This is a genomic window from Paraburkholderia sp. BL17N1 (assembly GCF_003634175.1).
Classification (GTDB): domain Bacteria; phylum Pseudomonadota; class Gammaproteobacteria; order Burkholderiales; family Burkholderiaceae; genus Paraburkholderia.
Genome location: NZ_RBIW01000001.1, coordinates 515,905 through 573,575, shown reverse-complemented (window position 1 = coordinate 573,575; position 57,671 = coordinate 515,905). Strand labels below are relative to the sequence as shown.

Here is a 57,671-nt window from a genome sequence, read left to right as displayed (position 1 = left end):
TTTCGGGGATCACGTTTTCGCCGCGCTTGCGTTGCGCGGCAATTCTGCTGGCTTCGGCTCGGATTGTTTCATCCACCTCGGCGAAAACATCACGATAGTTCGGAAGTCGTGCGCGAAGCTCCTGCTTGGCCTGCCGGATGGCTGCCGGCAGATCGTCGATGATGAGTGCCATGTCGTCTCCTTGTCGGTTCTGCTATGTCCGCAGGATAGGCCGACCGCATCCACAAAAGTGATACCATTCAGACAATTTCTTTGCGCTTTCTGCCATGAAACCAGCGTACGAACATGTCGAATTTGGCGACGACTGCTCGGTCCGGGTTTACCATCGGCGTCTGCCGCGCATTCCGTTCGAATGGCACCATCATCCCGAGTACGAACTGACCTTGACGTTGAACAGTCAGGGCAAGCGTTATATCGGGGATTCGATTGCAGACTATGTAGAGGAAGACCTGGTTCTCGTGCCGCCGAATCTTCCTCATACGTGGGCGTCGAACCGCTCGATTGACGCAGCGTCTCCTCAGGTTGCGATCGTGATCTGGTTCGGCGGCGACTGGGCGCGGCGGCTGGCGGATGTCTGCCCGGAATATGCGCCTTTGCGCAACCTGCTACGGCGGGCGGCGTGCGGGCTGGCATTCGGTCCCGAGGTCGGCGTCGCCATGCACGGTCAGCTCGACAATCTGCTGTCCAGCGCGCCGCGACAACGCCTTGCGATCGTGCTGGACGTTTTGTGCGCGCTAGCGGAAGCACCCGCTGAACCGCTCGCTTCGCCTGCCGCATTCAGCGACCGGAAAGAGGGTCCTTCGGGCCACGAACCGGAGCGTATCAATCGCGTGCTTTCGATGATCGATTCGCGCTTCGCCGAGCCGCTGCGTTTATCCGAACTTTGCGAGGCTGCGAACGTGTCGGAGCGTTCGCTGGCGCGCTACTTCGAGCAGCACATTGGAGAGAGCGTCGGCCGATATATAGCGCGGGTCAGGATTGGACATGCGTGCCGGATGCTCGCGCATACCTCCACGCCTGTTTCCGTCGTTGCAGCCCGGTCTGGATTTCCGAACGTCGCCAACTTCAACCGACAGTTCAAGGCATTGAAAGAACTCACGCCCGCTGCTTACCGCAAACAGTTCGCGGCCGGCGATATCGCCGAAACAGACACCGGTCCGCGCATCAACGAACGCTCGCCTTCGTTGCAACGGAACCCGCGACTGGCGAAATCCATTGCGTAACGCCGGCGAGCGGCCGGGCGCCGAAATATTCGCTAGAGAACGACGCTGCGGTATTCCATTGGGTCGCGACGGTAGGCTCGAAGACGGTAGGAGATAGTGATGCGCGCGCCGTGCAGTCCTCGACAGGCCGCCTATCTCGACGAGCTGCCATTTTGCAAACCGACGGCGTCCTACAAGGCAGCCGAGCGCAACGATGGGTGCCCGTCTGGGCCGTAAAAGCGTAATAGGTTTACCGTTGCTGCGTGGCCGACTGGTTCGCAGCCTGGCGTTGCGACGCCATCCGGTCGGCTTGCAATCGAGCTTCAGCGTTGTTCAGCCTGATCGGGTAATCCACGTCGTCAGGGATAGGGTTGTACCCAGCGCGTTCGAGGTCAGCAAGTTCCGCGCGTACTTGTGCTCGGGTTGCCGGAGCGTCGGTTTGGGCAAACGAAGCTATTGGAGAAGAGGCGAGCAACGCGAACGCGGTCGCAAGGACAATCTTTTTCATCGCACACCTACGAGGGCAGTGTTCGGCCGTTACGGCAAGCACCCGAAGGAGTATAGCTGCCGAAATATAGTTAGTTACCCTTGAAAAAACAAAAGTGAATTGCGAAACGCGATTTCTGCGCGCCGGATTTCAGCCCTTTAAATGGAGCGCAAAAACGCTGCGGACACGCCCCGCTGGAGGTCGGATGAAAGGTTCCGCGAACGCGCTATTTCCTTGGTGAGTTGCATGACCGTGCGGCAAGCGAGTGTCAGTTCGCCGTGGGGCGACATGGCAAGCGCAATGAAGCGAGGCACTGTAGGTTCGACCACCATCGACGCCTGCAGCCGGCACTCCTTTTCAAGGTTGGCAATCGCGTAAGGTCCGAGCAACGCATAGACGCCGCCATCGGCAACGATATGCGCCTGCAGACTCAAAGAGTCCGCTTCCGCCGCAAAGTTCAGGGAGATCCGGTGTTCACCGGCAATTTGCTCGAGTCGGTCGCGCCAGCTGTTGGGGCGGCAGAAAGAGACCAGCGGAATCCCATCGAGTTTTGAAAAAGCAATCGTAGGTTGCTTTAACAAAGGATCGCCCTCTGCGCCGACCAGGTAAGTCGCGGCCTCAACCAGATACTCGTCACCGTTTTTCGGCGTTGGACTGTTTCGAAAAAGTATTGCGATGTCGACGCTGCCGTTTTCCAACCACGTTTCCAGCAACGCACCTTGACCTTCGCGAACCTGTAGTTGCACCAGCGGATAAAGTTCTCGAAGGCGATGGTAAAGGGTGCTGACAAGCGGATGCGCGGTTGAGGGCAGGATCCCAATCCTGACCACGCCGATTGGCTCTCCCGCCGTACTGCGGATGTCGTTTGACAACTGCTCTGTACTGGCCAGCCATACCCTCACGCGCGGGGCGATACGCGCTCCCAACTCGGTCAATACCACGCCTCTTCCGGTTCGCTGAAACAAACGGCCACCGCAGTACTGCTCAAGCTCAACAATCTGGCGGCTGATGTGCGGCTGACTTGTCCCATAGGCAACCGCGGCCTTGCTCAGGCTTCCGAGTTCCGCAGCGTCGATAAACAGCTTCCAGGCAGCGTAGTCCACCGCTAGGCCTCTCGATGAGATATGTCAAATCAGTATAGCTGAAATGCAAAGTTAAACAGTTCTCGCATGAGTCGTCCATCCCTACACTGCAACGCATGCACCGTTGTTCCGGCTTGAAGCGAAACGAGCAGCGGGCTCTCCTCTGCGGAAAGAGGAGCCGAAAAGCTCAATTTGGATGGAGACGTCATGAAAGCGATCGATCTGCGCGGTTTGGTCCCGGCACCCGTTACACCCTTCACCCGCGACGGAGCGGTGGACCACGCAGCAATTCAACGGCTGGGTTCCTGGCTCGGCGGCATCGAGGGGGTTAAAGGTCTGACGGTTCTTGGCCACGCTGGTGAAGGTACGTTCCTCACACAGAAAGAACAGGCCGAAGTTATCCAAAGCTTCGTGAAGTCCGTTGACGGCAAGATCCCGGTCATCGCCGGTATCACGCTGGAAGGCACCGAAGTGGCTGTCGAAGAAGCGAAGCGTGCCGTGGAAGCCGGTGCGTCGGCCGGTCTGGTGTACCCGTCGCACGGCTGGCTGCGCTTCGGTTATCAGAAGGGCGCACCGCAAGACCGATATCGCGCCATCTACGAAGGCAGCGGCCTGCCGCTCATCCTGTTCCAGTATCCGGATGCCACCAAGGCAACCTACAACCTCGAAACACAACTGGAAATCGCCGCGCAGCCTGGCGTATTCGCGATGAAGAACGGCGTGCGCAACATGCGCCGCTGGGACGTGGAGATTCCCATCATTCGCCGCGAGCGTCCCGAACTGCAAATCCTCACCTGCCACGACGAATATCTGCTGCACACGATGTTTGATGTCGATGGCGCGCTCGTCGGCTATGGCGGCCTGGCCCCCGAGCCGCTCATCGAACTGATCAAGGCGGGCAAGGCGAAAGACTACAAGGCAGCTCGCGCGATCCATGATCGCCTGCTGCCCGTGACGCGCAATGTGTACCACCGCGGCTCGCACATGGAAGGCACCGTTGCACTCAAGCACGGCCTCGTGGCCCGCGGCATTCTCGAGCACGCGACGGTGCGCTCGCCGTTGCTGCCGCTCGCGGAAGGCGCGGACGTCGAGATCGCTGACGCGCTTCGTTCAGCCGGCCTCGTCGACTGACGGGGGAGCGGCACACCTTAGCCGCATGACGATAGCGAAGCGATGCTTCGCTTCGCTATAAGCGTTGAGCAGTAACGGCGACTCGCGAAACCTCGTTCCGCGAGTCGTCCATAACAGGATCGGGAAACGACCAAAAAAGCTCCCACGTCGCGACACAATAAGAGACAAAAGCGATCGGTGCTTCAAAAACAAGAACAAGACCGAGGGTCCATAAAATGCAGCTTTACAGGAGACAGCATGAACACCCCTTCGACCGCCTACGGCGTGGGCATTGGTCAACCACAGAGCGAAACACGCGCGGTCAGCGAGCAACTGCGTGCGGCGAACCTGCTGTTCCGCATCGAGAACGTACCGTTCTGCAGGTGGCACACCAAGGCACGCATCGTCATGGGCAGCGCGACCCTCTTTGACGCGTTTGACGCCCTCTCGCTTGCTTTCGTGCTTCCGGTGCTCGTCGGCCTCTGGCATCTTTCCCCCGGCCAGATTGGCGCGCTCATTGCCGCCGGCTATCTTGGCCAGGTCGTAGGAGCGTTGGTGTTCGGTTGGCTTGCCGAGCGCATTGGCCGGGTGCCGAGCGCCACGATAACGGTCGGTGCCATGTCCGCAATGAGCATCGTATGCGCCTTCACCGGCAACTTGCCTATGCTCTTCTTGATGCGCTTCCTGCAAGGTATTGGAGTAGGCGGAGAAGTGCCCGTGGCGGCCACTTACATTAACGAACTTTCTCAAGCCCATGGCCGAGGACGTTTCTTCATCCTGTACGAACTCATTTTTCCGCTGGGTCTTCTTGCGGCCGCGCAACTCGGTGCCTTCATCGTCCCACGCTTCGGCTGGGAGTACATGTTCCTTATCGGCGGGATTCCGGGCATCGCCGTAGCGATCCTGATCGCACGCCTTCCGGAATCGCCGCGTTGGCTCATTGCAAGGGGGCGTTTCGATAAGGCGGAACGAATCATCGAGCGTCTGGAGGCAAGCACGGCGAAGCGCAGCCTCGACACACAAACGCAGCGGGCCGAAGTCGACGAGCGTGTTGTGAGCCTTCTGAACGGACTCCAGTCGAAGAAGAAAGGAACCTGGAAAGAGCTCTTCTCCCCGTTCTACAGAGGACGCACCGTTGTCGTGTGGTTGCTCTGGGCGAGCTCCTATTTTGTGGCCAATGGGTGTTGATTTGCACTGAATCCTGACCCACGATTTGCATTGAATTCTGACCCACCCGTTGGAGCAGCTTGCGGGTTATTCGGTGGGTATCTGGGTCTTCTTTCTCTCCTTCTTTGGTTGCGTCGTGCTGTTTCTGAAACGATAGCTATCGTTGCCTGTTTCTACAATGTGGCAGTGGTGCGTGAGCCGGTCGAGCAGCGCCGTCGTCATCTTTGCGTCGCCAAACACACTGGCCCATTCGGCGAAGCTCAGATTGGTGGTGATGATGATGCTGGTTCGTTCGTAGAGCTTGCTGAGCAGGTGGAACAGCAGCGCACCGCCGGTCTGGCTGAATGGCAGATAGCCGAGTTCATCCAGCACCACGAGGTCGGCATACACAAGTCGTGTTGCGAGCTGTCCGGGCTTGCCCACGAGCTTCTCCTGCTCAAGGGCATTGACCAGTTCGATGGTGGAGAAGAAGCGCACGCGGCGGCGATGATGCTCAAGCGCCTGCACTCCGATCGCGGTTGCCAGATGGGTCTTTCCAGTGCCCGGCCCACCCACCAGAACGATGTTGTGCGCCGAGTCGATGAACTCACACTCGTACAACTGACGCACCAGCGCTTCGTTGGCGTCGCTGCAGCTGAAATCGAAGCCGCCGATGTCGCGATACGCCGGGAAGCGTGCCGCCTTCATCTGGTACGCGAGCGAGCGCACTTCGCGCTCTGCGATTTCCGCCTTGAGCAACCCGGCAAGCACCAGCGAAGCTGACTTGTAGGCCGGCGAGTCCTGCGCGGCGAGCTCGCCTAACGCCTGTGCCATACCGTGCAGCTTGAGGGACTTGAGCATCTGCATCATGACGTCAGGCTGCATGATCGTCCTCCCGATTCCTCAGGCGGTCGTAGCGGCCCACGTTGGCCTGTGGCTCAACCTTCAGTGCGAAGGCCTGTGGCGTCTGCAGCGGCGGCACAGGCGGGCTGTCGAGCAGCCGGCTCAGGATGTTCAGCACCGTCTGCTTGTTCGGTGCGCCGGCCTCAAAGGCCAGCTCGACTGCAGTGAGCACCATCTGTTCATCGTGCAGCAGGACCAGCGCCAGAATCTCGACCATCTCCCGGTCGCCGCCGGGGCGCTTCATCAGCACGCCCTGCAGCTTGCGGAAGCCAGCTGGAAACTCGGCGAAGGGTGCACCGTTGCGAAGCGCTCCCGGTTTGCGCTGCAGGACTGCCAGGTAGTGACGCCAGTCGTAAATGGTTTCGCCGTGGTCATGGCTGCGGTTGATACAGCGCTCGTGCTCGGCAATCACCTGGCCTTCGGCGACGAACACGAGTCTGGCTGCGTAGACGCGCAGACTGATGGGCCGGTTGGCGAACGACGCCGGCACGCTGTAGCGGTTGCGCTCGAAGTTCACAAGGCAGGTCGGCGAGACGCGTTTGGTGTGTTCAACGAAACCATCGAACGGCTGGCCCACCGGCATCAGATGGGGACGCTCGGCGGACCACGCATCCCAGATCGTCGTGTCCTGCTCGGGGTGCCGCGTCTGCTGCCAGAGCAGCACGCACTGATCGGCCAGCCAGTCGTTCAACGCCGCCAGCGAGCCAAACGTCGGCACCTTCTGCCAGAGCCGGTGGCGACTGTCCTGGACGTTCTTCTCGATCTGCCCCTTCTCCCAGCCGGAGGCGACGTTGCAGAACTCGGCGTCAAACAGGTAGTGGCTTACCATCGCGCTGAACCGCGCGTTGACCTCGCGGACCTTGCCGGGGCGCACCCTGTCGACGGCGGTCTTCATGTTGTCGTAGATGCCGCGGCGCGGAATGCCGCCCCACGCTACGAACGCATGATGGTGCGCGTCGAACAGCATCTCGTGGGTCTGTAGTAGATAAGCCCTCAGGAAGAAGGCACGGCTGTGGCTGAGCTTGAGTTGCGCGACCTGCAGCTTGGTACGCTCGCCGTTGATGACGGCCCAGTCCTCGCTCCAGTCGAACTGGAACGCTTCGCCAGCGGCAAACCGGAGGGGAACGAACGTCCCGCGCCCGGTCGTATTTGCCTGCTCGTGCTGCTCCTGTCGCCAGCGCCGGGCAAACGCCGCAACACGGTCATAGGAGCCAGTAAAGCCCAGCACGCAGAGGTCCGCGTGAATCTGCTTGAGGGTTCTACGCTGTTTGCGGGGCCGCGTCGCCTCGGTCTTCAACCACCCAGCAAGCTTCGCAGCAAACCCGTCGAGCTTGCTGGGGCTGTGGCGTTCGGGATAGGCGGGCAGTACGGTGCCGGCCCGTATGTAACGCCTGACCGTGTTTCTGGACACGCCCAGCCGTTTGGCAATCTCGCGCAACGAGACATGATCGCGAAAGTGCCAGCGTCGGATGATGCTCAATATAGCCACGTCGATCACTCCGTTTCCCCTGCCCGTTGCCGAGCAGGTCAGTGTTCTACGTGGGTCAATATTCGATGCAAATTACTGCGCAGGCTGGGTCAGGATTCGGTGCAAATCAACAGCCAATGGCATTAACAACTGGCTGCCCAGCCTCTACAGGACCGTCTACCATCTGCCGCTGCAAGAGTCGCTTCACATGGCGTCAATCTCGAATGTTCTCAGCACGTGCGGGGTGCTTGCCTGCGCGTTACTGATAGACCGTGTAGGGCGCCGCCGCTGGGCAATGGCTTGTTTCATCATCAGCGCCATACTGCTCGCCGCTCTGGGCATTCATGGAGCCGGCAGCGCATGGTCAGTGATGCTCCTGGGATCGTCGGCCTACGCCGTGATAGCAACCACGACTGTACTTCTGTACCTTTACACCCCTGAAATCTATCCGACCCGGATGCGCGCCATCGGTACTGGTCTCGCGACTTCCTGGTTGCGAGCAGCCTCTGCTGCAGCGCCAGCGATCGTCGGTGTCGTATTGACAGGGAAGGGCATCGCTGCGGTATTCGTCATGTTTGCCGTGGTCAGCGCAGTGGGTTTTTTCGTCGCCGCGCGAATGGTGGAGACGACCAATCGCGCTCTCGAAGAGATCTCCCCGTAGCTTCTTGAGTCGCTGTGACTCCTTCTCCGGATATGACTCCAGGGAAGGAGCCACCTGGTGCGTAATACCGTTAGCTTTGCCGACATGATTGTGACACGCGCTAGCACTACAGGCCGGCCCATAAGCAGTACTTAGTGCTGACGCACGAAAAAGATCATTCAAAAGAATATGAATGGAGACAACCGAAATGAAAAAGGCGCAACGGGCAATGGCCAGTTCTCCCATGCGGAGAATTGTTGGTACGCTTGGACTTACAGCGATGATCTGCTCAGTTTTAGCATTGACTTCTGTCGGCGCCCGCGCAGATAGCGGCTCGCAGGTCCAGCTTTATGGCCTCATCGGCACCTATGTCGGGAGTGTCAAACGCAGCGACACGCCGCAATCTGCGGTACTGATGGGGAGCGGTGGACTCACCACTTCCTTCTGGGGAATCCGCGGCAACGAAGACCTAGGCGGCGGCGTCAGTGCCATCTTCGCCCTCGAGAGCTTTTTCCAGCCCCAAAACGGCGCGCAGGGTCGCAATGCGACGGACCCATTCTGGTCACGCAATGCGTACGTGGGATTTAAAGGCGACTTCGGCCAATTAACCTTGGGACGACACAGAAACCCGACCTATACGGCAGAGTCCCTTGTCAATCCATTCGGATCATCTGTCGTCTTTTCGCCGCTCGTTGTCCAGACATTCGTGGCCAATTATGGCGGCACAATCATCGGAGATACAGCGTGGAATAACACTGCCAAGTACACGACCCCAGACTTAAAAGGTTTCGGCGCAACGGTAATCTACGGCCTGGGTGGCGTTGCGGGTTCGCCTGGCATTGGTAACCTCGGCGTTCACTTGAATTATCAAGGTCACGGCCTCACGGCAGTGCTGTCCGGCCAGCGAGTGCGGTACACCGCAGCAGGGCCGGTGGGAGCGCAGTATGCCTATCTCGCGGGCGCAGCGTACGATTTCAAAGTCGCGACGCTGTACGGGGCGTGGGCGATGACGAGTGACGTGAGTACGCCTACAGGCAGCCACACTTACGAGGCCGGTTTGTCGATCCCGTTCTCGCCCGCTGACTTCCTGCTTGCGGAGTGGGCACGCACACAACGGTCAGGGCCTACGCATACGACCAACACCCTTCGAAACACTGCCGCTCTCGGTTACGATCATCTGTTGTCCAAGCGGACGGACATTTACGCGATTTACTCCATTGACAAGCTGAGCGACCATCCCATCGGCAACACATTTGCCGTCGGCATTCGACACACGTTCTAGAAAGCGTTTCGCTTCTTTGTAGTCGCTTCCTGTCGCCGAAAAAGCTCGGCGGTGAAGAGGGGTTACGCGCTTCATACGAGCGGATATCCTGGACCTGCAGAATGTCTACGCTGTACTCTTCCGCACCAGGCGGAAATTCAGGAATACTCCGGCCAGGTGCGATGCAGCCTCCGTCTGATCGGGATTCGCCGCGGCCGCATGCGCGACGGCGAATCTCGCGGGGATAGCGGCGTGAGCCCTTTCCATCGTTTCCATGGCGGGCTCCGTTGATTGTGTCGTTCAAGCAACTCAGAACGAGTCCCAGCCTTCGCTGTTGACAGCCGTTGCGCTGGCACCTGCCAGACGAGGCACCGCGACCGGCCGGACGGGCGTTGCAGCCTTCCTCATCGCCGGCCGCGCTGCGCGGGTTGCCGGGCCGGTTGACGGCTTGGCGGATCCGCCCGTTGCATGCGCGGCGGCCTGGGAATCCAGGCGGAAGAACGAAATCGCCTGGTTCAACTGCCGCCCCTGATCCTCGAGTGATTTCGATGCTGCTGCCGCTTCCTCCACCAGCGCGGCGTTCTGCTGCGTGACCTCGTCCATCTGCGTGATCGCCTGGTTGACCTGCTCAATGCCTCGGCTCTGTTCGGTCGACGCAGCAGCGATTTCACCCATGATGTCGGTCACCCGCGCCACGGCCTGCGTGACCTCGGACATCGTCTTGCCCGCCTCATTCGCAAGCGACGAGCCATTCTGGATCTTCTGCACAGAGGCGTTGATCAGATCCTTGATTTCCTTTGCCGCGCTGGACGAGCGCTGGGCGAGGCTGCGCACTTCGCTTGCGACCACCGCGAACCCACGTCCCTGCTCACCCGCACGGGCTGCTTCCACCGCCGCATTCAGCGCGAGGATGTTGGTCTGGAAAGCAATCCCTTCAATGATTCCCGTGATATCCGCGATCTTGGTGGAACTCGTGCTGATCTCGCCCATCGTATCGACCACCTGACTGACAACCTCATTCCCCCGTCCCGCTACTTCGGACGCATTGGCCGAGAGAGAACTCGCCTGCTGCGCGTTTTCGGCATTCTGCTTCACTGTTGATGTCAGCTCTTCCATACTCGCAGCGGTTTCCTGCAGTGAAGCCGCCTGCTGTTCCGTGCGGGAAGAAAGATCGACGTTGCCAGATGCGATCTGGCTCGAACCGGTGGCAATGCTGTCCGCGGAGGCGCGAACCTGGCCGATCAGACGCACGAGGCTTGCCTGCATCTCGCCCATCGAGGCCAGCACGCTCCCGGCAGGCGCATTGTTCGCCCCCAGCACGGGGCTCAGATCCCCACCAGCCACGCGCTGGGTGACTTCGCCCAGTGCGGCCGGCTCCGCGCCGAGAGCACGCGTCAAACTGCGGGTAATCAGCACACCAGCCAGCGCCGCGGCCAAGGCCGCCGCCAGGCAAATGGCGATCAACACATTCCTTTGGCTGGCGTAGTGCTCGGCCGCTTCCTGCACCAACTGCGACTCAACGCTATTGGCGTAGTCCGCGTAAGCCTGCGTCGCCTTGACCAATGCAGCGAGCAGTGGCCGGCATTCGTCATTCATCTTCGTGATGGCTGCGTCATGCTTGCCGTTCAAAGCAAGGTCGACGATAGCCGACGCAACCGGTCCGTAAAGCGATTCGACACGATTGATCTCGGCCACGAGCTCGCGCGCCTTAGCGGTCACGTCGCTGGCATTGGCGACCATCTCGTTAAGCTTTCGAAGGCGGTTGGCGACGGTTTCGTGGGCCTGCGTCACCGCAGCTTTTTCAATCGCCAGATCCTCCGGCTTCGTCACCAGCACCAGATTGCGAGCGGCGATAGCCCGTTGGTCAACGGCGGTCCGAACGCCCACGACCATGTCTCCGCCGGCGTTGACGCCCGAGATGTAACCTGAGAACTGGTCATTGGAATCGCTCAATGCCTTTAACGAAATGCCTGAGACCACAAGAACCAGCGCGGCTAGTACGCCGAACGCCCACGTGAGTCTGGCTTTCACTGACAGCTGATTAAAGTTCATGTTTCGATTCCACTGAAAGCGTAGTAAATAAGGACGATGGCGGATCGCTGCCGCGCTAACGCCCTCGAAGATGCTGGAGTGCGGGATGTTCTTGTTCAACGGATAAATCAGTCACCCGCATCAGGTACTACGGCTATAAGGCAAAGATCCTGAAGGGCGAGGTTCCCCAGGTAGCGACTCGCAAACGTTCTCGCGCTATTGTTTTTTTTAATGAAGGAAGCATCTTGTTAGGCTCGCAGACGACAGCAAGCGGGTAGATTTTTGTCTGATGATTAATCTGAGTGACTGCAGGCCGCCATTCGTTCATAAGCTGTACCAACGAAATGAGCTATCGATTGCTTTGAATGGACGCGATCGCGGAAATGGGAAGCGTCGGGCCTCTCTTTCGAACCTGCTAACTGCCGGTCCTGTCGTGACTCGACTGACCGGATTGGATTGGTTGCGGTCCGCTCGCGATGTGTGATTTGAAATTTCTCGCGCGCGTCGGTATCTGTGCGGATGCCGCCACAGAATTCGCCCGCGACAAGCCGCACTGGCTCTCCAGCCTGCAAGGAGAAGATCGAGCAGCGTTCCTTGCTGAGCTTGGCAGCAAAGCCGTCGGCTTCATTACGATTCAGGTGGTGAAGCCGATAAGCCCGTTATTGCAGCCGATCGTCGCTGGTCGCATCGGCTCCGTCGCGGTCTCAGAACAAATCAGAGGACGCGGGGTCGGCAGCTCTCTTATCAAACTCGCAGAAGAGTGGGCGCGGAACCAAGGTGCCACGGATATCAGACTAGCCGTTTGGGAATTTAACGAACAGGCAGTCAATCTGTACCAGGAACTTGGCTACGAGATTCGCGCGTTCGAGATGGGAAAGCGGATTCGGACCTTGGTGGATGTTCCGAACGCGTGAGCCGGCGACCGGCGACCCCTGATGGCACCGGGTGCTTTAAGCCCACGGAAATCGAAAGGTCGGAGCGAAGGCTGCAAGACTGGTTTAACGTTCTGGAATTTGGTTGATTAGCGATGTGAGCACGTGGTCGGCCCATACTCCATTGATCCTTAGATAGGACCGAGCCAAGCCTTCACGCTCGAACCCTAGCCGTTTTAATAGTTGTTCGCTACGAAAATTTTCGGGCCTAAAATTCGCCATTATTCTGTGCAACCCAATTTCGTCAAAGATATAAGTAATGGCAGACGTCAATGCTTCGTACATCAGACCTTGTCCTTCAAACCGCTTTGCAAGCGAAAATCCAAGATGACATGCCTGAAAGGGCCCGCGCACGATGTTCGTGAAGTTGCAATCACCGACTATTTCGCCGGTTCCCGACGAAATGAGAAGGAGATGCACCGCGACTCCCGAACTGTTGTTATGCGCCATTGTCGACAGCCGGTGACAAATGGATTCAGTGTCGAAGAAGCTTTCGTCTCGAAGCGGTTCCCAAGGCTGTAGGTGAGCGCGATTTTCAATGGAGTATTCCCGCAACTCATGCGTGAACTGCTCACATGCCGGCACAAGTTTCAGGCGTGCCGTTGAAATTTCCCGCGGTAGTACGTCGATGTGAACACTCGTCACTGGGGCTCTCCGTTGAAAACGCGGGAGAGTATGTTTAGTCAGAAATTCTTCGTCAACAATTCGACTGGCGACAAGTGACTCAATGTCCGCTCTGGGAAAAGCCAAGAGCGTTGTCTGTCAACGGCCGCGATGTATGAAGCCGACTCACGGATTGACTCCTCAAGGGATCAATCATTGACGGTCTCCGGAACGGCCACGCGTTTTACTACTCGACCGACCTCTCAATATCCGGCCTCGAAATTCTGCCATCGAGCGATGACGAACTGGTGACGCACATGAATGAAAGGCGCGGCCACAATCTATCCCAGCTGTCTGAACTTGTGGCGATAGTGAGTTTGCCCAGCTCAACGGGGAAGCGTGATGCTGGTGAATCGTTTGAAGCCGCTATGGAAGAGGTAGTGAAGCGGGCTTGTCCAGCGACTCCTTTACGCCGTCGTTTCGCATGGCCAGGTGATGAATTGATCGAACATCTGAATCCAGAGCGGCTGCACGACGAGAGCGATAGGGTCGCGGGCTGCACGGTGTTTTTCGAATTCCCAGACCATTGCGGAAGGGGGCGATCCTTTCTTGGGGGTTTACCCTTGAACGAATGTTGACCACTTGGTTTTGCGAGGCGGCTTCGCCAGAAACGGCTAGGTTTCGTAGCAGCGTTCACAACCCGTGTATCACGGCGGCCCCAGTTCTAACTCGTTGTTTCTTATGGAAAGTGTGCGCCGTTGCGGTGTCCGGGCGCACAGTCGTCGGTTCAAACTTAAGCGAACAAAGTTCAAAGTTAAGCGAATCTCGACACGAATCTTGATAACCGCACCATCCCTTCTTGAATTTGTCACCACCCGTCCATATAATTAGCACTCGCTGCACGAGAGTGCTAACAACATCGCCGGTTGGCTCCGCCAGCCGGGTTTTCTCAGCGTTCTTCAGTCTCAATCAAGAGAGGAGTATGTATGAACCTTCGTCCTTTGCATGATCGCGTGATCGTCAAACGTCTGGATCAAGAAACCAAGACCGCGTCGGGCATCGTGATCCCCGAAGCCGCAGCAGAAAAGCCGGATCAAGGCGAAATTCTGGCAGTCGGTCCGGGCAAGCGTGACGACAAGGGCGCGGCAATCGCGCTCGACGTGAAGGTGGGTGACCGCGTTCTGTTCGGTAAATACGCAGGCCAGACCGTTAAGGTCGACGGCAACGAACTGCTCGTGATGCGCGAAGAAGACATCATGGCCGTGGTGCAGAAGTAAGCGGCAAGTCGCTGCTTTTCCCGGTCGTATCTTAAAGAATTCAAGGAGTTAGAAGATGGCAGCTAAAGACGTCGTATTCGGTGATTCCGCCCGTGCCAAGATGGTTGAAGGCGTGAATATCCTCGCGAACGCTGTGAAGGTCACGCTGGGCCCGAAGGGTCGCAACGTTGTCCTGGAACGCAGCTTCGGCGGCCCGACGGTCACGAAGGACGGTGTGTCGGTCGCGAAAGAGATCGAACTGAAAGACAAGCTCCAGAACATGGGCGCGCAAATGGTCAAGGAAGTGGCTTCCAAGACCAGCGACAACGCAGGTGACGGCACCACGACCGCAACGGTCCTGGCTCAGTCGATCGTCCGCGAAGGCATGAAGTACGTTGCATCGGGCATGAACCCGATGGACCTGAAGCGCGGTATCGACAAGGCTGTGACGGCCGCAATCGAAGAACTGCGCAAGATCAGCAAGCCGTGCACGACCAACAAGGAAATCGCACAAGTCGGCGCGATTTCGGCGAACAGCGACTCGTCGATCGGCGATCGTATCGCTGAAGCGATGGACAAGGTCGGCAAGGAAGGCGTCATCACGGTTGAAGACGGCAAGTCGCTGCAAGACGAGCTGGACGTGGTCGAAGGTATGCAATTCGACCGCGGCTACCTGTCGCCGTACTTCATCAACAACCCGGACAAGCAAGTCGCCGTGCTCGAAAACCCGTTCGTGCTGCTGCACGACAAGAAGGTGTCGAACATCCGTGATCTGCTGCCGGTACTGGAACAGGTCGCCAAGGCTGGCCGTCCGCTGCTGATCATCGCGGAAGACGTCGAAGGCGAAGCGCTGGCTACGCTGGTGGTGAACAACATCCGCGGCATCCTGAAGACTGTTGCTGTCAAGGCTCCGGGCTTCGGCGATCGTCGTAAGGCCATGCTGGAAGACATCGCGATCCTGACCGGCGGTCAAGTCATCGCTGAAGAAACCGGCCTGACGCTCGAAAAGGCAACGCTGGCTGAACTGGGTCAAGCGAAGCGTATCGAAGTGGGCAAGGAAAACACCACGATCATCGACGGCGCTGGCGAAGCAGCCACCATCGAAGCGCGTGTGAAGCAGGTTCGCACGCAAATCGAAGAAGCAACGTCGGACTACGACCGTGAAAAGCTGCAAGAGCGCGTTGCCAAGCTGGCAGGCGGTGTTGCGGTGATCAAGGTCGGCGCTGCGACCGAAGTCGAAATGAAGGAAAAGAAGGCACGTGTCGAAGACGCACTGCACGCAACGCGCGCAGCTGTGGAAGAAGGCATCGTGGCTGGCGGCGGCGTCGCGCTGATCCGTGCACGTACGGCAATCGCCGGCCTGAAGGGCGCTAACGCCGATCAGGACGCAGGTATCAAGATCGTGCTGCGCGCGATGGAAGAGCCGCTGCGCCAGATCGTCACGAACGGTGGCGAAGAAGCCAGCGTCGTCGTGGCAGCTGTTGCTGCTGGCCAAGGCAACTACGGCTACAACGCAGCAACCGGCGAGTATGTCGACCTGGTCGACGCTGGTGTTGTCGACCCGACGAAGGTGACGCGCACGGCGCTGCAAAACGCAGCTTCGGTCGCTGGCCTGCTGTTGACGACCGACGCAGCTGTTTGCGAACTGCCGAAGGAAGACGCTCCGATGGCCGGCGGTATGCCCGGCGGCATGGGCGGCATGGGCATGGACATGTAATTTCGATTGGGCCTCCTCGTCTGGAGGCTCAGTTGGAAGCACATGGGGAAGCGCGCCGCAAGGCGTGCTTCCCAAACGAAAAAACCCGCAGAAATGCGGGTTTTTTTATGGGCGCTCGCTGCAGGCAGAAGCGCCCGGATCAGAGGGCAGCCGACGCTCCGCGCCGGCTATCAGTGCCGCGCTTCGCCCGGCGCTGCGTCCTTGCCGGCTGCCGGCGGCGTTTCGTCGTCGGCACTGCGCGCCCAGAAGAACCGGTCCGGCATATACGCGCCCATGCCCGGCCGGAACGCATTGCGCACGGCCTGGTACAAATACTCCTGCGCCTCGCGCACCGCCTCGGCGGGATCCTGGCCGTTGGCGAGCAATGCGGCGATCGCCGCGCCCAACGTATCCGTCAAGCCCATGATCCGATGGCTGCCACGGTCCCACATGTCCTGACGCAACTGGCCGTCTTCGCTGAAGAGCGTATTGACGTGCCGGTGCGTGCCGGTTTCCGTCGACAGAATGTATTCGCAGCCTTGCGACAGCAGATGCGAGATGGCGGCGTCGAGACTGGGCGCTTCGGCGTCGCCGTCCGGTTGGGCGAGCGCGAGCAGTGTTGCCGAATCGGCGACCAGCAACGTGGTTTGCGGCGCGAGCAGGTCGGCGATCGCTTCGCGCAGTTCGTCGGCGGACAGCACGTGCTCGTCGTCGAGCGTGAAATCGGGGGCGAGAATCAGTGGAATGTCGTCGTAATCGGCGACGACTTCGGCAATCGCGCTCACCACTTCCGCGCGGGTGCAGGCGCCGACCTTGAACGCGGCGATCGGCATGTCTTCGAGCAGCATCCGCGCCTGGGTCGCGACTACTTCGGGGTCGAGCCCGGTGACTTCGTCGCAGCTCGCCGAGTCGCGCACGGTGTAGCCCGTGAGCACAGAGACGCCATGGCAACCCATGCTGGCAAGAGTCATCAGGTCGGCTTGCAGGCCGGAGCCGCCGGTGGGATCGGAAAGGCCGAAGGTGAGGACGATCGGAGGCGTGTCGCTGGGCATGAAGATTTGCGGAAAGGAGCTAAATTTAGGCGCAGAGAGTGCGCAATCGACTCAATTATGCGGCCTAAACCGTCCCGAGGGCGTTTTTTCGCATCTCGCGATGCGCCGCAGCCGGCAAGCGTGGGCCGGCGCGCGGCACGACGTCGCAACCGCTGTGCGGGGCGCCCCAACTGCATAACCAAAGGCCGTAGCACCCTACGATTGCGCGTGTCTGATTGCTAGGCATTGGGGCGGCAACACGGTACCATCATGGCTCCCGTTTCTCCGGACTCTACGACGCGACACAAGAATGGAATATCAAAGCTGGATGTGCCTGATTTGCGGCTGGATTTACGACGAAGAAGCCGGTTTGCCGGACGAAGGCATTGCGCCGGGCACGCGCTGGGAAGACGTCCCCATTAACTGGACCTGCCCGGAGTGCGGCGCGCGTAAGGAAGACTTCGAGATGGTCCAGATCTGAAGTCCGGGAGCAGCCGGCAGACCGGCTACGGGCCGTGCCGCATGCCCGCGGCGCGGCGCTGGCGTGATGTTTCCCGGTCGGCGTGCCGCGCAGGATCGAACGCACACGGTACGTTCTGAAGTTTGCCCCAACGCGTCGACGCGGAACGTCCTCGGCCGCGCCGTGTCGCAACGTTAGTCTGTCATTGTCCTGTCGCCGGTTCGCGCGTTCGCCGATCAGTCTGCGTGCGGCGAGGCGACGGCCCGTCAGCTTCGTGTCGCCTGCCCATGACTCCTCAATCCGCTGCACCCGTTTCCTTCGATGCCTTGCCGAATCCGCGCGGCGGCGCCGTGCGCCCCGCCGAGCTTGCGCTGGCCGAGGCGCTGCTGGCGTTCGAACAGCACAGCGAGAGCACGTCGGCGCTGCTGCGTGCGTCGCATGCATTGCGCGGGGCCGGCTGGCTGAGCGCTCAGCGTTTCGCTGACGCATTAGTGCGGGTTTCGCCGCTGGTCGAAGGCGACCCGGTCGACGCGCTGAGCGCGCGCCCCGTGTTCGGCGCGGCGTTGCGCGACTTCCGCGCCGCGCTCGAGCGTCACAACTTGCGCGAGCTGTCCTGCTCGCCGGTCCTGTTCGATCATTACCGGGCGCTCGGCACGCATCTGTCGGAGCACACACCGGGTTCCACCATCGCCTTCGAAGATCTCGCGTTGACCGCGCGGCCGGTGCCGCCCGTCTCGCTGCACACGCAGCCCGCCGATCAACTGGCGCATCTGCGCGCGCGTTACGAACGCGCGCTGCTGCCGGTGCTGCGCTCGCAGGCCAACACCGGCAGTGCGGCGGCGCTGGCCGTCACCAACGCGGCGCTCGACGAACTGGACGCTGTCTTCGGCGAACTCGCCGGCCCGGACCCCTACGATTTCTGGCGACTCGCCAAGGCTTGCGCCAAGGCGTTGCGGGTCAGCGGCCGCGCCACGGGCGAAACCGACGCGCGGCGTTTTTACGCGCGTTGCAACCTCGCGCTCGCCGATCACGCGCGCGGCATCGAGCTTGCGCCGCGCTCACTCGTGCGCGCAACGCTTGCGCTGCTGTGGCGCGACTATGCGTTGTTCGGCGCCGCCGCGGAAGACGCCGACCAGGTGGAAGTGCTGCACGACTACGGCTTGACGGTGGACTGGCACGTCGCGGGCACCCAGGCGTCCGAAATGCTTTGGGAAGCGGGCGCCGTGCAGGCCCAGGCGATCAGCGCCAGCCGTAGCGCCTTGACGCGCGAATTGGGCGTGTTGGCCGTGAATGTGAACGCCTACGAAGATTTTCTGCAAACGGCGGACGCATCGATCTCCGCGTTGACCGAGCATGCCCGTGCAGCCGACCAGCCGGAGAAAGCCGATCCGAGCGAAGCGCTGCAGGCGGGCGACGCCGCCTACCGGCTCGGCTCCGCCGCGTGCGCGCTGGGCCTCGGCCACGTGGCGCTGCTAGCCGATGCGCTGGGGCTCGCGTGGCGCCGTCGCGCGCATGCCGGCGTATCGACACCCGCGGTGCGCGCGCATGTGATCGTCGGCGCACCGGCGGCGAGCACGCTCGAGCAGGCCGCCGAAGCCTTGCGCGCCACGTTGCACAAAGTCGCCGCGGGCGTCGCGCCACCCGGCGGCGGCACCGCGCTGGCCGCGTTGACGCGCTCCATCGAGCAGGGCGGCGCGTGAGTCATCGGCGCGCCGGGTCGTGGGGCGCGCCGGTCCGTCTGTCACCGGGTCGTCACTGGCCGCGGTGAAGCGACGCGGCCGCACGCCACGCAACACGCGTGCCGCGACACAGCGGGAACCTGCACGGTGGCGAGGGCCCGCGTGCGTGATAGAGTGCAACTTGATTCGCCGTCGATGGCTCGCGGCTCGCTTCATGGCACACATCGCGGTCCCACGCTCAAAGCCCCGCCATCCTGCATCGTCTTTGCTAAAATCCGAACTATGTCCAAGAGTACCGATCGCATCAATCTGACCAACCAGTTCCTGATCGCCATGCCGAACATGGCGGATCCGACGTTTTCGGGAACGGTGGTCTACCTTTGCGATCACAGCGAGCGCGGTGCGCTCGGCCTCGTGATCAACCGGCCGACCGATATCGACCTGCAAGCGCTCTTCAGTCGCATCGATCTCAAGCTCGAGATCGAACCCCTTCTCCATGTACCCGTTTATTTCGGCGGCCCGGTGCAAACCGAGCGCGGCTTCGTGCTGCACGACCCGAAAGACGGCAACGCGTACACGTCGTCCATGTCGGTGCCGGGCGGTCTCGAGATGACCACGTCGAAAGACGTGCTCGAAGCCGTCGCGAGTGGTACGGGTCCCGAGCGTTTCCTCCTCACGCTCGGCCATGCCGGCTGGGGCGCGGGTCAGCTCGAAGAAGAGATTTCGAAGAACGGTTGGCTGACGGTCGAAGCCGACCCGAAAATCGTCTTCGACGTGCCTGCCGAAGAACGCCTCGAAGCCGCGTTGGCCTTGCTCGGCATCAACCTGTCCATGCTGTCGGGCGAAGCGGGCCACGCATGAGTCTGCCGGCCGGACGTGAGGCGACGCTGCTTGCGTTCGACTACGGTGAAAAACGCATCGGCGTGGCGGTCGGCAATTCGCTGACACGTCGCGCGCGGCCGCTCGTGATTGTGCAGAACCGCAGCCGCGAATATCGCTTCGAAGCAGTCGGCAAACTGATTGCCGAGTGGAAGCCGGACGCGCTCGTGGTCGGGCTGCCATTCCATCCGGACGGCACGCCGCACGAAATGACCCAACTTGCGAAGCGCTTCGGCAACCAGCTGAATGGCCGCTTCAATCTGCCGGTCACGTGGGTCGACGAACGCTATTCGTCGGTCGAGGCGAAGGCGGAAATCCGCGCCGGCAACGGCCGCGCCGACATGCTCGACGCCGAAGCCGCCAGCATCATCCTCCAGCAATATCTAGACGGACTTTCCGACGATCATGAGTTCCATTGACGCCGAAGCGCTTTATCGCGCGTTGCTCGACCAGATTCGCGCGGTGTATGGCGACCAGCTCGGCGCAGGAAAAGACGGCGCCGAGGGCGCCGTGCTGGCCGGCATCTACAGCGGCGGCGCGTGGCTTGCCGAACGGCTGGCGCGCGACCTGAACCTGCCGAGTTTCGGTGTGGTGAACGTCGCGCTGCATCGCGACGATTACGCAAAAAAAGGGCTGCACTCGCAGGCAAGCCCGACCTCGCTGCCGTTTTCGGTCGACGGCCGCCGTATCGTGCTGGTCGACGACGTTCTCTACACCGGCCGCACGATTCGCGCGGCGCTCAACGAGCTGTACGACTACGGCCGCCCGGCATCAGTTGAACTGGCGGTGCTGGCCGATCGCGGCGGACGTGAATTGCCGGTTGCGGCACGCTTTGTCGGCGGCGTGGTGGACATTCCCGCCGACGCCACGCTCGTGCTGGCCCGCACGGAACGCGACGAAGCAGGCGGCGCATCCGCGCAGTGTTTCACTTTTCACACTGAAGCACGCGTCGATTGAACAGGGCGCGATGTGCGAGGCGCGCCGCGCTTCCGTCGCAATCGGCGCATGGCATCGAGCCATCACGCGCCACGCAAGAGAGATTTATCGAGCCGCTCGCTGCAACTAAACGCGCGAAAGTTGGCCCGGCATCGTCACACGCAGTCCGCATCGACACCGATCACGTCGAAGTCCGTATTTGAAGCAGGTACACCATGACCACCGCCACCCAGGCTCCCAAGAATTCCGCCGATAGCGCCACCGAGCGCTTCCGTTACGGCTTCCTCAAGGGCAACCCGCAGCTCACGAAAAACGGCGAGCTCAAACATCTGTTGTCGATCGAGGGCTTGCCGAAGGCGATCGTCAATCACATTCTCGACACCGCCGACCAGTTCGTCAGCGTGACCGATCGCGAAGTGAAGAAGGTGCCGCTGTTGCGCGGCAAGTCGGTGTTCAACCTGTTCTTCGAGAACTCGACGCGCACCCGCACCACCTTCGAGATCGCCGCAACGCGTCTGTCGGCGGACGTGCTGAATCTGAACATCAACGCGTCGTCGACCAGCAAGGGCGAGTCGCTGCTCGACACGATCAACAACCTCTCGGCGATGCATGCCGATATGTTCGTCGTGCGCCATGCATCGAGCGGCGCGCCGTACCTGATCGCCCAGCATTGCGCGCCGCACGTGCACGTGATCAATGCCGGCGACGGCCGTCATGCGCACCCCACGCAGGGGCTGCTCGACATGTACACCATCCGCCACTACAAAAAGGACTTCACGAAGCTGCGCGTGGCGATCGTCGGCGACATTCTGCACTCGCGCGTCGCGCGCTCGGACATTCACGCGCTAACCACGCTCGGCGTGCCGGAAGTGCGCGCGATCGGGCCGCGCACGCTGTTGCCGGGCGGCCTGGAACAGATGGGCGTACGCGTGTTTCACAACCTCGACGAAGGCCTGAAGGACGTCGACGTGATCATCATGCTGCGTCTGCAGAACGAACGGATGAGCGGCGCGTTGCTGCCGTCGGCGCAGGAGTATTTCAAGAGCTGGGGCTTGACGCCGGAGCGTCTCGCGCTCGCCGCGCCCGACGCGATCGTGATGCACCCGGGCCCGATGAATCGCGGCGTCGAAATCGATTCGCAAGTGGCCGACGGTCCGCAATCGGTGATTCTGAATCAGGTGACTTTCGGTATCGCGGTGCGCATGGCGGTGATGGGAATTGTCGCGGGTAATCACGACTGACCCTGCGGATGCGGAGCCGCGTCACTTACGCACAGTACGAACCCGCGACACGTAACGCGGAATTAGCTGAACTCAGCTGAATATAAGGCAGCGCATGAAGATTCTTATTCAAGGCGGCACGCTGATCGATCCGGTAGCGGGCACCGAACAGCAGCAGGACATTTTTATCGCTGCGGGCAAGATCGCCGCCATTGGCGACGCGCCTGCGGATTTCCACCCGGAGAAGACGATCGACGCCCAAGGTCTCTGCGTCTCGCCGGGTCTGGTCGACCTGTCGGCGCGGTTGCGCGAGCCGGGCTACGAACACAAGGCGACGCTCGAATCCGAAATGGCCGCCGCGCTCGCGGGCGGCGTGACGAGCCTCGTCTGCCCGCCGGACACCGATCCGACGCTCGATGAACCGGGCCTCGTCGAGATGCTCAAGTTCCGCGCGCGCAATCTGGACCAGGCGCATGTGTATCCGCTTGGCGCGCTGACGGTCGGCCTCAAGGGGCAGGTCATCACCGAGATGGTCGAGCTGACCGAAGCGGGCTGCATCGGCTTTTCGCAGGCCGACGTGCCGGTGGTCGATACGCAGGTGCTGATGCGCGCGCTGCAATACGCGAACACCTACGGCTATACCGTGTGGCTGCGTCCCGTGGACGCCTATCTTGGCAAGGGCGGCGTGGCCGCGAGCGGCGCGCTGGCGTCGCGGCTAGGGCTCTCGGGCGTGCCGGTGTCGGCGGAAACCATCGCGTTGCATACCATTTTCGAACTGGTGCGCGTGACAGGCGCGCGGGTGCATCTGTCGCATGTGTCGTCGGCGGCGGGCATTGCGCTGGTGCGCGCGGCGAAGGCCGAGGGTTTGCCGGTCTCATGCGACGTCACCGTGAATCACGTGCATCTGATCGACCTCGACATCGGCTATTTCGACGCGCAGTTCCGGCTCGATCCGCCGCTGCGTCAACAGCGCGACCGCGAGGCGATTCGCGCGGGCCTGATCGACGGCACGATCGACGCAATCTGCTCCGACCACACGCCGGTCGACGACGACGAAAAGCTGCTGCCGTTCGCCGAGGCTACCCCCGGTGCGACCGGGCTGGAGCTGTTCCTGTCGCTGACGGTGAAGTGGGCCGACGAAGCACGCGTGCCGCTCGCGAAGGCGCTGAACCGCATCACCACGGCGCCGGCCGACGTGCTCAAACTGGACGCGGCCGGCCGTATCGCCGTGGGCGGCGTGGCCGATCTCTGCGTGTTCGACCGCAACGCTCATTGGCGCGTCGAGCCGCGTGCGCTGAAGAGCCAAGGGCATAACACGCCGTTCCTCGGTTACGAACTGCCGGCGCGCGTGCGTGCGACCATCGTGTCCGGGCATGTCGCATTCGAACAGCGTTGATAGCCGCGGTGTTGCCACGCTCATTGTCCCGCTCATAGGCCAACCCTTACTGGCCCAATCAGGAACGCTCCGACCATGAAGCTCGCGTTACGCAAGGCACGTCTCGTCGTTCATCTGCTGCACGGCATGTGGGTCGTGGCGACGCGCTTTCCAAAAGCCAGCGCCGAGGTGCGTCACACGCTCAATCGCGAATGGTCGCTGAAGATGCTGCGCCTGTGCGGTATGCGGCTCGTCGTGCATAACGACAGCGCGCGGCTCGATCGCGGCGCGCTGGTGGTCGCCAACCACATTTCGTGGATCGACATCTATGTGATCAACGCGTGGCGGCCCACGCCGTTCGTCTCGAAGGCCGAGATCCGGCAATGGCCGGTGGTCGGCTGGCTCGCGCAGCAACTGGACACGGTGTTCATCCAGCGCGAAAAGCGCAGCGACGCCAGGCGGATCATGCATGAACTGTCCGACCGCCTAAGCGCGGGCGAACTGATGTGCGTGTTTCCCGAAGGCACCACCTCCAACGGGCTTGGGCTGCTGCCGTTTCACGCGAACATGTTTCAGGCAGCCGTGTCGGCGTCGGCGCCGGTGCAGCCACTGTGCATGATGTATGAGGACGCGCAGGGCCGGCAATCCACGGCGCCCGCCTATATCGACGATCTGTCGCTCGCCGATTCGCTGAATCTGCTGCTGGGCGGCGGACCGCTCACCGCGCATATCTATGTTTGCGCACCGCTCGCGCCGGGCGCCGACCGGCGCACATTGGCGGCGGAAGCGGAAGGCGTGATCGCGGCCGCATTGCGGGAGATGCAAAGCGGCGCCGCGATGACCGGCGCGGTGATGGCGGAGCGGGCCGCTACGTCCGCCGCAGCGGCAAAGCTGATTGAAGAACCGGTTGAAGAACCGGCCGATCAGGTCGACCGGTCAGGGCGTTCGGCCTGAATTTCGACCTACGGTCGATCCCGACATGCGACCGGGTCACCGTGGCGGCTTAATTGCCGCCGGCCGCAGCGCGGCAGTTCTCGCACTCGACCTGTGTCAGCGTACGCTCCGCGGGCTGTCGCGCGAGACGCACGGCGGAGAGTTGTTCGCCCCACACGCAGCCTGAATCGAGGCCGATCAGGTTGTCACGCAGAATCAGCCCGAGCGCGGCCCAATGACCGAACACCACGGTCACGTCGGCGGTCTTGCGCGCTGGGACATCGAACCACGGCATGCAACCCGGCGGCGCCGCGTTCAGGCCGCCGCTGCTGCTGAAATCCATGGTGCCTTCAGCGGTGCAGAAGCGGATGCGCGTCAACGCGCTGCACGTCAAACGCAGCCGCTCGATGCCTTTCAGTCCCGGTTTCCAGCGATTCGGCTCGTTGCCGTACAAGCCGGCGAGCGTCTCCTTCCAGTTCGGCGCACGCAGGGCGCGCTGCAATTCTTCGGCGAGTTCGAGCGTCAGATTCACGTCCCACTGCGGCAGTACGCCCGCGTGGACCATCAGCATGCCGTTGTCGAAATGCGCGATAGGACGGTGGCGGATCCACTCGAGCAGGTCGGCGGAATCCGGCGCGGCGAGAATCTCGTCGATCGTGTCGCCTTTCTTCGACTTGCGAATCCCCGCCGACACCGACAGCAGATGCAAATCGTGATTGCCCAGCACCGGCACTGCCTGCTCGCCGAGCGCGATGACGTCGCGCAACGTGGCCAGCGACTCGGTGCCGCGGTTGATCAGGTCGCCCGCGAACCACAGCGGCGTGCCGGCCGGCGGCGCGGCCTTGGCCAGCAGTTGCTGGAACGGCGTGCGGCAGCCTTGCAGATCGCCGAAGGCGAGCGGGAGTAGGGGCGGATCGGAAAGCGCGGAAGACGTAGTGGCGGGTGTCATCGAGGAAATGAGTGCGGTTTGATACACGCTGTTACGCACGCGGCGTGCCGCGTTGGGCAATGCAACATATTAGCGTGACATAATAGCCCGTTTGAAGGCTGGGTATCGGGCCAAGGCGCCGCTGGCAAGCGGCTCGGCGCAGGGCGCCCAAGATATTGCGACACAACAGGATGACTTTCATGAACGGAGAAAGCATGTCGTCTTTTCATGCAGAGCAACCTATTCGTACGCTCGTCACCGGCGCGAGCGGCTTCACTGGCCGCTATCTGGTCGACAACCTGCTCGGGCGCGGCCACACCGTGATCGAAACGGTCGCGGGGCGCGACGAGGCGGAAACGCCGACGCGCCTGCGACTCGACATCACGTCGCCGGACGCCTGCCGGCGCGTGATCGAAATCGCGCGGCCCGACTACATCGTCCACCTCGCTGCGATCAGCTTCGTAGGCCATAACGATCCGCTCGACTTTTACCGCGTCAACGTGATCGGCACGCTGAATCTGCTGGAGGCGTGCGCCGCTGTCGGTCATACGCCACGCAAGCTGCTGATCGCGAGCAGCGCGAACGTGTACGGCAACGTGACGAGCGCAGCGATCGACGAGAGCTTTCCGGTCACGCCGGTCAATCACTATGCGGCCAGCAAGGCAGCGATGGAAACGATGGTGCGGACCTGGTTCGACCGCCTGCCGATCCTGATCGTGCGGCCGTTCAACTACACCGGCCGCGGCCAGGCATCCAACTTCCTCGTGCCCAAGATCGTCGAGCACTTTGCGCGCCGCGAACCGTCGATCGAACTCGGCAATATCGACGTAGCGCGCGACTTCTCCGACGTGCGCTACGTGGCAAGCGCTTATGAAGCCTTGCTCGACTCCGAGGCCGCCTCGGAAACCGTCAATGTCTGCACCGGCACGCCCTTTACATTGCGCGAAATCCTTTCCGCGGCGAGTGATCTGACCGGGCATGAACTCGAGATTCAGATCAATCCCGCCTTCGTGCGGCAAACCGATGTGAAGATGCTGGCCGGTTCGCCCGCCAAGCTGCGCACGCTCGTGCCGAAAGTCGAGGCGATTCCGTTCATGGATACGTTGCGCTGGATGCTGGCGGCATAATCGGCCGCATTGGCGCGGCGATCCGCCATCTATTTGAGTCATGGTGACGCGCGACTTTTCGTTCGCGTATAAAGAATCATAATGCGCCGCATTGCAGGCCGATTTGATCAGACGTATGCGGCGTTTGCTCCCGTTTTTCCCAGCGCATGACGCTGAATCAGACCGCTAGCCGTTTCATCCGCGCGGCGCTCCATCGTGCTTGCGACCGCTCACAGCGACATGCGACATGAAAGTGACGGCCGAATTAACTGATGGAAACCAAACTTGTCAAGCTGTTTCAAGTTGTTAGGGTTCTAGTTTTTGCCTTGGGCGGCTTTATAATCGGGGCTTCATAAGATTGGCGTTTGAGCGTCCGTCCGCAGAGCGCGGGACGGCGGCGGGCGTCGACAAGATTACGACACCACAACGCGTGGTAGCAGGTTGGTCCATTTACTTTGACCTGCCACCATCATCTGGAAGGGAATTTCATGATTCTGGTAACGGGCGGCGCCGGTTTTATCGGCGCCAATTTCGTGCTCGACTGGCTCAATGCGTCGGACGAAGCGGTACTGAACGTGGACAAGCTGACGTATGCCGGCAATCTGGGTACGCTCAAGTCGCAACAAAACAATCCGAAGCACATTTTCGTGCGCGCGGATATCTGCGATCGCGCTGCGCTCGACGCGCTCTTCGCGGAGCACAAGCCGCGTGCCGTATTGCATTTCGCAGCCGAGAGCCACGTGGACCGTTCCATTCATGGCCCGGCTGATTTCGTGCAAACGAACGTGGTGGGCACCTTCACGCTGCTGGAAGCGGCCCGTCAGTACTGGACTGCGCTCGGCGAGGCCGACAAGGCCGCGTTCCGCTTCCTGCACGTCTCGACCGATGAAGTATTCGGCTCGCTCTCCGCGACCGATCCGCAATTCTCCGAGACCACGCCGTACGCGCCGAACAGTCCTTACTCGGCCACCAAGGCGGGTTCCGATCATCTGGTGCGCGCCTACCATCATACGTATGGCCTGCCGGTGCTCACCACGAACTGCTCGAACAACTACGGCCCGTACCAGTTTCCCGAAAAACTGATTCCGCTGATGATCGCCAACGCGCTCGGCGGCAAACCGCTGCCGGTGTATGGCGACGGTCAGAACGTGCGCGACTGGCTGTATGTCGGCGACCATTGCAGCGCGATCCGCGAAGTACTCGCGCGCGGCACGCCGGGTGAGACGTACAACATCGGCGGCTGGAATGAGAAGAAGAACCTCGACGTGGTCCACACGCTGTGCGACCTGCTCGATCAGTTGCGTCCGAAGGCAGGCGCGTCGTACCGCGACCAGATCACGTATGTGAAGGATCGTCCGGGCCACGACCGTCGTTATGCGATCGACGCGCGCAAGCTCGAACGCGAACTCGGCTGGAAGCCGGCGGAGACGTTCGAAACGGGTCTCGCGAAAACGGTCCAGTGGTATCTGGACAATCAGGAATGGTCGGACGAGGTCGCCTCCGGCGACTATCGCAAGTGGGTTGAGACCAACTACGCGCAGCGCGCGTAAGGGCACGGCAATGGCGCGCAAAGGCATTATTCTCGCGGGCGGTTCGGGCACACGCCTGTATCCGATCACGCACGTGGTTTCCAAGCAGTTGCTGCCGGTCTACGACAAGCCGATGATCTACTACCCGCTGTCCACGCTGATGGTGGCGGGCATTCGCGACGTGCTGATCATCTCCACGCCGCAGGACACGCCGCGCTTCGAAGCGATGCTCGGTGACGGTAGCCAGTGGGGCATGAATATCCAGTACGCGGTTCAGCCTTCGCCGGATGGGCTCGCGCAGGCATTCATCATCGGCCGGGATTTTGTGGGCAATGACCCGTCGGCGCTGATTCTCGGCGACAACATTTTCTACGGCCACGATCTCGCGAAGCAGCTTGAGCGTGCCAACGAGAAAGCCGATGGCGCCACGGTTTTCGCGTACCACGTGCACGATCCTGAACGCTACGGCGTGGTCGAATTCGACAGGCAGTTCCGCGCGCTGTCGATCGAAGAGAAGCCGGTCAAGCCGCGTTCGAACTACGCGGTCACGGGTCTGTACTTCTACGACAGGCAGGTCTGCGACATTGCGGCGGACATCAAGCCGTCGTCGCGTGGCGAACTCGAAATTACCGATGTCAACTCGCGCTATCTCGCCAACGCGGCGCTCAATGTCGAGATCATGGGCCGTGGTTTCGCGTGGCTCGACACCGGCACGCATGATTCGCTGATCGAAGCCGCGACCTTCATCGCCACGCTGCAGAAGCGCCAGGGTTTGGTGGTCGCGTGTCCGGAGGAAATCGCTTACCGGCAGCAGTGGATCGACGGCGAGCAGCTGCAGGCGCTCGCCAGACCGCTCGCGAAGAACGCCTACGGCAAGTATCTACAAAACCTTCTTACGGACCAAGTGGCATGGCCATCCAAGTAACCGCAACCGCGCTGCCTGAAGTCAAGATCATCGAGCCCAAAGTGTTTGGCGACGCGAGAGGCTTTTTCTTCGAGAGCTTCAATGCGAAGGAATTCGCCGAGCAGGTCGAGCCGGGCGTCGAATTCGTGCAGGACAACCATTCGCGCTCCGCGAAGGGCGTGCTGCGTGGGCTGCACTACCAGGTCCAGAATGCGCAGGGCAAGCTCGTGCGTGTCGTCGAAGGTGAAGTGTTCGACGTCGCGGTGGACATCCGCAAGAGTTCGCCGAATTTCGGCAAGTGGGCGGGCGTGGTTCTGTCGGTCGACAACCATCGGCAGTTGTGGGTGCCGCCCGGTTTCGCGCACGGTTTCGTGGTGCTGTCCGAGTCCGCGCAGTTCCTCTACAAGACCACCGACTACTGGTATCCCGAGCACGAGCGCAGCATCGTCTGGAACGATCCGGCGATCGGCATCGAGTGGCCCATCGACGAAGAGCCGCTGCTGGCGGCGAAAGACGCGGCAGCCAAGCGTCTGGCCGATGCTGATGTCTTCGCATAAGGGGTTGTCGCATGAGCGCACATGATGCCAGGCGGACGATCCTCCTCACCGGCGTAAACGGCCAGGTCGGTTTCGAGCTCGCGCGTACGTTGCAAGGGCTCGGCACCGTGGTTGCGGTGGACCGCGCCGCGATGGACCTGTCCGATCCGGATCAGGTTCGCGCCGTGGTGCGCAACATCCGGCCGACGCTGATCGTCAATCCTGCGGCCTATACCGCGGTCGACAAAGCGGAAGAGGAGCTCGATCTCGCCATGCGCATCAACGGCGAAGTGCCGGGCGTGCTCGCTGAAGAAGCGAAAAAGCTGGGTGCGGCGCTGGTCCACTATTCGACCGACTATGTTTTCAACGGCGAGAAAAACGGCGCCTACGTCGAAGACGATCCCACCGATCCGCAAAACGCGTATGGGCACAGCAAGCTGGTTGGGGAGCAGGCCATTGCCGCAAGCGGCTGCGCGCACCTCATCTTGCGCACGAGCTGGGTGTACGGCACGCGTGGCAAGAACTTTCTGCTGACAATGCTGCGCCTCGGCGCGGAACGCGACGAATTGAGCGTGGTCGCCGACCAGATCGGCGCGCCGACCTGGTCAAAAACGATTGCCACGCTCACGGCAAACGTACTCGCACAAGCGGCGGCGCCTGGCCAGAGCGACTGGTGGCAGCAGCATTCGGGCGTTTATCACCTGACCGCGACGGGTTCGGCGTCGTGGCACGGTTTTGCCGAGGCCATTTTCGAACTGTCGGGCCTGGCGAAAACGCCGACCGTCAAGCCGATCCCGGCTGCCTCCTATCCGACGCCGGCGAAGCGGCCCGGCAACTCGCGCATGTCGAATGACAATCTTGCACGGACGTTCGGCGTGCAGGCGCCGGATTGGCGCGACGCCTTGCAACTCTGCCTGGCCGAGCGTTGAGCAGCACGCCGCTGACATCGCGTACGGGCGCCGTCGTTGTTTTCTACAACCCCGATGCGGCCTGTATCGAGCGGGCCAACCGGCTCGCCGCAAGAATGCACTGCGTGGTGGTCGACAACACGCCAGGCGTGCGGCCGGCGAGCGAGCTGGGACTGGCCGCGACGATCGAGTACCTGCCCAACGGCGAGAACGCGGGCATCGCGACGGCGATCAATCAGGGCGTCGAAGCGCTGATTCGCGGCGGCTTCGATATGGCGATCATCTTCGATCAGGACAGCGAGCCGCCTGCGGCGTTGTTCACGGAGTTGCCGAAAGTCATCGAGGCGGCCAACGCATCGGGCGAGCGGGTCGCGCTGGTGGGTCCGGCTTATGAAGACGCGCGTCTGCGCGGCCTCGCGCCGTTCGTGCGCTTCAAGTGGGGCACGCTGGAGCGGATCGTGCCGCAGGGCGATCAGCCTATCGAGGTCGACTTCCTGATTTCGTCGGGGTCGTGCATCAATTTGCGCTGGTGGTCGAGCATCGGTCCGATGGACGACGCGCTTTTCATTGATTTCGTCGACCTGGAATGGTGTGTGCGTGCCAAGCAGAAGGGCTACCGGGTATTGGGCGTGCCGTGGGTGCACATGAGCCATGAACTTGGCGGCGAGCCGGTCCGCGTACTGGGTCGCGCGTATCCCATGCACAGCCCGTTGCGTCACTACTATCTGTTCCGCAACGCCGTCGTGCTGATTCGCCGCTCTTATGTGCCCTGGACCTGGAAGTCGTCCGAACTGGTCAAGTTTCCGGTGCGGCTCGTCATTTATTCATTGATGCCCTCGGAGCGGATGGCCCATCTGAAAATGGCCCTGCTCGGTATGTGGGACGGCATCCGCGGGCGGCTGGGTAGACTTTAAAAAGCGGTGCGACAGCAGTCGATGCCATTGACCACGAACTCCACGGGCAGCGGGCATCTCGTCGGACGCGCAGGAAGGAATTGCATGAATACGAAATTTAGCGGGCATCAGCAGGATGCAGTCAGTCAGGACGTCTCCCCCGATAAGCCGTTATCGTCCGGCGTCGAAGATGCGCGCGGTCTTCAGGCGCGTGTGGCGCAACTCGAGAAACAGCTCGGTGACGCGCTGAACGACGGCGAGTCGATCGCCAAGCTTAACAATCGGATTCTGAAGCTGGAGGTTGAGCAGGCCACGTTGCTGAATTCGACTTCATGGCGTGTGACGGCACCGCTGCGCTCGGTGAGCCGTATCGCGGCGGCGGTGCGGCTCGCATTCAGCACCATTGGCCGGCAAGCCGAGGTCAGGGGCGGGCTGGGCAGCGCGCTGGGCTATTACGCGTCGGTGATCGGGCGCGAAGGCCTGCCAGGCGTCGTGGCGCGCGTGCGCCGGCTCAAAAGCGGACGCGGATTCGCCGACGGTCCGCCGCGTGACGAGGTCTACCATGAGTGGATCAGCCAGTACGACACGGTCACGCCGGACAAGCAACGCGAAATCGAAGCGGAAATTGCTCTGCTGGCGCGCAAGCCGCTGATCTCCGTCGTCGTGCCCACGTACAACAGCGACGAGCGTCTGCTGCGCGAGATGGTTGCGTCGGTGCAGACGCAGATCTATCCGCATTGGGAGCTGTGCATTGCGGACGACGCTTCCACCCAGCCGCACGTCAAGGCGGTCCTGCAGGAACTGGCCGCGGCTGACAGTCGCATCAAGGTCGTCTTCCGCGAGACGAACGGCCACATTTCCGAGGCGAGCAATAGCGCACTCGCGCTTGCAACGGGCGAATACGTCGCCTTGCTGGATCACGACGATCTGCTTCCGCCGCACGCGTTGTATATGGTGGCGCGGTACATCAATCTGCATCCGCAGGGCCGGATGTTCTATAGCGACGAAGACAAGCTCACCACAGAAGGCACGCGCACCACACCTTATTTCAAGTGCGACTGGAACCCGCAACTGTTCCTGACGCAGAACATGTTCTCCCACCTGGGCGTGTTCGAGACGAAGCTGGTCCAGGAGGCGGGCGGTTTCAGGAAGGGCTTCGAGGGCAGCCAGGACTACGATCTCGCGCTGCGCTGCGTGGAGCTGGCCGGCGACGACAGCGTGATCCACATTCCGCATGTGCTGTATCACTGGCGCATCGTGCCCGGCAGCACGGCGGGCAGCGGCAGCGAGAAGCCGTATGCGCTGATCGCCGCGATTCGCGCGGTGGAAGATCATCTGAAGCGCGCACACCTCAGTGCGACAGTGGAGCATCGGGTCGAATCATTCGGCGTGCTGCGCGTGCGTTATACGCTGCCGAATCCACAGCCCAAGGTATCGATCATCATTCCGACGCGCGATGGGCTTGCATTGCTTAAGCAATGTCTGGACAGCATTTTCGCCTGCACGCTTTATCAGAATTTCGAAATCATCATCGTCGACAACGGCAGTGTGCAGTTGGAGACAATGAAATATTTCGACGAAGTATCGCAGCGTCCCAATGTGCGTGTTTTGCGCGACGAATCACCGTTCAATTTCTCGGCGCTGAATAATCACGCGGCACGTGTCGCGACCGGCGAATTTTTGTGTCTGCTGAATAACGATATCGAGGTGATTTCGCCGGACTGGCTGAATGAAATGGTCAGTCTGGCCAATTTGCCACGCACCGGCGCGGTGGGCGCCTGCCTGTGGTATCCGACTGATGCTTTGCAGCACGGCGGCGTGGTGATCGGGCTCGGCGGGATTGCCGGTCACATGCATCACAAGATGAAGCGCGGGCACTTCGGGTATTTCGGCCGTGCGGTGGCGACGCAGAATCTGTCGGCGGTGACTGCTGCTTGCCTGGTCGTCAAAAAATCGGTCTACGACGAAGTCGGCGGATTGGAAGAGACGCTGGCCGTCGCTTTCAACGACGTGGACTTCTGCATGAAGCTGGTGAGGGCGGGCTATCGCAACATCTGGACGCCACATGCCGAGATGTACCACCACGAATCGGCCACACGCGGCTCGGACCTCGATCCAGAGAAGTACGAGCGTTTCGTGAGCGAAATCCGCCGCATGGAGGCACGTTGGGAAGGCTGTTTCGAACGGGATCCGGCGTACAACCCGAATCTGTCGCTCAGCGGCGAGGCGCCGCCGTTTACGCTGGCGTCGCCGCCGCGCATCGGCCAGTTCGAGTAGCAGCGCAGGCGCCCCGGTGTCCGCATGAAGCTGTGTGCGGCACGCTGGCGCCTTGATTTGACGGGGTTCAGTCCGCTACGGCAGAATGCCGGGTTAAGATGGCGGCGGCTGTATCCACACATATTCATGACGTTCCGGCGCGCCTGTCAACACGCCGCCGGAATTTTTAGCACCGTTTGCGTCGGTTTGAGAATCGAAGCGCAGATGGTTTGTCGGAACCTATCAATGCAAATTTCTGTTTTGCGGCATCGGTCGCTCTTGTGGGACTTTGTCCGCCGTGACCTTGCGACTAAATTCCGCGGTTCGGCGCTCGGCTCCGTCTGGATGATCGTTACGCCAATCCTGACTTTGCTGGTCTATTTCTTTGTTTTTAGCGTCGTGTTTAAGGCGCGCTGGGCCGGCGAAGGGTTAAACAGTAAGGCGTCCGCGCTGATTCTTTTCAGCGGACTCATCACCTACACGTTCTTTTCCGAATGCTTTCTGCGCGCGCCGATGCTGATGCGCGAGAATCCGAACTTTATCAAAAAGGTCGTGTTCCCGCTCGAGGTGTTGCCGCTCGCCATTACCGTGTCCGCCGTCGTGAACGCGGCGATCGGCTATGGCCTTCTGCTCCTCTTCAACCTGGTGTTCGTCGGCCTGCCGCCGCTCTCTGCCATTGCGCTGCCGGTCGTTCTGCTGCCGATGTTCTTCGCCGTACTGGGCGTGACGTATCTGCTGGCGTCGCTCGGCGTATATCTGCCCGATATCAAGCTGCTGGTGCCGCCCATTTCCATGGCTATCATGTATCTGAGCCCGGTGTTTTATCCGCTCGACATGGTGCCGCAAATCCTGCGATTCGCGGTCGCGATGAATCCTTTTACACCGGTGCTGGAAAACGTGCGGCACGTATTTTTCTTTGGCCAATGGCCGGATGCGGTCGGCATGATTATTCAGTTGGCGGTGTCGATTGCTTTTCTGTGCGCATGCTATTGGTTTTTTATGAAATCCAAAAAAGGATTTCCTGATGTGCTTTAGGAAATTCGCTTAAAGGTATAAGTCGAATTAACGTCGGCAGGTATTGGATCAATATAATGAATAGCAAGAAGGCGCGTGTTGGCATTGTTATCGTAACCTTCAATTCGGCGGAGGTGTTCGCGCTTGCGATCGAGAGTCTGATCAAGACCCGCAGCGATACGGAATTCGTGGTGGCCGCGATCGATAACGCATCCCGGCCGGCCGAGCGTGCCGCCGTGCAGGCCACGTTCGAGCACGCCGTCGCCCAGCACGGCTTGCAAGGCAAATTCTTTCAGCAAGACAAGAACCTCGGCTTTTCCGGTGGCAACAACATCGGCATCCAGTACTGCCTCGCGGATCCGACGATCACGCATATCTGCCTGCTCAATAGCGACGTCATCGTCACCGACCACTGGCTGGACTATCTCGTCGCGGCAGGTAAGGATGCGATCGGCCCGCTGACCAACGCGTCGAACAATGAGCAGGGCATTCCCATTCCCTATCATCTCGGCGACCGCAACAGACTGGGTGAAGGCAGCGCCGCGCTCGATATGCCGGTGCTCACGGAGTTTGCGATTCGCCGCCGCGAAGGCTGGCTCGGCCTGACCGTCGACAGCGACTTCCTGAGTTACTACTGCGTGCTGTTTTCGCGCGAGTTGATCGAAAGCGTCGGCACGCTCGACGAACGCTTCTTTCCAGGCGCTTACGAAGACGACGACCACTGCGTCCGCATTTTGCAAGGCGGATTCAAAATGTACGTGGCGCGCGATGTGTATATCCATCACTGGGGCTCGGCTTCGTTCGGCAAGCTGGACGTGGTGGAGGCGCAAGGATTCGCCGCGCAGAACCGCGCGCGCTTCGAAGAGAAGCATGGCCGCGCATGGCAGGACCGCACGCGCCTGTCCGTGACCGCCTGGATGCAGGATTCGTTGTTCGCGATTGCCTCGCCGAAACGGGTTCCGATTCACCTCGAAACGCATCGCCTGTACGCACGCCAGATGCGCACGCTCGTAGAAGGCCTCGAAGCCTATTCGAAGCACCTGGGTGGCGAAATCGCGCGCTGGCAGACTGAACAGCTGAACGATCTGCGTTCGCTGGTGATGGGGCGGCATGTCGACCAACCCGCGTCGGTGGCATCACTGTTGCCCGCGATCAACAGTCTGGACACGGACATCGAGCTATACCTGTCGGCGGACGGCCAGGGTGTGTCGCCGGAAGTCGTGCAGCGCATGAAGGTTCGATTCGAGTCGTTCGCCGATGAACTGGATGCGCTGGTCGCTAGGACGTCGGGCATGGCTCGCGAGTTGACCGCGATGCAAGCCGCCAAGTCGCAGGACAAGCCGCTCAGCCTGAAGCAACGCGTGACGAACCGGCTGGCTCGCGCAGCGCAGTTCCCCACCTCGAAGGTGAGCCGCCTCGTGCGCGGATACGAATTGTTGCAACTGCTGCGTCACGGCGACGGAATTCTTTTCTTCGCGCCGTATCCGACCAGGGAGCGCGAGCGTGACGGCTATTTCCAGCGCGTCAAAGCGATCGATTCGCTGTTCCCTTCGAAACACAGGGTGTATTGCGACGTGCGCGGTCATCCGGAGGCGAAGCCTTTCATCGAAAGGGCGGCGCATAACGCGTGGGTGCTGAATATTTCCCTGGCGTCGCGCAATCAGCGCCGGCTCGTCGCGTTGCTGGCGCGCCGCTTCAAACGCGTTTATTTCCACAGCGTCTTGCGCATGCCGAATGCGGCGGCGGAAGCGGCGCTTCGCGTGCCGGGTCTGAAGTGGGTGCTCGACGTGCACGGTGTCGTGCCCGAAGAGTTTCGGATGCACAATGATTTCTTCTCCGCGCGCATCCATGACGATTGCGAGCGCATGGCGGTGGAAAAAGCGAGCCGTGTGATCGTCGTGTCGCAGGCCATGGGCAACTATCTCGCGCACAAGTACCGCGAGTTGCTGCGCGCGAAAGTGATCGTGTTGCCGATCTTCGCATTGGAAGAAGGAAGCGAAGGGGCGCGGCCCTACAAGGACGGCCGGCCCACGGTCATTTATGCCGGCGGCACGCAGAAGTGGCAAAACGTACCCGCCATGATGGATGTGGTCGCACGCGCACTGGACCATGCCGACTGGTGGATGTACACGCCGGATGTCGAGGTGATGAGAAACGCGGCGGCGCCCGAGGTTCAAAACCACCCGAACTTCCATGTGGCCAGCGCTACGCGTGCCGAGCTCAACGAGGTGTACCAGCAGTGCCATTTCGGCTTCATTCTGCGCGACGACATGGTGGTGAACCACGTGTCCTGTCCGACGAAGTTGATCGAGTACCTGGCGTTCGGCATCGTACCCATCGTGGACACGCCCAACATCGGCGACTTCAACACATACGGCATGCGTTACGTGAGCGTCGAGGATTTTGCCAAGGGGCTGATTCCGGACGCGGCCACGCGCATGGAGATGGCCGCGCACAATCGGGCCATCTGCGAGCGGCTGGTCGAGCAGAAGGCCACGGGCGAGAAGGAACTCATCGAGGCGCTGACCTAGTCGGCTAACCGGGGCCGCCGCGCACGAGAGGCGGGCGGCTCCCGATCACAGCTTTGTGTAAAGCTGTTCATCAACAAAGAGAGTGGTCTTGGACGATATAGCTATCCACGTTCGCGATTTGAGCAAGCGTTACGAACTTTATGCGAAGCCTCACCATCGGCTGGCGCAGATGCTGCTTCGTGGGCGTCGGCAGTTTTTCGGCGAATTCTGGCCGCTGCGCAACATCTCCTTTAATGTGAAGAAGGGCGAAGCGGTGGGTATCGTGGGCCGTAACGGCGCCGGTAAATCAACGCTGCTGCAGATCATCGCCGGCGTCCTCTCGCCGACCCAGGGCGACGTGGAAGTGCATGGCCGGGTTGCGGCCCTGCTGGAGTTGGGCAGCGGTTTCAACCCGGAGTTTACCGGCCGCGAGAACGCCTATCTGAACGGCTCGATTCTTGGCCTGACGCGCAAGGAAATGGACGCGGCGATGCCGGAGATCATCCGCTTCGCGGCGATCGGCGATTTCTTCGACCAACCCGTCAAGCACTACTCGAGCGGGATGATGGTGCGCGTTGCCTTTGCAGTGCAGGTGCAACTGAACCCGGATGTGCTGATCGTCGACGAGGCACTGGCCGTGGGCGACGCGCTGTTCCAGAAGCGCTGCTATCAGCGCATTCGCCAGCTGCGCGATCGTGGCGTCGCGATTCTGTTCGTGTCGCACGACATCGAGTCGGTTCGCACGTTTACCGACCGCGCGATTTTGCTCCACCACGGCGAGGTGATGGCCTCAGGGCCTTCCGGTGAAGTCGTGCTGGCCTATCGCAAACTGCTGCACGACGAGGAAAACCTCGCCAAGCAGAAGGAAATCGCCGAGCACAAGCAGGCGCTCAAGGCGAACATCGCACCGGTGGTCGCGGCGCCCGTCGAGTCGCCGCAATTGACGGCGCCCGCCGCGACAGCCGAACCGCTCGAAGCCGCCGCCGCCGAAGGGCATCTCGGGCAAGCCGTGTCGAACGTCGCGGACGCAACGGACCAGCTGGAAACGGAGGCGCGCAACGAAGGCGGAAAGTTCGAATTCGGCAGCCTCGAAGCGATGATTACCGACGTCTCCGTGCTGGACGGCGCGGGCGAGCAATGCACCACGTTCTATACCGGCGATACGATCAGGATCGTGGTGAAATTCTCGATCCGTGAGGACATGGACAAGCTCTATGTCAATCTGCGTATCCGCAACAAGGAAGGCATCAAGATGTACTCCTGGGGCACGTTCAACCAGGACGCCGAACTGATCGCCGGCAAGCAGGACGGCTTCATTTTCTGGAACCGCAAATTTCGCGCGGGGGAGGAGCATTCCGTCGTCTTCACGATGGACCGCTGCGCGCTGGGCGAAAACTTCTACGAAGTGCAAGCCTCGCTGATCCACCAGGAGTCGATGAACTTCTCCGATCAGGCGATCTTGCACTGGATCGACGAGGCCGCGTTCTTCATGGTCCGTGCGCGCGTCGACACGCATTTCTTCGGCGGTGTGTGCGATCTGCACATGCGCGCCGAACTTGAAGCACCCACCGGCGAAGCCTCGTGAGTCAACGCGCGTCAGTCGCAATCATCTGGACGGCTGACCTTCTTCGACAAAACGGCTCGCCGTACAAAACCTTGGTATCGACTGTATGACCGTGTTTTCAAGCCACGATGTGCGAGCATGCTTGCGCCAGTGCGTCACCTGTTTCGGACACGGCAGGATCCTGTACATCGGCGCGCATGCCGCTGATGCGCTCGACTTTCTGCTGACCGCCGGAACCGATCCGTACGCGCTTTCGCTCGACGCGGATGGCGGCGCGCAAGCCGATCATCGGTTCGTGCCCGACCGGCTCGAAGCGGCGTCCGTGACGGCGCCCGCTCTCGACATTGCCCGCCGTGAATCGTTCGACGCGGCGATCGTGGTTCTTCCGCCGGACAGCCTGGCCGTCGAAGCGGCAACGTGGCTCAAGCTGATTGCGGACGCGGGCATCAGGAACGTCGCGCTGGTTTCGCCGGTCGCGCAGAACGGGACCGACGGTGCCTCAGCCGTCGAGACCAAAAAACAGGCCTTCGAACTTGGCTTTCGCATTCACGCGCGCTTGACCTTCGCGCGGCTGACTCGTCCGCTGCCGCCGTTGGGCGGCTACGAAGTCTGCGCATTCGAGCGTGCCGCGAACGCGTCGACGGAACAAAGCTCGGCACCCGCCGAAGATATCTTGCGGCATACCGACCCGGCGTCGCAAACCGCAGTCGCTGAGTTCACGCAGATCGACGGCTTCGTTCGAGCCGGCGACGCCGTTCTCGTGCTGGACAATACGGCCGGCAGCGGCGCTTACGTCGTTGCGCAGAACTCGGCCGCGCGCCACGTGCTCGGCATTGTGCCGGAGGCGTCGCGGTGCGGTTATGCGTCGGCTCAATATGGCGAAGCCGGCCGCGTCGATTTCAAGCCGTGGGCCAGCGAGGCCTTGCATGAGCTTGCGAGCCATTCATTCGACGTGGTGATTTGCCGCGACGTTCGCCGCTTCGCGCCGCTCGACTGGCCGCGGCTTGCCGACATCGTGCGGCCGGGCGGCCGGTTGATTCTGGGCCTCCAGGCGCCGCAGAGGACGGGCGACGCGTCCGTCGAATTACAGTCGCCGGTCGAACTGCTGCGCTCCAGTGCCGGTTCGACCCCTACAAGCTGGCTGCCGGAATGCGCGTTTATTTCGCCGCCAGGTGTGCCGTCGGACGTCGCCTGGCGCAAGATGGCACTCGACGAGCGCCTCGTGGCCAGCGACGGTCATGTGATCGTCGTCTCGATGCGTGATCCTGTCGGCGCGGATGCGTCGGCTTTTGTCGATACGATGTACCAGCACGCCGATTCGCCGGCGTTCAATGTATTGCCGAACGGACGCGGCATGGTGAATCCATGGCTCTTCAGGAGCATGGTGACCATCGGCACGCGCATGAACAACGATGCCGAACTGGGCAGCTTGCAAGCGCGAGTCCTGGAGCAGGCGCCGCATGACACCGCCGACTATGGCGCCGCGCTTTGTGGCCACGCGTATCGCGTGCTTGCCGCGCGAGCCTCGACGGATACGGTGCGCACTTGCGTGGCGGAAATTCAGGCGTACCTGGATACGAATAAGAAGGACGCACAACATCTGCGGTGGTCGATCTCGCAGAGTTATGTGGCCGCGAAACTGTTGCAGGCGATAGGCGATCTGGAAGGTGCCGAGGCTTGGGCTTTGAAGTGCGCCGCGATGGACCCGGTTCCGTTTAGTCCGCTGCTGGCAACCAAGACGGTTGCGGCGCTCGATCTGGCGGCCAGCTTTGCCGTAGGCCGCCGCGACTATGAGGCCGCGCGCCAGTATCTTGAGCGGGCGGTGCAGGAAGTCCAACGGGTTCTGTCGGGCGACTGGGTGAACATTCTCGGCGACACGGCGAAGCCGTTGGGTTTCGGCTTGCCGGAAGTGTCGCAACTGGCCGAATTAGGCGCACGGTGCGCTTATCTTCTGAATTATCTGGCCGATGCCGAGTATCGGCCTGGGCTGGTGTGGCGTGAACACCGGGGATTTTACGAGCGTGTGTTCGAAGTCAAGGACACTCAGATCGAAGCCTTGCTGGACCGCAACGCCTTCCTGTACGCCGAAACACAGCGTCTGGAGGATGTCGCCCGGCACATGCAAGGCGAAGCCGAGCGGCTGGAAGGCGTCATCCGGCAAGGCAAAGATGAGGAGGCTCGCCTCGAGGGCTTGATTCAGGCGGGCAGGATCGAGGCAGACCGCCTGGAAGGCGTGATTAGAGAGAAGGATCGCGACGTGGCTGCTCTCAAACAGGCTGCCGCTGCAGGCGAAGCAGAAAAGGCTCGTCTCGCGGTTGCGCTCAAGGAACAGGTGCTCACCAGCGAGGCGCTGCGCGTCGCCGTTGCGCGAACCTTGAAGGCCAGGTTGCGGCGCGCGGCTCGTGCTTTTTCGCGGAGGTTCGGTATGACGGGCCGCACCCGCCAGCCCGCACCGGCCGCTCGGCCCCAAGCGCCGGTCCCGGCGCTCGTGAAGCGCTTCCCCAATGCGCCATTGTTGCTGAACGAACGGCGCGTCGCGCAGTGGCTCGCGCAGTTCGAAGCGGATGCGCCGCATTGGGCGTCCAGTCAGTCGCTCGCGTCTGTCTTGCCTGCAAGCGAGCGTGGTGCGGGCGACCTGAATGCAGATGACACGCAACTGAAAATCATCGCCGCCGCCGATTTGCGGTCTTTGGGACCGCAAGCGCCTGGCGTGGTGATCGTCGTCGTGTTCACGGCGGGCGACAACCCGTACGCGTTGCGCAGCGACGTCTACGACCATGTGGACTTGTGTATTGCACTCGACCATCACGTGTTCCTTGGGCTGGCGTTGCTACACCCCATGGTGATCGAAGCGACACCCGCAAACGTCGTCGACTCCGCGCGCCGTTTCTGGAAAGCGATCAATAGCACGCAGCCGTTGATCGTGCCGGACGCTGCCGCCTTCAACCCGTCGGTCGCGCCGGTCGTGATGCTGCAGGTCGACAGCTTCATGGTCGGCGGTCTGGAACGTGTCGTCTTCGACTTGCTGGACCGTTTGGGCAAGGCGGGCTTTCAACCCATGCTCGGTTTCACGAGCGAAATCGCGACCGAGGCCGAGGCCGAACTCAAGGAGCGCCAGTTCGACTACGTGCGCCTGCCAGGCGATCCCGCCGAGCTTCGCGCCGTGCTGGTCGAGCGGAAGGTGGCGCTCGTCAATGCTCACTATTCGCTGTCGCTCAGCGAGGTGTGCGCTTCGCTGAAGATACCGTTCGTCCAGACCGTGCATAACATGTACATGTGGCTCGACGCCGCGGGCAAGGAACAGTGGCGTCGCGTGGACGAGGTGACGGACGCTTATATCTGCGTGTCGGCCAATGTCGCGATGTTCGCCGATGTGAACCTGCGCCTGAGCGCGGACCGCATGATCGTCGTGCCGAACGGCTGCGACTCGGGCAGCGCGATGCCCTTGCTCGAGCCGGAGCGCGACCTCGCGCTGCGCGAGGAACTCGGATTTCCGGCGGATAGTCCGGTCTTCGTCAATGTCGCCTCGATCAATCCGGTGAAGGGTCAGGGTTTGTTGATCGACGCGTTTGCGATCGCGCATGCGAAGCGGCCCGACATCCGTCTCGTGATCCTCGGCAAGCATTCGGATGCCGGCTACGCCGCGCGGCTCCAGGAGCGCATTGCGCATCACGGCTTGCAAGGTGTGGTGTCGATGCCCGGCTATCGGTCCGACGTCTATCGATTCGTCGACCTGGCGCGCGCGGTCGTGATGCCGTCCTTTACCGAAGGCTGGAGTCTGGCGATATCGGAGACGCTTCAGCGCAACGCGCCGGTCATTGCCACCGATGTGGGCGGCGCCCGCGAACAGTTGATTGGCGAGGCAAGCACGGTGATTCGCGCCTATCGTGACGACTGGTCGACGCTGGACGGCGCCGAGTTCTATCAGGCCATCGCCAACGAGTGGGAACTGCACGCGGTTCGCGACGAACTGGCCAGAACGATGGTCGAGCACGCCGAGCGGCCGGTGCGCCAGCCGCGCGAGAGTTTGCAGCAGTCGTTCCAGTCGATGACACCGACGGAAGCCTACACGCGGCACGCCGAGATTTTCGCGGCCATCCTGACTCGCACGAACGCCGATTGCGTTCGCTACGCGTCGTATTTGCCTCAGCGTCAAAGCCGTTACTTCAAGTTGACCGATGCGCGGCCCGAAGTGGTCTGAAGCTGCCGGTTTCAAAGGATATCTACCATGGCAAAGAAAAAAGTAGTGGTGTTTGCCGGCACACGGCCGGAAGCGATCAAGGTGATCTCGGTGGTGCAGGCGCTGCGCGCGGCGCCCGACGATTTCGACGTGTGCCTGTGCTCGGTCGGACAGCATCGGGAAATGTTGATGCAGGCCTTCGCGGACTTTGGCGTGACGCCGGACGCGAGTCTGGACGTGATGTCGCAGAATCAGTCGCTGGCTGGGCTGAGCGCGCGTCTCTTCACCGCGATCGACGAATTCCTCGCCGCGCAGTCGCCCGACATCATCCTCGTGCAGGGCGACACGATGACCGTTCAGGTGGCCGCGTTGACGGCGTTCTATCGTCGCATTCGCGTCGGGCACATTGAAGCCGGGTTGCGCAGCCATGACATGGCCGCGCCGTTTCCGGAGGAACTCAATCGACGTGTGGCGTCGCTCGTGACCGATCTCCATTTCGCACCGACGGAACTGTCGAAGAAGAATCTGCTGGCGGAGCAGGTGCCCGCGGAGCAGATCTTCGTGACCGGCAATACCGTGGTGGATGCGCTGTATCTGATGCTCGAGCGCCTGAAGAACGAGCATGTCGAATTGCCGGAGCGTGTCGAGGCCGCACTCGCGGAAGGGCGGCGCATCGTGCTGGTGACGGGGCATCGTCGCGAGAGTTTCGGGCCTGGCTTCGAGAACATCTGCACGGCGTTGCGGACAATCGCCGAGGCGCATCCGGACGTACGTATCGTCTATCCGGTGCATATGAATCCAAAGGTGCGGGAAGTGGTCAACCGCGTGCTGAGCGATCAGCCGGGCGTCTATCTGGAAGAGCCGTTGACCTACAAGCCGTTCCAGCGGCTCATGGCGGCCAGCCACATCATCCTGACCGACTCGGGCGGCATTCAGGAAGAAGGGCCCGCGTTGGGCAAGCCGGTTCTCGTGATGCGCGATGTGACCGAGCGGCCGGAAGGCGTCGAGTCCGGCGTCAACAAACTCGTCGGCACGGACGTGGCCACGATCGTTCGTGAGACGGCGCGTTTGCTCGACGATCCTGCTGCTTATCAAGCAATGTCCGCCGGCAAGAACCCGTTTGGCGATGGAACCGCGGGCGCTCAGATCGTTGCCATTCTGAAATCGAAGTTCGCCCAGCTCTGATTGGCATTTCGCTGGCGGTCGCGGGCCGGGCATCCGTTGAGCTCGCCCGCTTGCGCCTGCGCTTGCGTTCAGCGCGCATTCGGCCGAGTGCTGTCAGCGTGGCCATGTGGTATTGATCGATAAAAAAATATGAAATCCAAAGACCGCACCTGGGCAGCGGGGGCGCCCATCGCGGCCGGGCCGAACGCACCGGTAATCGATGACAAGGCCTCTAACGGGATCTGGTTGCTAGCCGTCTTCGCAATCACGTTCGGGCTGACGTTCGCGCGGATGCCGCAACGCCTGACACAAGGCTTCCTATGGGCGGAGGACGCATCGATCTTTCTCAAGGGCGGCTACGAGGAAGGCTTCAGGTCGATATTTGCTCCGTACGCGGGCTATCTCCACGCGGTTCCGCGTCTGCTCGTTGCGGCGTATGCATCCGTGGGTTCGCCTGTCCATGCGCCACTGGTCCTGGCGTGGGTCTGCGCGATCGTGCTGGCCGGCGCTGCAACACTGCTGTTTACTGCCGTGTATCGCTATGTCGGCCGCGTTGCGGCCATGTGCTTCGCGCTTGCGCTGATTGTCGTCCCTCAGGATGGCGAAATATGGCTGACGGTCACCAATCTCCAGTGGATCCTCGGGCCCTTGCTTCTCGTTCTGCTCTGGCGGGAATTCGCGGCCGGACAGGTTTTTCCAGCGCGAGTGTTTTATCTCGACGCGGCGCTAATCGTGCTGCTGGCTCTGACCGGCCCGTTTGGGCTTGTGTTCAGTGTGTTCGTCATTGGGGCTGCTTTCATCAAGGGGCGGCAAGAGTGGACACGTCGCACATGGGGCCTGTTTGTCGCGTACGGTTTGGCACTGACAGCCCAAATGGCGTGCTTGATGCACGCGAGTTCGCAAGGTGGCCTGGTCAAATTTAATCCGGCTGATTTCCACTGGATCAGTTCTTTCCTTCGTTATTTTGTTCTCGATTTTTTAAGTCCGGCTTCGTTGAACGATCAATGGAGTGGTGGCGTGCGTATTTGCCTGTCGCTAGTCGCTATCGCATGTTGTGGTTTTGCGCTGTATAAGACACCCGGCAATTACCGTTTTGCGTGTGCCGCACTTCTTTTTCTCGCTGTCCTGTTCTGGGCACTTGGCATAGCCCGGTTTGGACGCACGGATCTCGCCATGAGATGGGCGATGGGCGGATCGAGATATCTCTTCGTGCCGTTCGTATTCTGCTTCTGGACATTTGTCATTTGCCTTTCAAAGGCGAATGGCGTTGGTGCCAAATCGGCAGCCGGTGTGCTCCTGCTGCTGGTCTGCATGTCCAGCGCGACTGGTTTTGCGAGCGGAAAATGGCCTGCGACGAATATTACGTCGCTAGTGACTGGTAATGTCGTTTCGTACCGGTTATCGCCTCCGCCTGGCGATTTATTCGTGACGACAATCAAACGCGTGCGGTGAGGCCCCTCAAACCTTTGCGTGGCGTCGGAAAATCGACTCGTGGTCGCGGCAGATAGCGCTGCGCAAAAGGCTCGCTTCGTCAATTGATGTCATGCATTGGGGAGATTCCGCTCCCGCCGAATCGTGGGAAGGGAAAAATCCCGGAAAATCACTGGTAAAATCGTTGTCTCAGAAATAGGCGGCGGGAGAGGCGATTCATGGTGGATTCGGTAAATGCGGGAAAGGACCGAGCGCCGTCGCTGGACATGCTGCGGGGCTATGCGGCCTTGATCGTCGTTTTCGCGCATACCACGGTGGCAGGGCTTTACAAGGTCGAGCCGCTGTGGGGATGGCTGAAATGGACTCCCCTGCGTGTTTTATGGGCCGGCCACCAGGCAGTGATCGTGTTCTTCATGCTCAGCGGCTATGCGCTCGCGCATATGTACGGCGAACTGAGGTCGCGCCGTTACCTTACGTTTGCCGCCGCGCGGATCGTCCGGCTTTATCCTCCGTTCATTGGGTCGCTCGTGGTCGCCGTCGGTCTGTACTGGCTTGTTGGCCGCGCGGGCTATGTCTGGGAGCGCGGCTGGATGTACACGGCGCATCCCGTACTCGACAAGCAGGTGATCTTCGATCATCTGAAAATGATTGGAAGCTATGACACCGGCGCGATCAATCCGCCGATGTGGTCGATCGTGCATGAGATGAGATGGTCGTTGGCATTCCCGATCATTGCCTTTCTCGTCAACCGCTTTCGATTTAAGGCCGTCATTGCAGCGGTAGTAAGCTCGACGCTCATCGGTATTGCGGCGTTGGCTGGATCGCCTACCCATATTCCCTGGCCGCTTCAGGATGCGCTCCTGACGACGCACTACGGTACGTTCTTTGTCATAGGCGCGTGGTTTTATTCGTGTCGTTTTCAGATTGTCGACAGGGTTACTGCCTTGCCGGCCAAGTCTCGCACCATGTGGTGGATCGCGGCGTTGGTCCTGTTCTCCTACCCATTCGACAATCCGTGGAGCATTGGCGGACGCATTTTCGGCGACCTGGGCGTTTCAATCGGCGCATTCCTGCTGATGGCGCTGTCCTTCACCATCAAGGAAGGGCGTGCTTATTCGATTGGACACTGGTTGGGGAAAATCTCTTACAGCCTGTATCTCAACCACTACGTGATACTGAGCGTGTCACTGGTTGTTCTCTATACGCGCTTCGGGCCGGTTCCTGTCTGGATCGCCACGATTTGTGGCGCACTGGTTCTCGCTTTCGTGATGAACAGGCTGGTCGAAGTGCCGTCGCAAAACTGGGCGCGCGCTTTGCGCCGCCGCTTGTCGCCAAAGGCTGCCGAGCGTTCATCAAATAGTGCGAACCTTGTTCAACGATAACGATGGCCGAGATTCAGATAGACCCCGTATCTAGCGTTGAGAATGAACAGTCACGACGCCGGTCTTTAGTCGACGGCGTTTTTGTCTTTGTTCTGGCGCTCGTCGTGCTATTTATCCGCATGCACGGCCGACTGACGCACGGTTATCTATGGGCGGAAGACGCGCCCATTTTCATCAAAGAAGGTTTCGAACTTGGCGCTCGAGCCATCATCACGCCTTATGCAGGATACCTGCATGCGGTGCCGCGCTTGCTGATATACGGCTATACGTGGTTCGGGACAGTTATTTCAACGCCGCATGCGTTTGTCTGGCTGACCACGTCCACCACTCTTGTTTCCTGTCTGTACCTGTATGTGATCGCCGCGCGCTATTTGCCGCGCACCGGCGCCTGGCTGATCGGTCTGTCGCCCGTTCTCATTCCTCACAACGGTGAAGCTTGGCTCACCGTCACGAATCTCCAATGGGTGCTCGCGCCCGTGCTTATTGCGATGATCTGGGACAGCACGCAGCGCACCGACACGAATCGGATTTTCAGCCGTTGTGTCGCTATCGGTCTCCTCTCGCTGACCGGCCCGTTCAGCATTCTGTTTTCGCCCGTTGCCGCGCTGGGCATCGTGGCTCACCTGAAGCGGTCTGGAAAGCGCCTGTGTTGGTTGCCGCTGCTGGTGGTCGTGGCCGGCGGCGCGGTTCAACTAGTGACGCTACTGACAAGCCCGCCAAACCATCCGGCAGCCCACGCAGCAAGCGAATATTTGCACTTCGGCTGGCTGGGCGCTTTTTTCCGCTATTTCGTGCTCGACTTCTTACTCGCCGACCGGTGGATCAATGGTTTGGGCAAAGGCATGTTTTATGTTTCATTCGCACTGTTCGCCGCGGTCCTGGCGTGCGTGGCGACTTTGCCCGGCAAATGGCGCAACGTCTGCGTGATAGCGCTCGCGCTCGCTGTTGTGTTCTGGATGCTCGGCGTGGTGCGGAGTGATGCACCGGAGTTGCCTGTCCGGTGGTCGGGCGTGAGTGCACGGTACACGTTCTTTCCGCTCGTTCTGTGCATGTGGACGTTCGTGATCGTGGCCGCCAGAAACAGAATCGCGCTTGCCCGCTACGCCGCTGCGCTGCTCTTACTGCTGATGCTGGTGAATAGCGCCTTGCGATTCAGGGTTCCCTGGTATCCCTATGAAATCGTGTCGGCGCAAGGTGGCGTTTTCCTCGTTCATGCGCCACCAGGTGATGTGTTCCGGGCAGAGGTCAAGCCTGCGCGCTGATCGTATGCGCGGATAGATCGGCTACGTCGCGCTGACCTTTCAGTGCTTGAAGCTCCACCTCTTGTGCCCCACGTAGCTCGTGAACACCGGTACAGCGACGCCGACGGCATGCGCAAGATCGCGCGCATGCCAGGTCATGCCCATCCGCGGAAACACGTAGTACGCCAATCCGACGCTTACGGCCCAGGTCTGCACGACGGCAACGAGATTGACGAGCGTAAAGAAGAACACAGACCGCCCTGTCGACTGCGTGCTCTTCGTGAACACGAACAGCTTAGCGAGAATGAACGCGGTGATCATCCCGGTGATATACGCGACGACAATGGCGGCCGAGTAGGGCATCCACTTGTTGTAGACAATCCGGCTGCCCCAATTGACCGCCGCGGCAAAGCCGCCGGTCAACAGGAACAGCAGAAAGCTCTTCGAGACGAAGGTACGCTTGGCGAGTGCATGAACCCGGGTCATATCATCTTCGCCATCTTGCGCGACAGGCCGATACTCTCCGAGATGCCACGGTCTTCCGGGTAGTAGTAAGACGTATCGGCCACGAGCAGGCCTTCCACCGGCAACTGGATCGGCGGCAGGCGGTCGAGATAACCCGGCTCACAAATCGGTTGCGCAAAACGATACCGGCTCGCGCGCACGTCGATGAAATCGTCAGTCTTCAATGCCGGATTGATTTTCATCAGATAGCGTTTCACTTTGTCGATGAACGCCGAATCCGGTTCCTGGTACTTCGGATGTTCGCCCGGAATATAAAACGGCACATAGACGACGTGATGATCGAGCGGCCGCAGATTCGTGTATTCGACAATGCCTGGAATATCCATCTCCGGATCGTTGGTGTTCAGCCAGAAGTTTTCGGTTACCGGTTTCTTCAGCTTCGCGATAATGCACACCACGGCCACGTTCTTGACGCTGCGGAATGCGTCGAGAATCCCGGTGGGCAGATCCGGTATCACGCGCGGCACATAGGGCAGCGGAATCGTGCTGATGACCTTGTCGAACGGCAGGAACTCACCGCCGGCTTCGATACCCTTGACTTTCCCGTTCTCGATCACAACCTTCTGCGCGGGCGTGCCAAGACGAAACTCGCCGCCGTTGGCCTCGATATAACGGCGCATGCCTTCCAGCAGCGTATCGGAGCCGCCTTCGAGATAGCCGAGTTTCTCGTGAAAGAGGTTGTAGCGCGAACGGCCGATGCGGCGAATACGACTCCAGATCCACGCTGCGGACAGGTTGTACGCGTAGTCATAGAACTTGTAGTCGAACAGACGCCGCCACAGCACTTCCCACGCTTCTTCACCGATCCAGCGACGAATCCAGCCCGTCGCTTCGACGTGATCGAGCGGTTTCCAGTCGTTGCGCTTGGTCGACAGAAACGCGTGCAGGCCATAGCGGAATTTGGCCTGCAGGCTGAGTCCCTTGAACTTCAGGAGCGCCATGGGGTTGCCCCACGGCTGCACGCGGCCTTGATAGAAGTAACCCATCTTCGTTTCGCGCCACTGCATTTTTTCTTCGAGTCCCAACTCGCGCAGCACCTCGAAGAAAGCGTGATCGGAGATCGCGTGGAAATGGTAGTAACGTTCGATAGAGAGGCCGCCGAAGTCGAAACACGCGGCCATCCCGCCGACCCGGTCGTCTGCTTCGAATATAACCGGCTTGCGCCCGTCCTTGACGAGCTGGTAGGCGGCGCCGAGACCCATCGGCCCGGCGCCGAGTACTGCAATGCGTTGTTCGCTCATAACGTGGCTTGGCTCAAAATTCCAGTGCGATGTGGCTATACGTCGGATCGTTGAAGGTCTCGTCCATGGCCTTGGCGAACGGCGTCGCGCGGATCTTGAAGATGCCTTCCCAATCGATCACTTCGAATTCGTCGCCGGCCGTCAACGCTTTGAGCTGGTCCGCGGTGAACGGCGGATTCTTGTCGAAGACGGCGTACACTTTCAGCAGCACATAGAAGAGACCATACGGAATTCGCACGATCGCGCACGGTGCGCGAGTGGCGCGCTTGATCTGGCGGATGATGTCGATATAGTCCACGCGTTCGAGGCCGGTGATATTGAACGACTGACCCTTGATGCGCGACTCGATGCAGCTGATGATCACATTGCAGAAGTCGCCGACATAAAGCGGCTGACGCATGTATTTGCCGCTGCCGGGAATCGGGAACACCGGCACGCGATGCATGAAGCGCGACAGCCAGCCGAGATGCTTGCGGTCGAACCAGCCGAACATCAGCGTGGGCCGTAACACCACGCATTCGATGCCCGAGGCGTGCACGATCTCTTCCTGCTCGCGTTTCGTCTCGGTATAGAAATCCTCGCCCACGGAATTCACCACCGAGGAACTGATGTGCACCGTGTACGGAATCTGGTTGCGCTTGATCACGTCGAGCACGTTTCGCGTCGACGTGATGTTGTTGCGAATGAACGGTTCGATGGTCGGAGCGCCGATCTGTGCCTGCAGCATCACGACGAGATCCGCGCCTTCGAAGTGCTGCTCCCAACCGCCCGGTTCGGCCAGGTCGGCATAAATTGCCGTGACGTCAGGATGGACCTTGCGAAGCACTTCCAGGTTGGCTTTGTGCTTGTCGATTACGACCAGATTGTCGTAGCCGCGCGCTTTGAGGCGCGCAACGAGGTTCTGGCCGACGAGGCCGGCGCCGCCTGGAAGAAGAATGCGGGTTTGGTTCATGCGTTAACTCTTTGAATGGGGCGTTCAGCAACTTTGTAAGGGCTAGATGATACTAGCAAGCTGCGGCGTCTCCAGAAACGGCCTGGAAACCGCCGGCGGCCGCTGGGGGCAGTGTTTATTGAACGGTCGCTGCGGCGGGCAATACTGCGGGCATCGGTTTTTCGACTTGCGGTGCGCAATACGCACCGGTGGCGGTTTGTCCATCGACTCGTATGCCGCCGCTCGCCGGTGCCTTGAAAAAGGCCGTCCAGCCGCTGTATCGGGCGCTTCGTCCGAATACGTTGCGAACGTCGCCTCGCTCGGCGCCGACAACGCCAGTGCCAAGCGTCATACCGGTGGCGTCGGTAACGACGATTGCGCGTGGCGTGCGCTTGTCTGCCTGATCGTAAATCCAACCCGTCGCGCGATATATGCCGGGGCTCGTCGTCGCGGAGATGTCGTCGATGCTGCCGGCGCAGGGCGAGGACGCGTTGACCTGGCTCGGTGGCACCAGATAGTCGGGCTGATCGGGCGCAAAAATGGACAGGTGTTCCGCCTCAGCTTGCCGCGCGATGTTCGGCAGAGCATCAGGAAACGGATAGACCGGACGGATGATCTCAGGATCATAGACATGAGCCCGCAGCGCGAGGCCGGCGACGAAACGTGCGTAAGTCTCGTCACGATCCGCCCGCACGAAGAAGCGTTGACCCGACGCGACGGCCAAGGTGGCGAGTGCGGCGACGAAGACGGCACGCCTCAATTGTTCCGGTGTGCGGCTGTTCAGCGCAGCAAAGAGGATCAGCGCGAGCCAGCCCATCAGCGAGGCGGTCGTATAGCGGGAAGCCAGCGCTGTCTCCAGGCCGAACCAAAGCCGCCCGCTCGCCGTCAGCAACGCATTGCCCGCGATGAACAAGGCAAAGACGAGCAGGGCCACCCCTTGCGGACGATCGGCACTGGCACGCAAGAGTCTGAAGCAGTTTGCCGCGAGCGCCGCCAACACCAGAATACCCGCGACGTAGGCGCCCGCGAGGCCGGTCCTGATCTGAAAGGCCGGCGAGCCCAGATAGAGCAGTACGTAGCGAATCGCGGCAATGGGATGTTCGCGTACGCCGGCGAGCAGATTGCCGCTGCTACCCGGCTTGTGCCAGTCGATGAAATAGGCAAGCCATACGGCAACGGTCACGATCACGATTGCCAGCAGTTCGCGCGGTTTCAGTCGCGCGTAAAGTGCCTGTACGATAAGCGCGGGAAGCACCAGCACGCCGCTCGACATTGAGTATGCCGCGAGCCACGCACTGACTAACGCCGCCGTCAGCCAGCCGAGCCGTTTGGCCTGTTCGTCGCCGGCATTGGCTTCGGCGGTACGATCGATTGAATGGAACGCGAGCAGTGCAAAGAGATAAACGGCGAACCACTGGCTTTGAAATCCCCACGCGAAGTTTTCCCGCTGCATCCACGAGAAGGCGAATACGAGGATGGCGCCCGCCAGTCCGAAACGCGTCTGCCGTGCGAGGGTGGGGCGGTAGTGGATCGTGATGCGGAAAAAAGCCGCCGCCAGTGCACCCGCGAGCACCAGGTTGGAAATGAGGGAAAAGACATTTCGGCCGCCGAAATAACGAATGTCGGCGAAAAATATCAATCGCGAGAAAGTCAGGCGATGTTCGTTATGCTGTTCGAAAAACGCGTGCCAGGGATTTTGCGCGGCGCGCATATAGAAGCCAATGGAGCCGTCCCACGAGTCGCCGTACGGCAACGGCGAAAAGTGCTGCCACACCGCGAACGCCGTCGTTGCGAACGTGATGACGCCCAGCGCGAATACCGCGTAGTTGCCAGAAGTTTCTCGCCGACTCATCGTCCCGATTTCCTTTTACAGGGACGCCCGCTTGAACAGGAAGCGCGGCACCGAGCGGATGATCAGCATGATGATCGCCCAGAACCAGCGCGTATAGAGCACGTCCTTGCGCTTCTCAACCGCGCGCACGATATCGCTCGCCACTTGATCAGGCGTCGCGACAAGCGGCCCGGGCAACGGCAAACCGGCTGTCATCGGCGTCGCCACGAAGCCCGGTTTGATGGTCAGAACGTGGACGCCGGCTTTGAACAGCCGTGCATTCAGTCCCTCGCAGAATGCGGAAAGCGCGGCCTTCGCGCTGCCGTACAGATAGTTCGAGGGCCGGCCGCGATCGCCCGCCACCGACGAGATGACCGCCAATGCACCGCGCTTCTGCGCTTCCAGGATGTTGGCAATCGGCGTCAGCAGCGCGATCACCGAAACGGCATTCGTGTTGAATTCACGCACGGCCACCGCGGGGTCCGCCTGACACGCGGCCTGGTCCGGCAAGGTGCCGGGCGCGACCAGCACGATATCGAGCGCGCCGAGTTCTCTCTGGCACTGTTCGAGCATGCCCGCATGCAGATCCAGGCGATCGATATCGAGTTGATGACAGGCCGCCAGTTGTGCGCCGCGCGCGGTCAGATCGGCGGCCACCTGCTGAAGGCGCTCGCCGTTGCGGGCGACGAGGAAAAGACGTGCGCCCTGGGTGGCCCATTGACGTGCACAGGCGATGGCGATCGCCGACGTGGCGCCGACGATAAGAATGTTTTTCATGTTCGTGTGGTCCGTTCCCAGAAACGCGAGAGTAACGCGGGGTCGCGCAGCGCTTCGAGTTGCTGCCATTGAGGGTAAGCGGCGCGAAAGTCGGCGCCGGGCATGTGCGCGTCTTTGGCCGGATAGATCCGGCCGCCGGCTTCGCGCACGATGGCATCGAGATTCGCAAAGAGCCGGGTATTCAATGCGTCGCGCTGCGGGAAATCGAGAGCGAGGGACGTGCCTTCCATCGGAAACGACAACAGGCCCGGCGAGCGCAAATCACCGCAGCGTTTCAATACGGCGAGAAATGAGCCCGTGCCGCTTTCGGCAATCGCGTCGAGAATCGCGCGGGTCGCGTCGCGCGCCGCAGCCGACGGCACCACGCATTGGTATTGCTGAAAGCCCGCGCGCCCGTAGATTCGATTCCATTCCAGCAAGCTGTCCAGCGGGTAGAAGTAGGCGTCGTAACCGACCTGCGCGACGACTTCGCCGCGCTGCTGCTTCTGATAGTAGAGCTCGTTGAACGCGCGCAACGTGAAGCGGTTGAACACCGGAATCGGCAGCGTGAAGGGGACAGTGCGCTTCTTTCGCCGCGTGACTTCGAGCGGTCCGTCCGCCGCATGGTCGCCGGCCATGAAGATGCCGCGGCCGAGCGCCGAGCCGCGACTTTGGCAATCTACCCACGCCACGCTGTATTCATGCAACGGATCGAGCTTTTCCGACAATGCGAAGAACTCGTCCAGATCGCCGAAGCGGATGCTGGTCATGTCGATCAGGCTCGAGCGGATCGGCATCAACTGAATCTCCGCCCACAGGATCAGCCCGGTCAGCCCAAGGCCGCCGATCGTGGCGGCGAAAAATTCGGCTTGCTCGTCGGGCGAGCACTCGAACTGCGAGCCGTCGCTGCGCGCCAGCGCGAAGCGGCGCACATGCCGGCCGAAGGTGCCTCGCACATGGTGATTCTTGCCGTGGACGTCGTTGGCAATCGCTCCGCCCAAAGTCGCGTATTTCGTGCCCGGTGTGACCGGCAGCATCCAGCCGCGTGGAATCGCGACGTCGAGTATTTGCTCGAGCGTCACGCCGGGTTCCGCGCGCAGCACACCGGTTTGCCAGTCGGCGGCGATCAGCCGGTCGAGCGGCAGCGTTTGCACGACATGGCCGGAGGCGGCGAGGCAACTGTCGCCGTAGCTGCGGCCATTGCCGAAGGCGAGCGTGGTGCCGTGTTCCCGGGCCGCGTCCGACCACGTGGCGCGCGCGGCATCACGCCATGCAATCGCATGCGCTTCCTGCGGTATTGGCGGGTAACGTCCCCATGACAGAACTCGACTCATCGCCTAGATCGCGGCCCAGAAAATCAGGCCGCACAGCACGACGACTGCGAGGCTGACCCGATCGCGCGCCGCGAAGACAATCGGATCGTCGTGCATCAGACCGCGATGCGCGATGATCCAGGTGCGGCTGACCCAATAGAGCAGCAGCGGACAGGCGAGCCAGATGACTTGCGGATGGCGGTACATGCCGGCGGTTTTCGCGTCCTGAATATAGAGCGCAAGCACGAGCACGGCCAGATAGCCGGACGAGGTCCCAAGCGACGAGATGAGCGACAGGTCGCTCGCCACATAGCCACGCCCGCGCGTCTTGACGAGGCCGCGCGCTTTCATCGAATGCAGTTCAGCGTAGCGCTTGACGAGCGCGAGGCTCAGGAAGATGAACATCGAGAAGGCGAGCAGCCAGAAAGTCAGTTGCGCGTCGACCGCCGCCGTCCCGGCGATGATGCGCATCGTGTACAGCATGGCCAGCACCACCACGTCGACCATCACCTGGCGTTTCAGGAACATGGAGTACGCCAGCGTCAATACGTAATAGCCGAACAGCGCCGCGCAGAATTGCCAGGGCAGGAAAAACCATGCCGTGACGAATGCGACCACCAGCAAGACAGGAAAGAGCGCGAGTCCCCATGTAAGCGGCAGCGCGCCGGAAGCAAGCGGACGTTTCCGTTTGACGGGGTGATGACGGTCGTCTTCGAGATCGAGCAGGTCGTTGAGCAGATAGACACTCGAGGCGCACAGGCCGAACGTGAGAAACGCCAGCAGAGCAGCGAGAGTCAGTTCAGGCGAAGACAGCTTATGTGCGGCCAGCAGCGGCAAGAAGATCAAAAGGTTCTTCAGCCACTGATGCAGGCGCAAGGATTTGGCCCACGTCTTCGTGGCGGGCGGACGTGATTCGATCACTCGCTCCACATTGCCGATCTTGCGCGCCGCGCGTTCCACCCCATTGGAAGGATTCACCACGTACGCGCGGTCGGCGGATTGCCAGACCGCCAGGTCGTCGTGCGAATTTCCGGCGTAGTCGAAGCCTTTTTCGCCGTACTCGGCGACCAGCGTATCGCGCTTGTTGTGAGCGGACAGGTTGATGCTGCCGTTCGTTGCGAACGTCTTGTCGAAAATGCCGAGATGGGCCGAGATGGCCTGCGCATAACGTTCGTGGCTTGCCGTGGCCAGCACCAGCGAGCGGCCGGCGTCGCGTTCAACCTTCAGCCATTGCAGGACGGTGGCGTCGTAGGGCAGCACGGCGACGTCCACGTTCGTCGCGTCGGCGAGGCCCGCTTTCAAACCCGGCTTGCCGCCGCGCGCGAGCCACAGCAGCGGCTCGTAAAAGCGTTGCGGGGCGGCCTTCAGATAGGCAAATCCAGACTCGATCAGGATGTCTGAGCGAATCAATGTGCCGTCGAGGTCGACGACGAGTGGTCTGCTGCGCATTCATTCTGCCCTGAGGGCGGTTGTCAGATTTGTTGAGCGGACGGCTGCCGTCTGTGGCGCTGCGCTGAAGCCCGAATCTCGTCCGGTGACACACGGCCGGAGTTTGGCGGCGTTACTTTACTATTCTGCGATAACGCGCACAACCTTACAGGTAAAGTGATTGATTCTGAGGCGGAAGACCCGATCAAACCATGTCAAATGGCGCTTAACGGAATCGTGTCGGGCGTAACAAAGGGAAAGACGGGTTGCCGAACCGCGAAAATTTAAGCAAACTTCGGGTTTGTTGCGTCTACGCAACGTCGGCTTTCGAAGTGCCCATCCGATGTGCCCACCGAAGTGCCCACGATAAGGCACGCAGTTCTACATGAAAGAAACGCGCACTCTGCATCCCCTGTCCGACGGGTTGTCCGTGTCGGTGGTGGTCTACAACCCGGATACAGAACAGTTGGTGTCCACGCTCGCGGGGCTTGCCGCCGCGTGCGATGCCCTGCACATCAGCCGGCCGCAACTGCCGGTGACGCTATATCTGGTGGACAACGGCGGCCTGCCCGACATCCCGGCAACGCTAGAGGAACTCCGGGCTCGCGGCATCGTTTGTACGATCATCGCGGGACAGGGAAACGTGGGCTACGGCAGGGGCCACAATCTGGCAATCGAACGCAGTGCCAGCCGCTATCACCTGGTGCTGAATCCCGACATCGATCTGGCGAGCGACGCGCTTCGCGAAGCGCTCGATTTTTTCGATGCGCATCCCGAAGCCGGCCTCATCACGCCATGGATCGGCGACGAGCATGGCGAGCAACAGTTCTTGTGCCGGCGTTACCCTACCTTGCTCGACCTGTTTGTACGCGGCTTTTTGCCCTCGGGAATGCGTCGGCTGTTTGTCCGTCGACTCGCGCGCTATGAGATGCGCGATCGGATCAATGCGCGTGACACAGTGTGGGATCCGCCGATCGTCAGCGGCTGTTTCATGCTGTTTCGCATGACGGTCTTGAAGCAGCTGGCAGGCTTCGACGCCCGTTATTTCCTTTACTTCGAGGACTATGATCTGAGTCTTCGCGCGCATGACGTCACCCGCGTCGTCTACGCGCCCGCGGTGCGCGTGTTGCATCACGGCGGCGGCGCAGCACGCAAGGGCTCGGTGCATATCCGCATGTTCATGTCGTCGGCGTACAAGTTCTTCGACCGGTTCGGCTGGAAGTGGCTATGAGCCGGGTGCTCGTTACCGGCGCCAACGGCTTTGTGGGCCGCGCGCTGTGCCGCGCGTTGCGGGACTCCGGCAACACGGTCACCGGCCTTGTGCGGCGTGAGATGCAGCCAGAACGCGGCGTGCACGAATGGGTCGACCCCAGCGTGAATTTCGCGGGTATCGACGCAGGCTGGCCGGCCGCATTGCAGGTGGATTGCGTCGTGCATCTGGCGGCGCGCGTGCATGTCATGCTCGAGGATGCCGCCGATCCAGAGGCTGCGTTCCAGGCGACCAACGTCGAGGGCACGCTGCGTGTCGCGCGCGCCGCGCGGCGGCACGGCGTGCGGCGCTTTGTCTTCGTCAGCAGCATCAAGGCGATGACCGAAGCCGATTCGGGCCGCCCGGTGCGCGAAGACGATCCGCCGGCGCCGCAAGATCCGTATGGTCGCTCGAAACTCGCTGCCGAAGAAGCGCTGATCCGCCTGGGTGCGGAGACCGGCCTCGAGATCGTGATCGTGCGCCCGCCGCTGGTTTATGGTCCGGACGTGCGGGCTAATTTC

At 61.1% G+C, this 57,671-nt stretch carries 47 protein-coding genes and 2 pseudogenes (2 of these 49 only partly in view); 33 read left to right on the top strand and 16 right to left on the bottom strand.

Features of this window, described 5'->3' with window-relative positions:
• A protein-coding gene (locus tag B0G82_RS02505) for a DUF1479 domain-containing protein (RefSeq protein WP_121306552.1) crosses the window boundary here: on the bottom strand, positions 1-172 show its 5' portion. It extends 1,073 nt beyond the left edge of the window; 172 of the gene's 1,245 nt are visible here — the first part of the coding sequence; the start codon lies at positions 170-172; its stop codon lies beyond the left edge, outside the window.
• A 94-nt stretch (positions 173-266) separates the two neighbouring features.
• On the opposite strand from B0G82_RS02505, the gene B0G82_RS02500 reads away from it, so the two are divergent.
• On the top strand, positions 267-1,223 hold the full coding sequence (locus B0G82_RS02500) for an AraC family transcriptional regulator (RefSeq protein WP_121306551.1): 957 nt from the start codon (positions 267-269) through the stop codon (positions 1,221-1,223).
• Positions 1,224-1,452: 229 nt separating this feature from the next.
• Here the strand turns inward: B0G82_RS02500 and B0G82_RS02495 are convergent, their stop codons facing one another.
• Positions 1,453-1,710 carry a DUF4148 domain-containing protein gene (locus tag B0G82_RS02495; RefSeq protein ID WP_121306550.1) on the bottom strand — a complete coding sequence of 86 codons (258 nt, stop codon included), beginning with the start codon at positions 1,708-1,710 and terminating at the stop codon, positions 1,453-1,455.
• A 137-nt stretch (positions 1,711-1,847) separates the two neighbouring features.
• Positions 1,848-2,792: a LysR family transcriptional regulator gene (locus B0G82_RS02490; RefSeq protein ID WP_116142729.1), complete on the bottom strand. Its 945-nt coding sequence runs from the start codon at positions 2,790-2,792 to the stop codon at positions 1,848-1,850.
• 186 nt (positions 2,793-2,978) lie between these two features.
• Here B0G82_RS02490 and B0G82_RS02485 point away from each other — a divergent pair, with 186 nt between their 5' ends.
• Both B0G82_RS02485 and B0G82_RS02480 read left to right on the top strand, forming a co-directional pair.
• On the top strand, positions 2,979-3,902 hold the full coding sequence (locus B0G82_RS02485) for a dihydrodipicolinate synthase family protein (protein ID WP_106286124.1): 924 nt from the start codon (positions 2,979-2,981) through the stop codon (positions 3,900-3,902).
• A 237-nt stretch (positions 3,903-4,139) separates the two neighbouring features.
• A pseudogene (locus tag B0G82_RS02480) lies at positions 4,140-5,063 on the top strand (MFS transporter); the annotation flags it as partial.
• A 72-nt stretch (positions 5,064-5,135) separates the two neighbouring features.
• Here the strand turns inward: B0G82_RS02480 and istB are convergent.
• Both istB and istA read right to left on the bottom strand, forming a co-directional pair.
• The gene (gene istB, locus B0G82_RS02475) at positions 5,136-5,912 is read right to left on the bottom strand and encodes an IS21-like element helper ATPase IstB (RefSeq protein WP_121306549.1); all 777 of its coding nucleotides are present in this window, start codon (positions 5,910-5,912) and stop codon (positions 5,136-5,138) included.
• Positions 5,902-7,428 (bottom strand): IS21 family transposase, encoded by a 1,527-nt coding sequence (istA, locus tag B0G82_RS02470; protein WP_121306548.1) that lies wholly within the window; start codon positions 7,426-7,428, stop codon positions 5,902-5,904. Before istA ends, istB begins: the two co-directional genes overlap by 11 nt.
• A gap of 103 nt (positions 7,429-7,531) precedes the next feature.
• On the opposite strand from istA, the pseudogene B0G82_RS02465 reads away from it, so the two are divergent.
• Positions 7,532-8,059, top strand: a pseudogene (locus B0G82_RS02465) (MFS transporter); the annotation flags it as partial.
• Positions 8,060-8,246: 187 nt separating this feature from the next.
• Complete coding sequence (locus tag B0G82_RS02460) at positions 8,247-9,320, top strand: porin (RefSeq protein ID WP_121306547.1); 1,074 nt, start codon at positions 8,247-8,249, stop codon at positions 9,318-9,320.
• Between the two features lie 288 nt (positions 9,321-9,608).
• Here the strand turns inward: B0G82_RS02460 and B0G82_RS02455 are convergent, their stop codons facing one another.
• On the bottom strand, positions 9,609-11,351 hold the full coding sequence (locus B0G82_RS02455) for a methyl-accepting chemotaxis protein (RefSeq protein ID WP_121306546.1): 1,743 nt from the start codon (positions 11,349-11,351) through the stop codon (positions 9,609-9,611).
• 455 nt (positions 11,352-11,806) lie between these two features.
• Here B0G82_RS02455 and B0G82_RS02450 point away from each other — a divergent pair, with 455 nt between their 5' ends.
• Positions 11,807-12,244: a GNAT family N-acetyltransferase gene (locus tag B0G82_RS02450; RefSeq protein ID WP_121306545.1), complete on the top strand. Its 438-nt coding sequence runs from the start codon at positions 11,807-11,809 to the stop codon at positions 12,242-12,244.
• Positions 12,245-12,328: 84 nt separating this feature from the next.
• On the opposite strand, the gene B0G82_RS02445 is transcribed toward B0G82_RS02450, so the two are convergent.
• Positions 12,329-12,907 (bottom strand): GNAT family N-acetyltransferase, encoded by a 579-nt coding sequence (locus tag B0G82_RS02445; protein WP_121306544.1) that lies wholly within the window; start codon positions 12,905-12,907, stop codon positions 12,329-12,331.
• A gap of 944 nt (positions 12,908-13,851) precedes the next feature.
• On the opposite strand from B0G82_RS02445, the gene groES reads away from it, so the two are divergent.
• The gene (gene groES / locus B0G82_RS02440) at positions 13,852-14,142 is read left to right on the top strand and encodes a co-chaperone GroES (protein ID WP_008923887.1); all 291 of its coding nucleotides are present in this window, start codon (positions 13,852-13,854) and stop codon (positions 14,140-14,142) included.
• 55 nt (positions 14,143-14,197) lie between these two features.
• The gene (groL, locus tag B0G82_RS02435) at positions 14,198-15,838 is read left to right on the top strand and encodes a chaperonin GroEL (RefSeq protein ID WP_121306543.1); all 1,641 of its coding nucleotides are present in this window, start codon (positions 14,198-14,200) and stop codon (positions 15,836-15,838) included.
• Positions 15,839-16,008: 170 nt separating this feature from the next.
• On the opposite strand, the gene B0G82_RS02430 is transcribed toward groL, so the two are convergent.
• Positions 16,009-16,869 carry a hydroxymethylpyrimidine/phosphomethylpyrimidine kinase gene (locus B0G82_RS02430; protein WP_106286118.1) on the bottom strand — a complete coding sequence of 287 codons (861 nt, stop codon included), beginning with the start codon at positions 16,867-16,869 and terminating at the stop codon, positions 16,009-16,011.
• 289 nt (positions 16,870-17,158) lie between these two features.
• Here B0G82_RS02430 and B0G82_RS02425 point away from each other — a divergent pair, with 289 nt between their 5' ends.
• From B0G82_RS02425 to B0G82_RS02390, 8 genes are all read left to right on the top strand, one after another.
• Positions 17,159-17,329: a rubredoxin gene (locus B0G82_RS02425; RefSeq protein WP_006047743.1), complete on the top strand. Its 171-nt coding sequence runs from the start codon at positions 17,159-17,161 to the stop codon at positions 17,327-17,329.
• 266 nt (positions 17,330-17,595) lie between these two features.
• Positions 17,596-19,008: a hypothetical protein gene (locus B0G82_RS02420; RefSeq protein ID WP_116119108.1), complete on the top strand. Its 1,413-nt coding sequence runs from the start codon at positions 17,596-17,598 to the stop codon at positions 19,006-19,008.
• Between the two features lie 261 nt (positions 19,009-19,269).
• Positions 19,270-19,848 (top strand): YqgE/AlgH family protein, encoded by a 579-nt coding sequence (locus B0G82_RS02415; protein ID WP_007178990.1) that lies wholly within the window; start codon positions 19,270-19,272, stop codon positions 19,846-19,848.
• Positions 19,845-20,285, top strand: coding sequence for a Holliday junction resolvase RuvX (gene ruvX / locus B0G82_RS02410; RefSeq protein ID WP_121306542.1), 441 nt, complete (start codon positions 19,845-19,847; stop codon positions 20,283-20,285). The genes B0G82_RS02415 and ruvX overlap by 4 nt, the downstream gene beginning before the upstream one ends.
• Positions 20,272-20,823: a bifunctional pyr operon transcriptional regulator/uracil phosphoribosyltransferase PyrR gene (gene pyrR, locus B0G82_RS02405; protein WP_121306541.1), complete on the top strand. Its 552-nt coding sequence runs from the start codon at positions 20,272-20,274 to the stop codon at positions 20,821-20,823. The genes ruvX and pyrR overlap by 14 nt, the downstream gene beginning before the upstream one ends.
• Positions 20,824-21,017: 194 nt before the next feature.
• Positions 21,018-22,043, top strand: coding sequence for an aspartate carbamoyltransferase catalytic subunit (locus tag B0G82_RS02400; RefSeq protein WP_121306540.1), 1,026 nt, complete (start codon positions 21,018-21,020; stop codon positions 22,041-22,043).
• Between the two features lie 94 nt (positions 22,044-22,137).
• Positions 22,138-23,418 carry a dihydroorotase gene (locus B0G82_RS02395; RefSeq protein WP_121306539.1) on the top strand — a complete coding sequence of 427 codons (1,281 nt, stop codon included), beginning with the start codon at positions 22,138-22,140 and terminating at the stop codon, positions 23,416-23,418.
• A 75-nt stretch (positions 23,419-23,493) separates the two neighbouring features.
• On the top strand, positions 23,494-24,351 hold the full coding sequence (locus B0G82_RS02390) for a lysophospholipid acyltransferase family protein (RefSeq protein ID WP_116142719.1): 858 nt from the start codon (positions 23,494-23,496) through the stop codon (positions 24,349-24,351).
• Between the two features lie 49 nt (positions 24,352-24,400).
• Here B0G82_RS02390 and B0G82_RS02385 read toward each other — a convergent pair whose 3' ends face one another.
• Positions 24,401-25,279 (bottom strand): symmetrical bis(5'-nucleosyl)-tetraphosphatase, encoded by an 879-nt coding sequence (locus B0G82_RS02385; protein WP_116148650.1) that lies wholly within the window; start codon positions 25,277-25,279, stop codon positions 24,401-24,403.
• A gap of 194 nt (positions 25,280-25,473) precedes the next feature.
• On the opposite strand from B0G82_RS02385, the gene B0G82_RS02380 reads away from it, so the two are divergent.
• The 15 genes from B0G82_RS02380 (at position 25,474) to B0G82_RS02310 (ending at position 47,897) form a co-directional block, all read left to right on the top strand.
• On the top strand, positions 25,474-26,385 hold the full coding sequence (locus B0G82_RS02380) for a GDP-mannose 4,6-dehydratase (RefSeq protein ID WP_106286140.1): 912 nt from the start codon (positions 25,474-25,476) through the stop codon (positions 26,383-26,385).
• 467 nt (positions 26,386-26,852) lie between these two features.
• The gene (gene rfbB / locus B0G82_RS02375) at positions 26,853-27,914 is read left to right on the top strand and encodes a dTDP-glucose 4,6-dehydratase (RefSeq protein WP_116119114.1); all 1,062 of its coding nucleotides are present in this window, start codon (positions 26,853-26,855) and stop codon (positions 27,912-27,914) included.
• A 10-nt stretch (positions 27,915-27,924) separates the two neighbouring features.
• Positions 27,925-28,818 carry a glucose-1-phosphate thymidylyltransferase RfbA gene (gene rfbA, locus B0G82_RS02370; protein WP_116119115.1) on the top strand — a complete coding sequence of 298 codons (894 nt, stop codon included), beginning with the start codon at positions 27,925-27,927 and terminating at the stop codon, positions 28,816-28,818.
• Entirely contained in the window at positions 28,803-29,354 is a 552-nt protein-coding gene (rfbC, locus tag B0G82_RS02365) for a dTDP-4-dehydrorhamnose 3,5-epimerase (protein ID WP_121306538.1), read from the top strand. The genes rfbA and rfbC overlap by 16 nt, the downstream gene beginning before the upstream one ends.
• A gap of 11 nt (positions 29,355-29,365) precedes the next feature.
• Positions 29,366-30,262 (top strand): dTDP-4-dehydrorhamnose reductase, encoded by an 897-nt coding sequence (gene rfbD / locus B0G82_RS02360; RefSeq protein WP_121306537.1) that lies wholly within the window; start codon positions 29,366-29,368, stop codon positions 30,260-30,262.
• Complete coding sequence (locus B0G82_RS02355; RefSeq protein WP_241974448.1) at positions 30,259-31,155, top strand: glycosyltransferase family 2 protein; 897 nt, start codon at positions 30,259-30,261, stop codon at positions 31,153-31,155. Before rfbD ends, B0G82_RS02355 begins: the two co-directional genes overlap by 4 nt.
• 84 nt (positions 31,156-31,239) lie before the next feature.
• The gene (locus B0G82_RS02350; RefSeq protein WP_121306536.1) at positions 31,240-33,411 is read left to right on the top strand and encodes a glycosyltransferase family 2 protein; all 2,172 of its coding nucleotides are present in this window, start codon (positions 31,240-31,242) and stop codon (positions 33,409-33,411) included.
• A 24-nt stretch (positions 33,412-33,435) separates the two neighbouring features.
• Positions 33,436-34,425 (top strand): ABC transporter permease, encoded by a 990-nt coding sequence (locus tag B0G82_RS02345; RefSeq protein WP_121306535.1) that lies wholly within the window; start codon positions 33,436-33,438, stop codon positions 34,423-34,425.
• A gap of 56 nt (positions 34,426-34,481) precedes the next feature.
• Positions 34,482-36,935: a glycosyltransferase gene (locus B0G82_RS02340; RefSeq protein WP_121306534.1), complete on the top strand. Its 2,454-nt coding sequence runs from the start codon at positions 34,482-34,484 to the stop codon at positions 36,933-36,935.
• An 82-nt stretch (positions 36,936-37,017) separates the two neighbouring features.
• On the top strand, positions 37,018-38,499 hold the full coding sequence (locus B0G82_RS02335; protein WP_199730046.1) for an ABC transporter ATP-binding protein: 1,482 nt from the start codon (positions 37,018-37,020) through the stop codon (positions 38,497-38,499).
• 121 nt (positions 38,500-38,620) lie between these two features.
• Positions 38,621-42,679, top strand: a complete 4,059-nt coding sequence (locus B0G82_RS02330) for a glycosyltransferase (RefSeq protein ID WP_158608115.1) — start codon at positions 38,621-38,623, stop codon at positions 42,677-42,679.
• A gap of 27 nt (positions 42,680-42,706) precedes the next feature.
• Positions 42,707-43,843, top strand: a complete 1,137-nt coding sequence (gene wecB / locus B0G82_RS02325; protein ID WP_116142711.1) for a UDP-N-acetylglucosamine 2-epimerase (non-hydrolyzing) — start codon at positions 42,707-42,709, stop codon at positions 43,841-43,843.
• 129 nt (positions 43,844-43,972) lie between these two features.
• Positions 43,973-45,274 (top strand): hypothetical protein, encoded by a 1,302-nt coding sequence (locus B0G82_RS02320; protein WP_121306532.1) that lies wholly within the window; start codon positions 43,973-43,975, stop codon positions 45,272-45,274.
• Positions 45,275-45,471: 197 nt separating this feature from the next.
• On the top strand, positions 45,472-46,635 hold the full coding sequence (locus B0G82_RS02315; protein WP_121306531.1) for an acyltransferase: 1,164 nt from the start codon (positions 45,472-45,474) through the stop codon (positions 46,633-46,635).
• 2 nt (positions 46,636-46,637) lie between these two features.
• Positions 46,638-47,897, top strand: a complete 1,260-nt coding sequence (locus B0G82_RS02310) for a hypothetical protein (RefSeq protein ID WP_147439415.1) — start codon at positions 46,638-46,640, stop codon at positions 47,895-47,897.
• A 39-nt stretch (positions 47,898-47,936) separates the two neighbouring features.
• On the opposite strand, the gene B0G82_RS02305 is transcribed toward B0G82_RS02310, so the two are convergent.
• The 7 genes from B0G82_RS02305 to B0G82_RS02275 all read right to left on the bottom strand — a co-directional run bounded on the left by B0G82_RS02305 (position 47,937) and on the right by B0G82_RS02275 (position 55,922).
• Positions 47,937-48,362, bottom strand: a complete 426-nt coding sequence (locus tag B0G82_RS02305; RefSeq protein WP_116142707.1) for a GtrA family protein — start codon at positions 48,360-48,362, stop codon at positions 47,937-47,939.
• Positions 48,359-49,642 (bottom strand): NAD(P)/FAD-dependent oxidoreductase, encoded by a 1,284-nt coding sequence (locus tag B0G82_RS02300; protein ID WP_121306529.1) that lies wholly within the window; start codon positions 49,640-49,642, stop codon positions 48,359-48,361. Before B0G82_RS02300 ends, B0G82_RS02305 begins: the two co-directional genes overlap by 4 nt.
• Before the next feature lie 13 nt (positions 49,643-49,655).
• Positions 49,656-50,594, bottom strand: coding sequence for an NAD-dependent epimerase/dehydratase family protein (locus B0G82_RS02295; protein ID WP_116142705.1), 939 nt, complete (start codon positions 50,592-50,594; stop codon positions 49,656-49,658).
• 115 nt (positions 50,595-50,709) lie between these two features.
• Positions 50,710-52,425 carry a hypothetical protein gene (locus B0G82_RS02290; protein ID WP_121306528.1) on the bottom strand — a complete coding sequence of 572 codons (1,716 nt, stop codon included), beginning with the start codon at positions 52,423-52,425 and terminating at the stop codon, positions 50,710-50,712.
• A gap of 15 nt (positions 52,426-52,440) precedes the next feature.
• Entirely contained in the window at positions 52,441-53,181 is a 741-nt protein-coding gene (locus B0G82_RS02285; protein WP_116142703.1) for an SDR family oxidoreductase, read from the bottom strand.
• Positions 53,178-54,494: an FAD-binding oxidoreductase gene (locus B0G82_RS02280; RefSeq protein ID WP_116142702.1), complete on the bottom strand. Its 1,317-nt coding sequence runs from the start codon at positions 54,492-54,494 to the stop codon at positions 53,178-53,180. Before B0G82_RS02280 ends, B0G82_RS02285 begins: the two co-directional genes overlap by 4 nt.
• Positions 54,495-54,497: 3 nt before the next feature.
• Positions 54,498-55,922, bottom strand: coding sequence for a UbiA family prenyltransferase (locus B0G82_RS02275; protein ID WP_121306527.1), 1,425 nt, complete (start codon positions 55,920-55,922; stop codon positions 54,498-54,500).
• A gap of 364 nt (positions 55,923-56,286) precedes the next feature.
• Here B0G82_RS02275 and B0G82_RS02270 point away from each other — a divergent pair, with 364 nt between their 5' ends.
• Both B0G82_RS02270 and B0G82_RS02265 read left to right on the top strand, forming a co-directional pair.
• The gene (locus B0G82_RS02270) at positions 56,287-57,132 is read left to right on the top strand and encodes a glycosyltransferase family 2 protein (protein WP_121306526.1); all 846 of its coding nucleotides are present in this window, start codon (positions 56,287-56,289) and stop codon (positions 57,130-57,132) included.
• Positions 57,129-57,671: the 5' portion of an SDR family oxidoreductase gene (locus B0G82_RS02265; protein ID WP_116142699.1), read on the top strand. Its footprint extends 414 nt past the window's final position; 543 of the gene's 957 nt are visible here — the first part of the coding sequence; the start codon lies at positions 57,129-57,131; its stop codon lies off the right edge, out of view. The genes B0G82_RS02270 and B0G82_RS02265 overlap by 4 nt, the downstream gene beginning before the upstream one ends.

Excerpts from the sequence above, each read along its gene's own strand:
- B0G82_RS02500 (WP_121306551.1), top strand. The coding sequence starts at position 267 with ATGAAACCAGCGTACGAACATGTCGAATTTGGCGACGACTGCTCGGTC.
- B0G82_RS02495 (WP_121306550.1), bottom strand. The coding sequence starts at position 1,710 with ATGAAAAAGATTGTCCTTGCGACCGCGTTCGCGTTGCTCGCCTCTTCT.
- B0G82_RS02485 (WP_106286124.1), top strand. The coding sequence starts at position 2,979 with ATGAAAGCGATCGATCTGCGCGGTTTGGTCCCGGCACCCGTTACACCC.
- istB (WP_121306549.1), bottom strand. The coding sequence starts at position 5,912 with ATGCAGCCTGACGTCATGATGCAGATGCTCAAGTCCCTCAAGCTGCAC.
- B0G82_RS02460 (WP_121306547.1), top strand. The coding sequence starts at position 8,247 with ATGAAAAAGGCGCAACGGGCAATGGCCAGTTCTCCCATGCGGAGAATT.
- B0G82_RS02455 (WP_121306546.1), bottom strand. The coding sequence starts at position 11,351 with ATGAACTTTAATCAGCTGTCAGTGAAAGCCAGACTCACGTGGGCGTTC.
- B0G82_RS02450 (WP_121306545.1), top strand. The coding sequence starts at position 11,807 with ATGTGTGATTTGAAATTTCTCGCGCGCGTCGGTATCTGTGCGGATGCC.
- groES (WP_008923887.1), top strand. The coding sequence starts at position 13,852 with ATGAACCTTCGTCCTTTGCATGATCGCGTGATCGTCAAACGTCTGGAT.
- groL (WP_121306543.1), top strand. The coding sequence starts at position 14,198 with ATGGCAGCTAAAGACGTCGTATTCGGTGATTCCGCCCGTGCCAAGATG.
- B0G82_RS02430 (WP_106286118.1), bottom strand. The coding sequence starts at position 16,869 with ATGCCCAGCGACACGCCTCCGATCGTCCTCACCTTCGGCCTTTCCGAT.
- B0G82_RS02425 (WP_006047743.1), top strand. The coding sequence starts at position 17,159 with ATGGAATATCAAAGCTGGATGTGCCTGATTTGCGGCTGGATTTACGAC.
- B0G82_RS02420 (WP_116119108.1), top strand. The coding sequence starts at position 17,596 with ATGACTCCTCAATCCGCTGCACCCGTTTCCTTCGATGCCTTGCCGAAT.
- B0G82_RS02415 (WP_007178990.1), top strand. The coding sequence starts at position 19,270 with ATGTCCAAGAGTACCGATCGCATCAATCTGACCAACCAGTTCCTGATC.
- ruvX (WP_121306542.1), top strand. The coding sequence starts at position 19,845 with ATGAGTCTGCCGGCCGGACGTGAGGCGACGCTGCTTGCGTTCGACTAC.
- pyrR (WP_121306541.1), top strand. The coding sequence starts at position 20,272 with ATGAGTTCCATTGACGCCGAAGCGCTTTATCGCGCGTTGCTCGACCAG.
- B0G82_RS02400 (WP_121306540.1), top strand. The coding sequence starts at position 21,018 with ATGACCACCGCCACCCAGGCTCCCAAGAATTCCGCCGATAGCGCCACC.
- B0G82_RS02395 (WP_121306539.1), top strand. The coding sequence starts at position 22,138 with ATGAAGATTCTTATTCAAGGCGGCACGCTGATCGATCCGGTAGCGGGC.
- B0G82_RS02390 (WP_116142719.1), top strand. The coding sequence starts at position 23,494 with ATGAAGCTCGCGTTACGCAAGGCACGTCTCGTCGTTCATCTGCTGCAC.
- B0G82_RS02385 (WP_116148650.1), bottom strand. The coding sequence starts at position 25,279 with ATGACACCCGCCACTACGTCTTCCGCGCTTTCCGATCCGCCCCTACTC.
- B0G82_RS02380 (WP_106286140.1), top strand. The coding sequence starts at position 25,474 with ATGTCGTCTTTTCATGCAGAGCAACCTATTCGTACGCTCGTCACCGGC.
- rfbB (WP_116119114.1), top strand. The coding sequence starts at position 26,853 with ATGATTCTGGTAACGGGCGGCGCCGGTTTTATCGGCGCCAATTTCGTG.
- rfbA (WP_116119115.1), top strand. The coding sequence starts at position 27,925 with ATGGCGCGCAAAGGCATTATTCTCGCGGGCGGTTCGGGCACACGCCTG.
- rfbC (WP_121306538.1), top strand. The coding sequence starts at position 28,803 with ATGGCCATCCAAGTAACCGCAACCGCGCTGCCTGAAGTCAAGATCATC.
- rfbD (WP_121306537.1), top strand. The coding sequence starts at position 29,366 with ATGAGCGCACATGATGCCAGGCGGACGATCCTCCTCACCGGCGTAAAC.
- B0G82_RS02350 (WP_121306536.1), top strand. The coding sequence starts at position 31,240 with ATGAATACGAAATTTAGCGGGCATCAGCAGGATGCAGTCAGTCAGGAC.
- B0G82_RS02345 (WP_121306535.1), top strand. The coding sequence starts at position 33,436 with ATGAAGCTGTGTGCGGCACGCTGGCGCCTTGATTTGACGGGGTTCAGT.
- B0G82_RS02340 (WP_121306534.1), top strand. The coding sequence starts at position 34,482 with ATGAATAGCAAGAAGGCGCGTGTTGGCATTGTTATCGTAACCTTCAAT.
- wecB (WP_116142711.1), top strand. The coding sequence starts at position 42,707 with ATGGCAAAGAAAAAAGTAGTGGTGTTTGCCGGCACACGGCCGGAAGCG.
- B0G82_RS02320 (WP_121306532.1), top strand. The coding sequence starts at position 43,973 with ATGAAATCCAAAGACCGCACCTGGGCAGCGGGGGCGCCCATCGCGGCC.
- B0G82_RS02315 (WP_121306531.1), top strand. The coding sequence starts at position 45,472 with ATGGTGGATTCGGTAAATGCGGGAAAGGACCGAGCGCCGTCGCTGGAC.
- B0G82_RS02310 (WP_147439415.1), top strand. The coding sequence starts at position 46,638 with ATGGCCGAGATTCAGATAGACCCCGTATCTAGCGTTGAGAATGAACAG.
- B0G82_RS02305 (WP_116142707.1), bottom strand. The coding sequence starts at position 48,362 with ATGACCCGGGTTCATGCACTCGCCAAGCGTACCTTCGTCTCGAAGAGC.
- B0G82_RS02300 (WP_121306529.1), bottom strand. The coding sequence starts at position 49,642 with ATGAGCGAACAACGCATTGCAGTACTCGGCGCCGGGCCGATGGGTCTC.
- B0G82_RS02295 (WP_116142705.1), bottom strand. The coding sequence starts at position 50,594 with ATGAACCAAACCCGCATTCTTCTTCCAGGCGGCGCCGGCCTCGTCGGC.
- B0G82_RS02290 (WP_121306528.1), bottom strand. The coding sequence starts at position 52,425 with ATGAGTCGGCGAGAAACTTCTGGCAACTACGCGGTATTCGCGCTGGGC.
- B0G82_RS02285 (WP_116142703.1), bottom strand. The coding sequence starts at position 53,181 with ATGAAAAACATTCTTATCGTCGGCGCCACGTCGGCGATCGCCATCGCC.
- B0G82_RS02280 (WP_116142702.1), bottom strand. The coding sequence starts at position 54,494 with ATGAGTCGAGTTCTGTCATGGGGACGTTACCCGCCAATACCGCAGGAA.
- B0G82_RS02275 (WP_121306527.1), bottom strand. The coding sequence starts at position 55,922 with ATGCGCAGCAGACCACTCGTCGTCGACCTCGACGGCACATTGATTCGC.
- B0G82_RS02270 (WP_121306526.1), top strand. The coding sequence starts at position 56,287 with ATGAAAGAAACGCGCACTCTGCATCCCCTGTCCGACGGGTTGTCCGTG.